This is a genomic window from Streptomyces griseobrunneus, from assembly GCF_046713465.1.
GTDB classification, from domain to species: domain Bacteria; phylum Actinomycetota; class Actinomycetes; order Streptomycetales; family Streptomycetaceae; genus Streptomyces; species Streptomyces microflavus.
In genome coordinates, this window is sequence record NZ_CP177080.1 from 1,070,623 (window position 1) to 1,128,293 (window position 57,671).

The following is a 57,671-nucleotide window of genomic DNA, read 5'->3' on the forward strand; positions in this document are numbered from 1 at the left end:
CTGGACGACCCGGTGGCGTACGCGGAGCCGTCGGGGGCGTGAGGTGGTACGCCCGGGGCCTTTCGAGGGCCCCGGGCGCCCCCGTACCGTCAGCGCACCGCGAGCAGGTGGTCCATGGCCAGCTGGTCCAGGGCCTCGAAGGCCATCCCGCGTTCCGCGGCGGCGTCGACGTCGAACTCCTCGTACGCCGTGCGGTCGGCGAGCAGGCCCGTGAGGCCGTCCCCAGCGGTGGGGCGTGCCAGTTCGTCCAGGCGGGAGGCGCGCAGCGCGGCCCGTACCTCGGGGTCGGCGCGGAAGGCCGCCGCGCGCTCCTTGAGGATGAGGTAGTTGCGCATGCAGCCGGCCGCCGAGGCCCAGACGCCGTCGTAGTCCTCGGTGCGCGGGGGCTTGAAGTCGAAGTGGCGCGGGCCCTCGTAGCCGCTCTCCAGCAGGTCGACGAGCCAGAACGCCTGGCGCAGGTCGCCCGCGCCGAAGCGGAGGTCTTGGTCGTACTTGATGCCGGACTGGCCGTTGAGGTCGATGTGGAAGAGCTTGTCCGCCCACATCGCCTGGGCGATGCCGTGGGGGAAGTTGAGCCCGGCCATCTGCTCGTGCCCGGTCTCCGGGTTGACGCCGACCAGTTCGGGGCGCTCCAGCCGCTCGATGAAGGCGAGGGCGTGGCCGATCGTGGGCAGCAGGATGTCGCCGCGCGGCTCGTTCGGCTTGGGCTCGATGGCGAAGCGGAGATCGTAACCCTGCTCGGTGACGTACTCCCCCAGCAGGTCGAAGGCCTCCTTCATCCGGTGCAGGGCGAGGCGGACGTCCTTGGCCCCGCCGGACTCCGCCCCCTCACGGCCGCCCCAGGCGACGAAGGTGGTGGCGCCGAGCTCGACGGCGAGGTCGATGTTGCGCAGGGTCTTGCGGAGCGCGTAACGGCGTACGTCCCGGTCGTTGGCGGTGAACCCGCCGTCCTTGAAGACCGGGTGGGTGAAGAGGTTCGTCGTCACCATGGGCACGACGAGACCGCCGGCGTCGACCGCCTGCCGGAACCGCTTGACGACCGCCTCGCGCTCGGTGTCGGTCGAGCCGAAGGGGATCAGGTCGTCGTCGTGGAAGGTCACGCCCCAGGCGCCCAGCTCGGCGAGCCGTTGTACGGACTCGACGGGGTCGATGGCCGCGCGCGTGGCGTCGCCGAAGGGGTCCCGGCCCTGCCAGCCCACGGTCCACAGGCCGAAGCTGAACTTGTCCTCGGGGGTGGGGGTGAAGCGTTCCGTCATCGTCGTCCGACCGCCTTCGCCTGCCGTCGGGGGCGGGGCCGGAAGCCCCGAACCCCTATTTGTTCAGTGTCATGACTAATCATGCACACGGTCCCCGTCCGGCGTAACCCCCTGGCCGGTGGCGAGTGGGCCGGAGGCCTGTTCCCCGGGCCGCGGATCACGTAATTTGTTCGCGGTACAGCCGAATGAGCCCCACCCGCCACCCGAAAGAGGCCGCCCATGTCGTCACGTACCGTCGTCATCGGCGTGGACAGCTCCACCCAGTCCACCAAGGCCGCCGTGATCGACGCCGTGACCGGCGAACAGCTCGCCGTGGGGCGCGCCCCGCACGTGGTCACCGGGGAGGGCGGCGCCCGGGAGAGCGACCCGGAGGTCTGGTGGCGGGCGCTGGGCGACGCGGTGGCGGCCGGACTGAAGGAGTCGGGGCTGCCCGCGCGCTCGGTCACCGGGATCGCGGTGGCCGGACAGCAGCACGGGCTCGTCGTGCTGGACCGTTCGGGCCGTCCGCTGCGGCCCGCCCTGCTGTGGAACGACACCCGCTCGGCCCCGCAGGCCGCCGCCCTCACCGCCGGGCTCGGCGGGCCCGGCGCCTGGACCGCGCGGACCGGTTCCGTGCCGGTCGCCTCGATCACCGCCTCCAAGTGGCAGTGGCTGCGCGAGAACGACCCGGACGCGGCGAAGGCCGCCGTGGGCGTGCGGCTGCCGCACGACTTCCTCACCGAACGCCTCGCGGGCGTCGCCGCCACCGACCCCGGGGACGCCTCCGGCACCGGCTGGTACGCCACCGCCACCGGCGCCTACGACCCCGTGCTGCTGGACCTGCTCGGCCTGGACCCGGCCCTCCTCCCCGAGGTCGCGCCCACCGGGGCGGCCAGGATCGGCTCGCTCACCGACGCGGCGGCCGAGGCACTGGGGCTGCCCCCGGGCATCGCGGTCGCGGCGGGGACCGGCGACAACATGAGCGCGGCCGTGGGCCTCGGTCTCGGCGGCGCCGGGCTGCTGGACCACCCGGTCCTCTCCCTCGGCACCTCGGGCGTCGTCTTCGCCGCCTCCCGCACCCGCTCCACCGCCCCCGCCCTCTCGGGGTTCGCCGCCGCCGACGGTACGTACCTCCCGCTGGCCTGCACCCTCAACTGCACGCTCGCCGTGGACAAGGTCGCCTCCCTGCTCGGCCTGCACCGCGAGGACACGGCACCCGGCGGAGAAGCCGTACTGCTCCCGTACCTCGACGGCGAACGCACCCCCGACCTGCCCACCGCCTCGGGGCTCCTCACCGGTCTGCGCCACGACACCACCCCGCAGCAACTCCTCGGCGCCGCCTACGAGGGCGCGGCCGTCACCGTCCTGCGGGCGCTGGACACCCTGCTGCGGGCCTGCGGCCTCGACCCCGACGCCCCCGAGGTCGCCTCCCGCCCGCTGCGGCTGATCGGCGGCGGGGCGCAGGGGCGGAGCTGGGTGGAGACGGTCCGCCGGCTCTCCGGCCGCCCGCTCGTCATCCCGGCGGGCGGCGAACTGGTCGCCCTCGGTGCGGCCGCGCTCGCCGCGTCCGCTGCGGGCGGCGGGGACCCGGTGGCCCTGGCGACCTCCTGGGGCGCGGGCGCAACGGGCAGTCAACTCGACGCCCAGGAGCGGGACATGGAGACCTGGCAGCGGGTCACCTCGGTGCTGGACCGCGCCTCGGAACCGTTGCTCGGCGGCTGACGGGTGAGTAAGGGCCGGACGTCGGCGACCCCGGTTGGGAATACGAACTGATTTTCCATAAGATCCGGCGATGATCACAAGAAATCGGCTGACGACCGGGGTGTGCATAGCGCTGGCCACCCTGGCCGCCGGGCTCGGCTCCGTGCTCCCCGCAGCCGCCGACGAACCACCGGCCACCCCCGCCCCCAAGGTCGAGCTGGTCCTCGATGTCAGCGGCTCCATGCGCACCCGCGACATCGACGGCCAGTCCCGGATGAACGCCGCCAAGCAGGCGTTCAACGACGTCCTGGACGCGGTGCCCGAAGAGGTCCACCTCGGCATCCGCACGCTCGGCGCCGACTACCCGGGCGACGACCGCAAGGTCGGCTGCAAGGACACCAAGCAGCTCTACCCGGTCGGCCCCCTGGACCGCACCGAGGCCAAGACCGCCGTCGCCACCCTCGCCCCCACCGGCTGGACCCCGATCGGACCCGCGCTGCTCGGCGCGGCCGACGACCTCGAAGGCGGCGAGGCCACCCGCCGGATCGTCCTCATCACGGACGGCGAGGACACCTGCGGTCCGCTCGACCCGTGCGAGGTGGCCCGCGAGATCGCCGCGCGTGGCACCCATCTGGTCATCGACACCCTCGGCCTGGTGCCCAACGCCAAGATCCGCCAGCAGCTCACCTGCATCGCCGAAGCCACCGGCGGCACGTACACGGCCGTCCAGCACAAGGACGAACTCTCCCGCCGCGTAACGCAGTTGGTGGACCGGGCGGCCGAGCCGGTCATCACCCCGGTGGCGACCGAGGGAGCGGGCAGCTGCTCCGCCGCGCCCAAGCTGGAGCCGGGCCTCTACACCGACCGCGAGGAGATCGGCGAACACCGCTGGTACCGGGTCGATGTGCTGCCCGGTCAGGAGCTGCGCGCCTCGGTGAGCGTCGCGGCCGACCGTGCCGTCGACAACGACTACGGCGTACTGCTGCGCGCGGTGACGGTCCACGGGCGCGAGATCGTCCGGGGCTCGGAGTCCGGCACCGGACGTACGGATGTGATCTCCTCCGGCCTGCGCTACCCGAGCCCCGAGATCGAGGACGGCGACGACGGCAGCGGCAAGCCCGCAGCCGAGACCGTCTGCCTCCAGCTCTCCAACGCCTTCTCCGCGCCCGCCTCGGTGAAGCGGACGCCCGGTCTGCCGGTGGAGCTGACCGTGGACCTGGTGGACGGACCGGACCGGGCCGCCGACGTGGCGGCCTTCGGCCTGGGCCGCGGCTGGTGGCTGCTCGGCGTCCTCGTCCTCACCGGACTGGTCGCGGGCCTGCTGACCGGCTGGATCACGCGCTGGCGCATCGCCGTATGGAGGACCAACTGATGGTGACGACGACATCCCGCCGCTCCCGCACCCGCGGCGCGCGGCCGGCGTTCGCCGGGGCGCTGCTCGCCGGGCTGACCCTGCTGACCCCGGCGGGCGCGGCCGTGGCCGACGGCCCGTCGGCGAGCGCGAGCCCCGGTGACGAGGGCTCAGGCCCCACCGAGGCCGGCACCACCTTCCGCACGGCGACCGCGCTCCAGCAGGGGCAGAGCGGCACCGCGCAGGCGTCGGCGGGCGACTACCTGTACTGGGTGTTCCCGGCCGACACCGGTCAGCGCGCCACCGTCAAGGCGACGGTGAAGCTGCCGGAGGGCGAGGCGAAGCGTTCGGCCTCCACATGGCAGATCGACGTGTACGACGGGCTGCGCCGCCGCCAGGCGTGCCAGTACGGGCACCAGACCAGGAAGGCGGCGGCCGACGCCTCGGCGGTCGAGCTCTCCTGTGTGCTGCGCACCGTACGGTCCTGGTCCGAGCCGTGGGCCAACGACCCGCTGCCCGGCAGCTACTACGTACGGCTGACCGTGGTGAAGGTCCCGGCCGACGACCTCGGGCTGCCGTTCGAGGCCGAGGTGCGGGCCGACTCCGTGGACCAGGGCGGCGCCCACCACGTGGACGGCGCGCTCGCCGAGCCGCTGGTGCCGGGCATCTCGGTGACCGGCGCTTCGGGAGCCCCCCAGGCGCGGGCCGCCGGTGAGCCGGAGGACGGCTGGGCCTCGGGCTGGTGGACCGGCCGGTGGCTGTGGACGGTCGGCGGCGGAGTGCTCGGCGCGCTCGCGGCCGTGTTCGGCTACTCGCTGACGCGGGGCCGGGGCCGCCCGGCGCACGTGTCGCACGGGGTCTGAGACGCCCCTGCCGGCCGGTCCACGGACGGCACGGAGCCGGTCCGCCCCACCCGCCGGTCCCCGACTGGCCGCCTCCCCGCCTCTCGAAGATCCTGAACGGGATCGCTTCGAGACGGGGAGGCAGCGCCGGTGTGGCAGTTCTTCGCGGACAACCCGTGGGTGACCGTGTTCGCGGTGATCGCGCTCGGCTCGCTGCTCGGGCTGGTGCGCTTCGCCCCGGTACGGCTGGGGGCGGCCGGTGTCCTGTTCGTCGGCCTCTTCGTGGGGGCGCTGGACGAGGACATCGCCGCCGCCGTGCCCGCCGGGGTCTCGGCGCTGGGCCTGGCCCTCTACGTGTACACGGTCGGCCTGGAGTCGGGCCCCTCGTTCTTCCGTGAACTGCGCGGTCAGCTCGCGGTTATGGCGGGGGCGGTGGTGGCCCTGGTCGTCACCGCCGCGGTGGTCGGCCTGGTCGGACATTACGGGTTCGGCATCAGCGGCCCGTTCCTCGCGGGCGGGTACGCGGGCATCGGGACGACCACCCCGGGGCTCGCCGCCGCCCAGGACGCCTCGGCCGACCCGACGCAGCCCGCTGTCGGGTACGCCATCGGCTACCCGCTCGCCGTCGTCATCACGATCATGTTCGTCTCGGCCGTCGCGGCCCGCCGCACCTGGGCCGCCCGCCGCGATCCCGGCTCGGGCCTCCCGTCCACCCTCGTCACCCGTACGGTCGAGGTGGCCCGGGAAACCCGCTGGGCCGACGTCCCCGGAGTGACCGCGCACCGGGTACTGGCCAGCGAGTACCGCCCCGCTGACGGCGTCACCCGGGTCGCCCGGGAGCTGGACCGCCTCTCCCCCGGCGACCAGGTCGTCCTGGTCGGCGGCGAGGACGACGTACGGGCGGCGACGGACGCGCTCGGGTCCCTCGCACCGCGCCACCTGCTGGACGACCGCAGCGCCGTGGACTACCGGCGGGTCCTGCTCACCAACCCCGACCTGGCCGGGCACACGGTCGCCGAACTGGGTCTCGGCGAGAAGTACGGGGCCGCGGTCAGCCGGGTGCGGCGCGGTGACTTCGACATGCTCGCCCACGACGGCCTGCTGCTCCAGCTCGACGACCGGGTACGGGTGGTGATGCCGCGCGAGCGGACGAGCGAGGTCACGACGTACCTGGGCGACACGGAGGCGAAGGTCAGCGAGGTGAGCGCGGTCAGCCTGGGCGTCGGCCTCGCCCTGGGCTTTCTGATCGGCATCCCCTCCCTCACCCTCGGCTCCACCACGCTGGCGCTGGGCATGGGCGCCGGCCCGCTGGTGATGGGCATGATCCTGGGCCGGCGCCGCCGCACAGGACCGCTGGTGTGGACCCTGCCGACCCGGGCCAACCTGACCCTGCGCCAGATCGGCCTGCTGCTCTTCCTCGCCGTGGTCGGGCTCACCTCCGGCTACTCGTTCCGCGAGAACGCCTTCTCCCTCTTCGGGCTGAAGCTGGTGGCCGTGCTGGCGATCGGCGCGGTGGTCAGCTACTCCCTGATGGTGCTGGTCGCCAAGGGGCTCGGCCAGAGCCGGGAGCGGACGACGGGGCTGCTGTCGGGCTATGTCGGCAACCCGGCGATCGTGGCGTACGCCAACAGCCGGGCGAGCGACAGCCGGATCAACAACGGGTACTCGACGCTGTTCGCCCTGGCCATCCTGGTCAAGATCGTCTGCATCCAGCTGATCGTGGGGCTGTGAGCCCGTGCCGGTCCGGACCGGTCGGGCGTGCTCTGTCGGACCGCGTTCAGACCAGCCGTACGCTCAGCTGAGCGCCCAGCTCCCGGTAGCCCAGCGCCGCCGCGACCCGGCGGGAGGCGGCCGGGCGGGCCCGCCGCTGCGGGAGCGTACCCCGCGGCGGAGAGGACTCCCGCGCCTCCGTCCCGTACGACGAACACCGGTGAGGTGATCTCCTCCAGCCCGCTCTCGCCCGCGTCCTCCTCGCCCGCCTCCTCCGACAGCGCCCGCAGCGCCGCGTGACCGGGGGTCAGGCGTCCGGTCGGGGCGCCGGTGGGCCCGGGTGGGCGCAGCGCGTTCGGAGCCAGGTAGGCCAGGGCCGCCGGGCCGAGGGTGTCGGCCACCGGGAGCAGTCCGGTGACCGTCGAAGGGTCGGTGGGCCGGTCGGTGGGGAGGCCGGTCAGGGCGTTCCGTACGGAGTCGGCGGCCCGGGTGGTGGGGGCGGTGATCAGGGCCGGATCCCCGATGGTCACCACGCCCACCCAGGACGGCGGCGCCAGGGCCGAGGCCGGGGAGACGAGGACCGCCGGGCGGCCGGGGGTTCCGAAGACGGCGTCCGGTGCGGCTGCCTGTTCCTGCCACAGCGCGCGGGCGCGGCCCGACGGCGAGTCGATCGACATGGCGGGATTGTCACATGCGGCGGAAATTCTGCCGCCGCACCCTGTTCGAATCCGAAGGCCGATACGGCTACGCTCGACAACTCGCCTACTCCGCACGGCTGATGACGGATTCCGGCCACGCCGGTCCGACGCCCTGGCGGAGTGCCGCCCTCATCACATTCGATGAGGTTCGAACGATTGCGCGCCACCCAGTGGCGCATCCCAGGGAGCGGAGTCCTTTCGATGTCCACGCAGACCGGCCCGGCGCTCGACACTCCGTCTCGCGACCATGCGTTCGTACCGGGTCCCAGAGGGCTGCCGCTGCTGGGGAACCTGCCGCAGTTCGGGAAGAACCCCCTCGCCTTCTTCGAACTCCTGCGGGGACACGGGGACATGGTGCGCTGGCGGTTCGGGCGCAACCGGTGCGTGTTCATCTCCGACCCGGAGTGCATAGGCGAGCTGCTCACCGAGACGGAGCGCACCTTCGACCAGCCCCAGCTCGGCGTCGCGTTCCGGGCGGTCATGGGCAACGGGATCATCGTGGCGCGGGGCCGGGACTGGCGGCGCAAACGTTCGCTGGTGCAGCCCTCGGTGCGGCCCAAGCAGGTCAAGTCGTACGCGGCCACCATGGCGAGCTCCGCGGTGGAGCTGGCCGACACCTGGTCGGACGGTGAACGTGTCGACGTCAAGAAGGAGATGGCCGCGCTGACGCAGAAGATCGCGGTGCGCACCATCTTCGGCGTGGACACCCCCGCCGACTCGGAGGCGATGGGCCGGGCGATGGATGTGGCCCAGCTGGAGATCGGCAAGGAGTTCGCGGGGATCGGGGCGCTGCTGCCCGACTGGGTGCCGACTCCGGGCCGGGCTCGGATCAGGAAGGCTGCCGCCGTGATCGACTCCGAGGTGGGGCGGGTGGTGGCCCGGCATCGCGACGGCGAGACCGAACGCCCCGATCTGCTCAGCCGGTTGCTCACCGCGGTCGACGAGAGCGGTGAGCGGCTCAGCGACGAGGAGATCCGCGACGAGACGGTCACCCTGTACATCGGCGGCCATGAGACGACGAGTTCGACCCTGGTGTGGGCCTGGTATCTGCTCGCGCGGAACCCCCGGGTGCGGGCCGCGCTCGCCGAGGAGCTGGACCGGGTGCTCGGCGACCGGGAGCCCGGTTTCGAGGACTACGCCCAACTCACCTACACCCAGGCGGTGGTGAAGGAGACCCTGCGCCTGTACCCGACGATCTGGCTGATCACGGGGGTGGCGAAGGAGGGGGCCCGGCTCGGCGGTCTGCCGATCCCGGAGGGGACCCGGGTGTGGAGCAGCCAGTGGTCCACGCATCGCGACGCGCGGTGGTTCCCCGAGCCGGAGGAGTTCCGGCCGGAGCGCTGGGACGCTACGAGCGGGGACGAGATCGCCGAGTACGCGTGGTTCCCGTTCGGCGGCGGGCCCCGGGTCTGCCTGGGGACCCGGTTCGCGATGGTCGAGTCCGTGCTGATCCTCGCCGTGCTGGCCCGGCGCTTCGAGCTGGACGTCGAGCCGGGCGTCGTCGAGCCCGTACCGAGCCTGACTCTTCAGCCGGACCGGGATGTGCTGGCGACCGTCCGGGCACGGTAGCCAGGAAACGGACGCCGCCCTTCGCGCAGGGCGGCGTCCGGTTCTTCAGCCCTAGTCCAGCCACTTCTTCCAGACGTCCGGGTGGCGGTCGATCCACCGCTTGGCCGCCTCCTCCGGGGTGAGCCGCTGCTGGGCGATCATCTCGGAGACCTCGTTCTGGTCCTTCTCCGACCACTGGAACTTCTTCAGGAACGAGGCCGCGTCCCCGCCGCGCTCGACGAAGTCGGCGTTGAGGAACTTCTGCAACGGCGTCGTCGGGTAGGCGCAGTCGATGTCCGCAGGGTCCTTGGCCGCGCACTCGTCGGTGTACTCCGGGAGCTTCACCTCGACCATCGGCACCTCGTTGAACAGCCACTGCGGCTGGTACCAGTAGCTCAGGAAGGGCTTCTTCTCCTTGGCGAACTGCTGGATCTGGGTGATCTGGGCCGCCTCGGAGCCGGCGAAGACCACCTTGTAGTCCAGGTCCAGGTTCTTCACCAGGGCCACGTCGTTGGTGACGTAGGAGGGCGAGCCGTCCATGAGCTGGCCCTTGCCGCCGCTCTCGGCGGTCTTCAGCTCGTCCGCGTACTTGTCGAGGTTCTTCCAGTCGGTGACGTCGGGGTGCTTGTCGGCCCAGTACTTCGGAACGTACCAGCCGATGTGGCCGGTGACCCCGAGGTCGCCGCCGCGGACGATGGTCTTCTTCTCGTCGACGTACAGCTTCTCCTGGTCGGGGTGGCCCCAGTCCTCCAGGATCGCGTCGACGCGGCCCTGGCTGAGGGCGTCCCAGGCGGGGACCTCGTCGGTCTGCACGAGATCGACGCGGTATCCCAGCTTGTCCTTGAGGAGCTGCTCGGCCACGGCGACGTTCGCCTGGGCGCCGACCCAGGACTGGACGGAGAGGGTGACCGTCTTGACCCCGGCGGGGGCGGCGAACGGGGAGGACTGCTTGGTCATGTCGGCGGCGCCGCAGCCTGCCGTGGTGAGCAGGGCGGTGGCCGAGGCGAGCGCCACGAGCAGGCGGGTTCGGGAGCGGTTCATCTCAGCTCTCCTGTCGCTGGCGGCGGGTGGTGGGCTGGGTGACCCGGTCGAGCATCAGGCCGAGGCAGACGATCGCGGCTCCGGCGACGAGCCCGGTGGCCAGGTCGCCCTGGGCGAGGCCGAGGACGACCTCGTAACCGAGTGCACCGGATCCGACGAGTCCGCCGATGATGACGACGGCGAGGACCAGCACGACCGCCTGGTTGACGGCGAGCAGCAAGGAGGGCCTGGCCAGGGGCAGTTGGACCTGGCGCAGCTGCTGGCCGGTGGTGGCGCCGAGCGAGCGGGCGCACTCCATCGCGGCCGGGTCGACGCCCCGCAGGCCCTGGGTGGTGATGCGGACGACGGCGGGCAGCGCGTAGACGACGGCGGCTGCTGCGGCGGGTGCGCGGCCGACGCCGAAGAGGGCGACGACGGGGATCAGGTAGACGAACTGCGGCATGGTCTGGAAGACGTCCAGGACCGGGCGCAGCAGCCGTTCCAGGCGCTCACTGCGGGCGGCGCCGATGGCGATGCCGAAGCCGAGGACCAGGGTGACCGCCACTGCGGCGAGCACCTGGCTGAGGGTGTCCATCGACGGCTCCCACACGCCGAGGACGCCGATCGCGGCCATGGCGAGGACGGCGGTGGCGGCGGTGCGCCAGGTGCCGATGGTCCAGGCGAGGGCGGCGACGATCAGCAGCACCGACCACCAGGGCAGTCCGGTGAGTCCGCTGCGCAGCGGGTTGAGGACGCCGCTGGTGAAGTGGGAGGCGAGGTCGGCGGTGCCGCCGACGACGGGCACGCCGGTGTAGAGGTGGTCGACCATCCAGTCCTTGGCGGTGTTCACCGGTCCGGCGATCGCCACCGTGACGTCCTCGGGCCAGACCCGGCCGTCGGTGGCCCGTCCCACGAGGGCGACGACGGCGGTGGCCACGGCGGCCAGGGTCCAGCCGCGCCATCCCCGGAGGAGGGCCGGGCCGGTGGGCTCGGCGCCGATGCGGCGGCCCGCCGCCTCCGTCGTACGGTCCAGGACGACGGCCAGCAGCACGATCGGGATGCCCGCGGCGAGGGCGGCGCCCACGTCGACGGAGGACAGCGCCTGGTAGACGCGGTCGCCCAGGCCACCGGCGCCGATCACCGAGGCGATGACAGCCATGGAGAGCGCCATCATGATGGTCTGGTTGAGGCCGAGGAGGAGCTCCTTGCGGGCCAGCGGCAGCCGGGCCGTGATCAGCCGCTGCTTCCCGGTCGCGCCGAGCGAGACGACGGCCTCCATGACGCCCGCGTCCGCGCCGCGCAGGCCGAGTGCGGTGAGCCGGGCCATCGGCGGAGCCGCGTACACGACGGTGGCGAGGACCGCTCCGGGCACGCCGATGCCGAAGATCAGCACCACGGGGAGCAGATACGCGAAGGCGGGCAGCACCTGCATGGTGTCCAGGACCGGGCGCAGCACGCGGAACGTGCGGTCGGAGAGCCCGGCGGCCAGGCCGAGGAGCAGTCCGAGTACGACGGAGGCGAGGACGGCCACGGCCATCAGGGCGAGCGTCTGCATGGTCGGCACCCACATGCCGAGCAGCCCGCAGACCAGGAACGAGACGGCCGCGGTGAGGGCGAGCCTGATGCCCGCGACCCGCCAGGCGACGGCGGCGGCGAGCACGGTGACACCGGCCCAGCCGAGGGCCAGGAGCACCAGGTAGACCCCGCGTACGGAGAGCACGACGGCGTTGCTGATGTGGCCGAAGAAGTAGAGGAAGAGCGGGTGGTTGTCCCGGTTGGAGACGATCCAGTCGGTCACCTCGCCGAGCGGCGCCGAGAGGTCGGCGGTGAGCGCGTCCGGCCAGATGCCGCCGCCCCACCGGCTGTGCACGAGGGGGACGAGGACCACGGCGGCGAGCGCGAGCAGCAGGAGCTTTCCGGCTGCCGGGCGGTCACGGAGGGCGGCCAGCGGTCCCCGGCGCGCGCCCGCCTGCGCGGGGCGGACCGGGGTGGCCTGGGCGGTGGCCATCAGACGGTCACCTCGCGGGAGCCGTCCGGAGCCTCGGGGGTTCCGGCTGTTCCGGTCGCGCCGGTGGATCCGGTCGCGCCGGTCGTTCCGCTCGTACCGGCAACGACGTCGAGGAGGCACGCGTGGTCGACGACGCCGACGAGGCGGCCGGCGTCCATAACCCGGGCGGCGGGGTCGCCGGAGCGGGAGACCGCCTCGATGGCCTCGTACACCGTGGCGTCGGGGCGCACGGCCGGGCCGCGTTCGCTCTCCCCGGCGAGCGCGGGGCGCATCGCGGTGGCGACGGTGAGGACCTGCTCGCGCGGCACGTCCCGGACGAACTCGGCCACGTAGTCGTCGGCGGGCGAGCCCACGATCTCCTCGGGGGTGCCGAGCTGGACGATGCCGCCGTCGCGCATCAGCGCGATCCGGGTGCCCAGGCGCAGCGCCTCGCTGAGGTCGTGGGTGATGAAGACCATGGTGCGGCCCTCCTCACGGTGCAGCCGGACCACCTCGTCCTGCATCTCCCGGCGGATCAGCGGGTCCAGCGCGCTGAACGGCTCGTCGAAGAGGAGGACGGAGGGGTCGACGGCGAGCGCGCGGGCCAGGCCGACACGCTGCTGCTGGCCACCGGAGAGCTGGGAGGGGCGGCGGTCCTCCAGACCCGCGAGGCCCACCTTCTCCACCAACTCGGCGGCCTTGGCCCGGCGTTCGGCCTTGGAGAGGCCCTGGATCTCCAAGCCGTAGGCGACGTTGTCCAACACCGTTCGGTGCGGCAGCAGTCCGAAGTGCTGGAAGACCATCGCGGCGCGGTGGCGGCGCAGTTCGCGCAGCCGGGAGCGGTCCATCGCGAGGACGTCCTCGCCGTCGATGGCGAGGGTGCCGCTGGTGGGCTCGATCAGCCGGGTCAGACAGCGTACGAGGGTCGACTTGCCGGAACCCGACAGGCCCATGACGACGAAGACCTCACCCTTGCGGACGTCGAAGGAGACATCGCGTACGGCGGCGGTGCAGCCGGTGGCCTCGCGCAGTTCGGCGGGCGGGAGGGAGGCGTGTTCGCTGCCGGGGATGCGGTCGGCCTTGGGGCCGAAGACCTTCCAGAGGTTGCGTACGGAGAACACGGCGTTCTCGTCGGCAGCCTCAACTGCGGCCTCGGTGACCTTGGTTGCGGTCATCGGACATCACCTCCGGTGCTGGTACCGGTGACCGGGACGGCGTCACGCGCCTGGTCCGCGAGGAGTTCGGCGCACTTCTCGCCGACCATGAGGACTCCGATCATCGGGTTGACGGCGGGCATGGTCGGGAAGACGGACGCGTCGGCGATCCGGATGGACTGAAGGCCACGGATGCGCAACTGCGGGTCCACGACGGCCTCCTGGTCGTCGGGGGCGCCCATCCTGCAGGTGCCCGCCGGGTGGTAGACGGTGTGGGCGACCTTGCGGGCGTACTCGCTGATCTCCTCGTCCGAGGTGATATCAGGACCGGGGCAGACCTCGCGCTTCAGCCAGTGGGCGAGCGGTTCGGTGGCCGCGATCTCACGGGCGAGCTTGATGCCGTCGACCAGGGTCCGGCCGTCGTGGTCGTCCTCGTCGGTGAAGTAGCGGAAGTCCAGGGCAGGCTTGGCCTCGGGGTCGGCGCTCGTGAGGTAGAGGCGGCCCCGGCTGCGCGGCTTGGGGATGTTCGGCGTCATCGACACCCCGTGCTCGGGCTTCTCGTAGCCGAGCCGCTCCGGGTTGTCGGTGAACGGGATCTGGTAGAAGTGGAACATCAGGTCCGGGCCCCGGGATCCGGGGTCGCGGCGGACGAAGAGTCCCGCGTCGGAGTCCATCGCGGAGTTCTCCGGGATGGGCCCGTCGGTCTCCCAGACGATGACGGACTCGGGGTGGTCGAGCAGGTTCTCACCGACGCCCGGAAGGTCGTGACGGACGTCGATGCCCAGCGCCTCCAGGTCTTCGCGCGGGCCGATCCCGGAGTGCAGCAGCAGCCGGGGCGTGTCCACCGCGCCCGCGCAGACGATTACCTCACGGGCCGCTCGCAGCAGGATCTCCTCGCCGTCCTTCGTACGGACGTGTACGCCGGTGGCGCGGGTGCCGTCGAACTCCAGCCGGTACGCCCAGGTCTCCAGCAGGATCCGGAGGCCCGGGCGGTCGCCGGCCTCGATGTGCGGGTGGAGGTAGGCCACCGAGGCGGAGGAGCGCTTGTTGTTCTCGGGGTGGTAGGCGAGGTCGAAGAAGCCGACGCCCTCGTGGAACGGCTTGCTGTTGAAGCTGTCCACGCGCGGGACCCCGGCCGCCGCCTGGGCGGCGTCGACGAAGTCGCGGGCGATGGCGTTGCGGTCCTTCTCGTCGACCGGGACGATGTTGTTGCGCAGCTTGGCGAAGTACGGGTCCATCGCGGCCGCGCCCCAGCCCTCGGCGCCCGCCTCGGCCCACTCGTCCCAGTCGCCGGGCAGCGGCTTGAAGCTGATGAGCGTGTTGTGCGAGGAGCAGCCGCCGAGGACCCGGGCCCGGCTGTGCCGGATGTGGGAGTTGCCGCGCGGCTGCTCGGTGGTGGGGTAGTCGTAGTCGAGGTCGCCGCCGAGGAGGCCGAGCCAGCGGCGCAGGGTCAGCACGTCGTCGCGGTCGATGTCGGTGGGGCCGCCCTCGATGACGGTGACGGTGACGTCGGGGTCCTCGGTGAGCCGGGAGGCGATGACCGATCCGGCGGTGCCGCCGCCGACGATCACGTAGTCGGCCACGGGGCCGTCGGGGTCGGGGACTGCGGTGCTGCGGGGGGTGGGAGGCATCGGTCACTGCTCCTTCTGCAAGGTTCGTGCGTGTGCGTGCTGCTGCGAACAGCCGGGCGGGACCGGGCGGTTCCGCAAAGAGGGCGCCCGGTCCCCGCAGGTGTCAGCCGGCGAACCAGCGCTGGGGGCGCGGGTTGAGGTTCTGGTAGATGTGCTTGGACTCGCGGTACTCGGCGAGCCCCGTCGGGCCGAGCTCGCGTCCCGTACCGGACTTCCCGAAGCCGCCCCACTCGGCCTGCGGGAGGTAGGGGTGGTAGTCGTTGATCCAGACGGTGCCGTGGCGCAGCCGTCCGGCGACCCGGCGGGCCCGGCCGGAGTCCGTCGTCCAGACGGCGCCCGCGAGGCCGTAGTCGGTGTCGTTGGCCAGGGTGATGGCCTCTTCCTCGGTACGGAAGGTCTCGACGGTGAGAATCGGGCCGAAGGTCTCCTCGCGGACCACCTTCATCTCCCGGTGGCAGCCGTCGAGGACGGTCGGCCGGTAGAAGTAGCCGCCTTCGGGGCGTACGTCGCTGGGCTCGGGGCGCGCGCCGCCGGCCCGGACGATCGCGCCCTCCTCGCGGGCGGAGGCGACGTACGCCTCGACCTTGGCGAGCTGCTGGGCGGAGACGAGCGGGCCGCACTCGACGCCGTCGAAGGTGCCACGGCCGAGGCGGATGGCGTCGGCGCGGCGGGCCAGCTCGGTGACGAACCGCTCGCTGACGGAGTCCTGGATGATCAGGCGGGCGCCGGCGGAACAGACCTGGCCGCTGTGGAAGAACGCGGCGTTCAGGGCCTGGTCGACGGCGGTGTCGAAGCCCTCGTCGGTGGCGCAGGCGTCGGCGAAGACCACGTTGGGGTTCTTGCCGCCGAGCTCCAGGGCGACCTTCTTCACGGTGGGGGCGGCGGCCTGGGCCACCTTCGTACCGCTGGCGAGGCCGCCGGTGAAGGAGACCAGGTCGACGTCCGGGTGCTCGGAGAGCCGGGCGCCGACGGGGTCGCCCGCGCCCGTGACGAGGTTGGCCGCACCGTCGGGGAGGCCGGCCTCGGCAAGCAGCCTGATCAGTTGGACGGTGGAGAGCGGGGTGACCTCGCTGGGCTTGAGCACGAAGGTGTTGCCGGCGGCGAGGGCCGGGGCGATCTTCCAGCTGGCCTGGAGGAGGGGGTAGTTCCAGGGGGCGATGAGGGCGCAGACGCCGACGGGCTCGTGCACGACGATGCTGTGGACGTCGGGGTCGCCCGCGTCGACGACCCGGCCGCCGCTCTCGTTCATCACGAGGTCGGCGAAGTAGCGGAAGGCGTTGGTCACGTCGTCGACGTCGACCCGGCCCTCTTCGAGGGTCTTGCCGGTGTCACGGCTCTCGGTGATCGCGATCTCCTCGCGGTCCCGCTGGAGCAGCTCGGCGACCCGGCGCAGCAGCCCGGCCCGCTCGGCGACGGGCTTGTGCGGCCAGGGGCCGTCGTCGAAGGCACGCCGCGCCGCCGCGATCGCCGCATCGGTGTCCTCGACGCCGCCCTCGGCGACGACGGCCAGGACGGTGGCGTCGGCGGGGTCGAGGATCTCGCGCGTGGCGCCTGATCCGGCGGCCCGCCAGGTGCCGTCGATGTGGATGGTGCTGAGCGCCGACATGTCGATTTTCGCCTTCCGTACCCGAAATGCCCCCGTTCGGTTCGGCCGGGGGCGTCCTGCGCGGTGGAGCCGGGGTACGGCCGCACCAGCGGTCCGAGCCCCTCCCCGGTTCGGCGGAATGTATGCCAAGAATTTCACTCTGCGTGACGCAGCTCACTCGGGAGGCGGGCCGGCCCGGGAGGTGTGCCGGGTCACTTTCCGGTGGAAGGGGCGGGCCCGGTTCGCCAAAAAGCCCGGCCCCGGCCGACCGGGCGGGCGGGCGGGCTGATCCGGCCGACGTCGACGACGACGGCGCCCGGCAGGGTGGCCCCGCACGACGCGGTGAGCCGCCGGGCGAAGGCGCGTACGGCGGACTCCTGCGGGTGTCCTGCCAGCGGGGCCGCGTCGAGCAGCCCGTGGACGGCGTACCGCGATCCCGTGCGGATCTCCCCGTCGAGCAGGAAGAGCCGGAACTCCTCGGCCCATGTCACCACCGAGCCGACCTGGACCAGGGGGTCTCCCGCAGCGGGCGGCAGCTCGGCCCCGCTCCCGAACACGGCGGCCGGGAAACTCTTGTCGGTCGGTGGCTTCGCGAACAGCGGGCCGGGGAGGCGCCGGGCCTCGGAGAGCGGTAAGCGGCGGATGCGCCGCCCGGTGAACGCGTACGGCAGCGCGTCCAGCCACCCGTCGTCCGGCTCCAGCAGCGCCACCCCGAGCGGCCGCGCGACGCGGGCGGCGAAGCGCGGGCCGCCGTAGTAGTGCCCGTCGCACCGCTCCCGGTACCGGTCCGGCACCGTGCCCACGGGCAGGACGGTCACCTCCATGGAGCGCCTGCGTGCGGCGTCGGCCGGGAGCGCGGCCGTGGTGGAGCGGTGCGGGGCGAGGGCGAGGAAACCCGCTCGGGACGGCATACGCGTGTGCGGCTGCCGGGCCTCAGCCCAGCAGCACCGGGAAGGCGGCCATGTCGTTCTGCGTCATCACGGGCAGCTTGCTGATCTCCGCGTCCGGGATGGCGAGCCGGAGTCCGGGGAAGCGGGTGAACAGGGCGGGCAGGGCGACGGCCGCCTCGACCCGGGAGAGCGCGGCGCCGGGGCAGATGTGCGGGCCGTGACCGAAGGTCATGTGGCGGTTGCGGCTGGCGCGGGTGATGTCGAAGGCGTCGGCGTCGTCACCGTGCTGCTCGATGTCACGGCCGATGGCGCGGTAGGAGATGACGACTCCCTCCCCCTCCTTGATCACGGTGTCGCCCACGGTGATGTCCTCGGTGGCGAACCGCATGAGGAGGTGCGTGGTGGGAGTGTCCCAGCGCAGCGTCTCCTCGATCACCGCGTCCCAGCCGATCTCGCCGGCCAGCACCTTCTCCAGCTGGTCCGGGTGGGAGAGCAGCGCGCGCACAGCGTTGAGGATGAGCCCGATCGTCGTCTCGTGTCCGGCGGCGACCATCGCCTTCAGGTTGCCCACCACCTCCTCCTCGGTGAGCGGCTCGCCGCCCTCCTCGGCCAGGATCAGCGCACTGGTGAGGTCGTCCGTCGGGCGGGCGGTCTTCTCCCGTACGAGGCCGGTGTAGAAGACGTCCAACTCGGCGAGGAGCGCTAGGCGTTCGTCCTGCGGGGTCAGCATGGAGAAGAACGCCTTGTACTGCCGGGTCAGCATCGCGTGCTGGGACTCGTCGACGCCCATCAGCATGCCGACCACCTTCATCGGCAGCGGCTGGGCGAAGACCGCCTTCAGGTCGACGGTCCCGTCCTCGGCCCGCGCCGCGTCGAGGTTGTCCAGCAGCTCATCGGTGAACTTCTCGATGGCCGGGCGGATCGCTTCGAGCCGCCGGGGGGTGAGCGCCTGCGAGGTCTTGGTGCGCAGCCGCCGGTGCTCGGCCCCGTCCACGGTGAACATGGAGCGCCCGGCGTCGATCATGCCGATCAGCGGCCAGGCACGTGTCACCACTCCGCTCCGCCACAGGCCCCAGGCGTCGATGTCCTTCACCAGCCGTGGTTCGACGAGGAGTTGACGGGCCTCGGCGTGCCGGGTGACCGTCCAGGCGGGGACCCCGAGCAGCTCGACCCGGGCCAGCACTCCGGCGTCGCGCAGCCGCGTGGTCTCCCCGTCCAGGTCCTGGACCATGGGGTCGATGGTGATGGTCCCGGCGCCTCGGTCGGTCTGCGCGGCTCCGGTGTGCGGGCAGTTCACAAGGCGTCTCCTGTCGTGCGTACGGGGGTGAAGCGGACGGGCAGCGCGGTCATCCCGCGCAGGAAGGCGGAGGGCCGGCGCACCAGTTCCGTTGAGGGGACGGCCAGTTCGAGGTCGGGGAGCCGGTCCAGCAGCACTTCGATGCCGGTACGGGCGATGATCTCGGCGATCTCCTGGGCGGGGAAGGGGCAGCGGTACTCGCCGTGGCTGAACGCCATGTGGGCGCTGTTGCCGCCCTGCCCGGAGCGGACCACCTGGTCCGTGACCTGCTGCCGGATGTGCGGGTCGGCGTTGGCGGCGCCGAGCCCGAGGAGCAGCATGTCGCCGCGGGCGATGTTCTGCCCGCCGAGCCGGGCGTCCCTCGACGCCCACCGGCCGGCCAGGATCTGGGTCGGGCCGTCCTCCCAGAGCACCTCGTTCATGGCCTCGGCGACGCTGTGCCGGCCGCCGGAGAGGGCGTCGGCGAACTGGTCCTCGGTGAGCATCAGCCGGGTGGAGTTGCTGATCCAGTCGGCGGTGGTGAGGTGCCCGGCGGCCGTGATGGCCATGAGGTCGAGCGCGTACTCCTCGTCGGTGAACGGCTCGGGGTGGGCGATCATCCGCGAGGTCACGTCGTCCCCGGGGTGCGCCCGCTTGGCCGCGACGAGCCGGTGCATGTGTTCGCCGAAGCGCAGGTGGGCCTTCTGGGCGCCGGGACCGCCGTCGGCCAGGTCCTTGAGCACCTGGGCGATGTCGGCGCCCTCGTCGTCGGGGAAGCCGACGAGCCGGGCGAGGACCAGGACGGGGAGTGGCACGGCGAACTCGGCGACGAGGTCGGCGGTGCCCCGGCTGCACATGGCGTCGATGAGCCGGTCCGCCAACTGCTCGCAGTGCTGGCGGATCTCGAACGGGTCGGCCGCTTCGAGCGCCGGGACGACCATCTCCACATGACGCCGGTGCTCGGCCCCGGCGGTGAAGTAGATGGACGGCATGGGGGTCCCCACCATGGGCAGCAGCGGCCAGTCGGCGGGGATGTTCTCCCACTGGTTCCACAGGGAGACGTCCCGGGGGAACAACTCGCCGTCGCTGGTGACCTGGTGGAGTTCCCGGTAGCCGATCACCAGCCAGGCGGGGAAGCCGCCGGGCAGCTCGACCGGGACGACGGGGCCGTGGTCGCGCCGCATGGAGCGGTAGAGCGCCTGGGGTTCGGTGTGGAAGCCGGGGCCGCTGAGCGGAACGGCTCCCCTGCCGGAGCCCATGGGGCAACCACCGCCTCCACCGGCCGGGGGCGCGGGCGTGGCGGGCGAGGGGTTCGTCATCGTACGGACTCCAGTGGCGACGGCTTCGCGCGTTGCGACCATACGATCAACGCGGCACCACTATAAGGAGGTTCGGTGAACCGACGGGGCCGAATCGCGCCCTTTTCTGCCCGCTCCCGGTTACCTCTGCCCGCTTCGCCGATCACTCTCGTATGACATGTGCGCAGGTTTGATCACAAGATCGACACCGGACTCACTGCCTCCGGTTCAGGGCCGGCCGCCGGACCAACTGCCCCCGGTTCAGGGCCGGCCGCCGGACCAACTGCCTCCGGTTCAGGATCAGCCGCAGAGGCCGCCCGACGGCTCGGTGAACGCCACCTGGACCTGCCACTGGCCCGTGCGCAGCGTCAGGCCGTCCGTGAGGTCCTTCGCCCGTTCCGCGTCGGTCATCCAGAGGTTGACGGCCGACCCCAGCAGGACCGGGTCGAGCGGGGGCCGCCGCGCGCCCCAGGAACGTTCCGCACGGGCCTCCAGCTGCCGCCCGCCCCGCAGCCGGACCAGGCAGCGGCTCTCGTCCAGCCGCGCCACGAGGACGTTGAGGTTCTCGTGGCGCACCGCCGCCTCGGCCACCCAGTCCAGGGCGGCCACCTCGGCGTCCGTGACCGTACGGGCCAGCACCTCTGCGGCGTGCGGCCAGTAGGGATGGTTCTCCTCGGTCGTGACGGCGTAGAAGCCGAGGGCCTCGGTGTGGTGCCCTGCCACCAACGGCCGGCGCTGGAGGTCGACGGCTCCCCCGGCGTCATGGGCGCCGGTCACGTCGTACGCCGTCGCGGCCGTACGGCGTACGGGCTCGGGGTCCGGTACGGGCATCGGCTGCGGGGCCGCTTCCGGCACTCCGACCCCGCGCCCGGCGAGGAACGCGTACATCCGGGCGCGGGTCACCTCGCCGGAGGTGTCGACCGAGGCGAGCTGACGGTCCACGACGGGCCGCAGCTCCGCCGGGTCGTACCCGCGGGCCGCCGCCAGCAACTGCGCGTACAGATCACCGTCGGGATCCAGCCGCGGCGCGCCTCGCCCGAACGCGGCGGCGGGCGACGCCGGATCCAGCTCGTCCAGGCCGGTCGCGGCGAGCAGGGTGACGCGGTCGGCGGCGGCCGAGTAGAAGGTCGTACTGCCGTGGTCGCCGACCACCCAGTCGCCGGCCACCACGGCGGCACGCCACCCCTCCTGCGGCGGGATGATCATGAGCCCCGCGTCCATCGCGGCGCCGAGCCGCTCCAGCACGCCCGAACGGGTGTGCCGGGCCCACACGTTGGGGTGGAAGACGGCCGCGACGGCGAACTCGTCCGCCGGGAGCGAGGTGACCAGGCGCAGCGGCAGCTCCGGATGGCGGCCGAGCAGCGAGTGACGGCTCCAGGTGGAGTGGACGACCACCAGACGCCGCCCGTCGACCGCGCCGAGCCGCGAGCGGTAGCGGTCCCGGTGCGGCATGCTCGCGGCGATGCGCTGGAAGCACCAGTCGCCGACGGTCAGGGCGTACGGCGCGGCCTCGGGGCAGGTCTCGGCGAGCCGGTCGATCTGGGCCCGGTGCGAGACGCCGATCGCCTCCGGGACGACCTTCCCCCGCCACATCAGCTCCCGCCGGGACAGCCCTGCGGGGGCGAGCGTGTCGCCCGTCGACTCGGTGACGAGGCGGTTGTACCCCGCGCCGTGCGGCAGCACCATCAGCGGGGCGTCGAGCCGGCGCATCGTCGGGTGCACCGAGCAGCTGACCGCCAGGTCGAAGGAGCGCCGGGTGGCCTCCTTCCAGCTCAGCACCTGGACGCCGAGCCCGGCGAGATAGGAGTCGAGCCCGTCCGCGAACGCCGAGCCGGGGTTGACCGTGAAGTACTTCCCGATCCCGTCCTCGGTGCGCAGCAGGTGCATGACGTCCACCAGCCGGGTGGCGGAGGTGAGGGTCCGCGCCACCCCGAGCACCTCCGCCTTCGGCGGGTCCCAGGTGTTCCACCGGTCGTGGCCGGGCCGGGCGGCGCGGCGGAACCGGGCGTACGGACGGCTGAGCAGCGACGGCACCGAGGACAACGCGTGGCTCCGGGGAGAGGAGGGGTGGAGGACTGAGGGCGGAGGGTCAGGCCGGGGGTGCGGCCGGTGGCTCCAGTCCCATGTTCCGCCGGAGCTCGCGGAGCTTCTCCTCGCAGGCGGCCCTCAGGGGCCGGTCCTCGGCCCGGTCGGCGAGCGCGGCCAGCAGCTCGAGCGCCTGGTCCAGCTTGGCGAACTGCTTGAGACCGGCCGCGCGGTCGGCCGCCGCCACGGTCGCGGCGACCGCGCGGTCCAGCGAGCCGAGGCCGACGAAGGCCTGGGCCCGTACGAGGTCGATCCGGGGCAGCATCGGCTCGTCGCCGGTGGTGCGGGCCACCTCGGCCGCCTCGTCCAGCACGCCGAGCGCGTCGGTCCACCGCTCGCCCACCACCAGCGCCTGGGCGACGTTGTAGCTCTGCACGACGACACCGTGCGGGTCGGGGACGGCACGGTTGGCCGCCAGCGCGCGTTCGAACAACTGCCGTGCCTCCTCGGCCCGTTCGCCCACCGCGCGGGGCGTTCCCTCCGACCGGCCGCGCGCCAGCGCGATCAGCCCTCGGCTCTCCCAGACCACACCGCTCAGCCGCGGGTCGCCCGCCGGCTCCAGAAGGTCTGTCGCGGCGTCGAGCTGGGACTCCGCGCGGTCCAGGTCGCCGAGCTCGTAGGCAGCGCGGGCCACCTGGTTCCGCATCCGGATCTCGACGTCGGGGCGCGCCTCGTGCTGGGCAGCCTCGATGCCCAGGAGGCCCGACTCGACGCAGTCGGCCAGGTGTTTGCGGCTGTGGTAGAGCGCCCACAGCGACTCGCAGAGCCGCCACACCTCCTGGTGCCATCCCTCGTCGGCGGCGACCCGGATGACGGCCTGGAGATTGTCGCGCTCCGCGTCCAGCCACTCCAGCGCGTCGGCGCCGCCCGTGAACAGCGCTTCCTTCGAGCCGAGTTCGGCGAGCGGGCGGACCGGCGGCGGCTGGATCCTGAAGCGCGCGCCGAGCACCAGCGCGTCTCCGTGGGCCGCCGCGTCGGCGTAGAAGTCCACGACGAGCCGCAGGAGGGACCGCCGCCGGTCCTCGGGCAACGCCCTGGCGCACTGCCGGGCATGGGCCCGCACCACATCGTGCAGCCGGTAGCGCCGGGGCCGGTCGGCGGACTCCACCAGGACCGCGAGCCGGGAGGAGAGGAGCTCACCGAGACCCGCGTCGACCCGGGTGGCGCCGACGGCCCCGAGCAGGTCGGCCGTCGCCGTCGTGCCGGGCAGGACCCCGAAGAGGTCGTAGAGGTGCCGGGTGTCGTCGGAAACCTCGGCCACCACCGCGTCCAGCACCGCGTCGACCGCCTCGCCCACGCCGTCCTGTGCGGGTCCCCCGCTCACGCCCATGGCCACGCCCATCGCCTCCCGAGCTCCGTCGTCGCCCGTTCCGTACCTCCCGGCCGTCAGATCACGCACCACGTCGTCCAGGGTCAGCTGCGGCCGCGCCGCCAGCCACTCCACCGCGGCCCGCAGCGCCAAGGGGTGTCCCGCGCAGAGCCGTACGACATCGGCGGCCGTCCCCTCGTCCGCGTCGGCGTACCAGCGGCGTACGAGCTCGGTCCCGGCCCGGTCGTCGAGCGGGGCGACGTCGATCAGCACCGCCCCGTCCATCAGCAGCGACGGCAGGGCCCGGCGGCCGGTCACCACGAGCAGCCCCTGCGGCGGCACCAGTGCCCGCGCCTCCGGGGCGTGCTGGACGTTGTCCACCTTCACGAGCAGGCGGAGCGGGGCGGCGACGCTGCGGAAGAGGGCCGTGCGTTCGGCGAGTCTTCCCGGCACGTAGTCCTTGTGGACCCCGAGGGCGCGCAGGAACCCGCCGAGCACAGCGGCGAGGTCGACCGCCCCGTCCCGGCGGTGATCCTCCAGGTCGACGTAGAGCTGGCCGTCCGGGAAGAGCTGCGCCAGTTCACGGTGGACGGCCTGGGCGACGAGCTGGGTCTTGCCGACCCCTCCGACCCCGACCACCATCACCACACCCGGCTCCGGATCGGCGGCCAGGGCCAGGGCGGCATCCCGCAGACCGGCGAGCTCCTGGGTCCGGTTGACGAACACCCGGGTGGGCGGGGGCCCCTGACACGGCGGGGCGGCGGGCGCGGCGGGCGGCAGCTGGATGCCCTCGATGTGCCGCGCCATCAACAAGGGCCCGACGACGACGGCATCACCCGACACCGAGTTGTACGTCGCTCCGCCGCCGTCCGTACCGACGCTGCTCAACCCGTCTCCTTCCGCCGGTGCGGCCACCTCACCGAGGTGAACGCGCCGGTTCCCTTCCCGGCTTCCGCGTTCCGGAACCCGCCCCGGCCTCGCACTGTAGCCGCGCTCTACGATCGGGGGCGTGTGCGCAGACGTCATAGTTGCCGAGGACGACGAGAAGCAGGCCGAACTCGTACGCCGCTATCTGGAACGGGAAGGACACGCCGTACGGATCGTGGGCGACGGGCTCGCCGCGCTCGACGCCGTACGGCACAAGGAACCCGACCTCCTCGTCCTCGATGTGATGATGCCTCGGGCGGACGGCCTGGACGTGGTGCGGGTGCTGCGGGCCGAGGCCCGGGAGCTGCCCGTGCTGATGCTGACCGCCCGCACCACCGAGGACGATCTGCTGCTCGGGCTGGACCTCGGCGCGGACGACTACATGACCAAGCCGTACAGCCCGCGTGAGCTGATGGCCCGCGTCCGTACGCTGCTGCGCCGCACCCGGCGGCCGGCCGGGGTGGTGCAGGACCACGTTCTGCGGGTGGGCGGCCTCGTGGTCGATCCGGAGCGGCACGAGGTGACGGTGGACGGCGAGCCGGTGGAGTGCACCCGCGGCGAGTTCCGGATCCTGGCCGCGCTGGCGGCCGGTCCCGACCGGGTGTTCAGCCGTCAGCGGCTGCTGGAGGAGCTGCACGGCTTCGACCGCTACATCAGCGACCGGACGGTCGACGTGCACGTCATGAACCTGCGCAAGAAGATCGAACCGGCGCCCCGGCGGCCGGTGCGCCTGCTCACCGTATTCGGGGTCGGCTACAAACTGACCGACCCGGCGAAGGCCGCACGGCGTGGGTAGGGGCCGGTCCTCCCGGGTGCCGTTGCGGCGGAGTCTGCTGGGGCGGCTGCTGGGTGTGTCGGCGCTGGTCGCCGCGTGTTCGGTGGCGGCCACCGCCTGGCTCGCCGTTCAGACCACCTCGGGGGCGATCAAACAGGAGCAGGGCCAGAACCTGACCGCCGACGCCCGGATCTACGACACCCTGCTCGGCTACGCCGCCCGCCATCCGACCTGGGACGGGGTGGACGCGACCGTACGGGAGCTGGCCGAGCAGTCGGGCCGCCGGGTCGCGCTGACCACGCAGAGCAGGCAGCCGCTCGCCGACTCCGCCACCGCGACGGCCCCGCCCGCGCTGCCGCCGGAAGCCTCCGCGGTGGTCGACCCGTTGTCCGTGGACACCGTCCTGGCCGCCCGGAGCACCGAGGGGCAGGGCACGGCGGCGGACCGGATCGACCCGCGGGCGGTGGGCCCGTTCCTGCTCCCGGCGGCCGAACGCGTGACGCTGCGGCTGACCGCCGACCGGAACGCGGTGTGCCTGAACCGGGCGGGGATCGCCTCCGACGTGGTCGTCGGGCCGAGCGGACGGCCCCGGGTGCAGATGGTGGGCAACGACCCCGAACGGGCGCTGGGCACCCGCTGCGACCCCTCGGACCTGGACGCGCCCACGGCTACGGAGAAGAAGGCGCTCGGCGCGCTCGACGCGCTGGCCGACGCCTGTCTGAAGCGCCAGGGACGCGACGGTGTGCGGCTGAACCAGGACCTCTCGTGGGGCGAGGCGGTCGCCGTACCCCGCCCCGTTTCGGTGCCGAGGGACGCCCGCGAGGCGGCCCCCGTCCCGGCCCCCGTCCCGGCCGTCGAGCCGCCCCGGGAACTCACCGGGGAGGACGACCGGGCCATCGCCTCCTGCGTGGGGACCGCGCGCAGCGAACAACTCAGCTCGTACGTGGCCTCCCCCGCGCTCCTGTTCATCGGCGACGAGGGTGGGGCGACCGTGCCCGGCTTCGACCTCTCCCCCGCCAACACCGCGAAGATCGCCGGTGCGGCGGCGCTGGTCCTGGCGCTGACCGTGGGCGCCTCGGTGCTCGCAGGCGCCAGGCTGGTCCGCCCCCTGCACGCCCTCACCGGGGCCGCGCAGCGGATGCGGGACGGTGAGGAGCACGCCTCCGTCCCGGTCAGGGGGGACGACGAGATCGGCCGGCTGGCCGCCGCGTTCAACGACATGTCCGCGCACCGGGCGCGCCTGGAGGAGCAGCGCAAGGCCATGGTCAGCGATGTGGCGCACGAGCTGCGGACCCCGCTGAGCAACATCCGCGGCTGGCTGGAGGCGGCCCAGGACGGTCTGGCCGACCCCGATCCGGCGTTCGTGGACTCGCTGCTGGAGGAGGCGGTGCAGCTCCAGCACATCATCGACGACCTCCAGGATCTGGCCGCCGCCGACGCCGGGGTGCTGCGGCTGCACCCCGAACCGGTCCGTATCGAGGAGCTCCTGGGCCAGGTCGCGGCCGCACACCAGGCCCGTGCGGAGACGGCGGGCGTCACGCTGACGGTGGCGGCGGGGGCGGCCCCGGTTCTGCACGCGGACCCGGTCAGGCTGCGGCAGGCGGTGGGCAATCTGGTCTCCAACGCGGTACGGCACACCCCGGCGGACGGGACGGTGACGCTGCGCGCGTACGGGGAGGGGACCGGTTCCGCATCCGGGTCCGGACCCGGGATGGTGGTGATCGAGGTGGCGGACACCGGGACCGGCATTCCGGCCGCGGATCTCCCGTACGTCTTCGACCGCTTCTGGCGTGCGGAGAAGTCCCGCAGCCGCCGCACGGGCGGAAGCGGCCTCGGACTCGCCATCGTCCGCAAACTGGCCGAGGCCCACGGCGGGACGGCGAGCGCGACCAGTACGGAGGGGAAGGGCTCGGCGTTCACGCTCCGGCTCCCCCGCCACCGCGCCGTCGCCCTGATGGGATGACCACAGCGTCCTGACAGCTTCCTCATAACTCCCGGACAGCCTGGCTCCCTGCCCCGTACCCGGTGCACAACGGCACCCGGGCCCCCACGGGGCGACGTATGGAATGGAGCCATCCGTATGACCGCTTTGACCGCTCGCCTCACCCTGCGCACCGCCGTGCTCGCCGCCGTCGCGGCCGGCGCGGTGCTGGTCCCGTCCACCGCTGCCTTCGCCGACGCGACCCCGAAGCCCGCGGTGCCCTCCGACAGCGCCCCCTCGGTTTCGCCGGAGCGGGCGAAGGCCGCCGAGGCCGCGCCCAAGGAGGCCCGCCCCTCCGTCGCACCCCGTGGTGGCGTCGCGGCGGGCGACCGCCCGGCACCCGCGGCACCCCGTGAGGCCACACCCGCCCCGGCGGTCGCGCCGCGCGGTGGCGTGGCCGCCGGTGAGCGCACGGCCGGCGCCGGCGACAACAGCACCACGGCCCTCGCCGGCTCGGTGGCAGGGTTCGCGCTGCTCGCGGGCGCGGGCACCTTCGTGCTGCGCCGCCGCAACGGCTGACCTGTAGTCACCCCTCACCACTCACACCGACCGTGGCGCCGTCCCGTACCCGGGGCGGCGCCACGCCCGGTGATCGCCCCTGGAGCCCTCATGCACGTCCGCAACCTCTCCCGTCGGTCCCGAACGGCCGCCCTGCTGACCGCGCTGGTGACCTGCGCGGCCCTGACGGCCTGCGCGGGACCGGCGCCCTCATCCGCCGCGCCCCCAGCGGCAGCGTCCGCTCCGGCGCCCTCGGCAACGGCCCCCAGCGCAACGCAGCAACCGGCCGCCACGGACGCATCGGCGCCCACCCAGGTCACCATCCCCTCCCTCAAGATCCGCAGCTCCCTCATGCGCCTGGGGCTCAACGCGGACGGCACGGTCGAGGTCCCGCCCGCCGAGCAGGGAATGAGGGCGGGCTGGTACACCGGTGGAGCGGCTCCCGGCAGGCCGGGAGCGGCCGTACTGATCGGCCACAACGACACCCGCTTCGGCCGGGCCGTGTTCCACGACCTCAAGGACATCCGCAAGGGCGCCGAGGTGCTGGTCCGCGACGGCGAAGGCAAGTCCCTGCGCTTCACCGTCACGGGCATGGAGACGGTCAGCAAGAAGGCGTTCCCCACCGAGCGGGTCTACGGCGCGACCAAGGGCAGCACGCTGCGGTTGGTCACCTGCGACGGCGCGTTCGACGCGGAGGGGCACCCCGTGGACAACCTCATCGTCTACGCCGAGCTGAGTTGAGCTGACCTGAACCGGGCCGAGCCGAGCCAATCCGAGCCGAGTTGATCTTTGGCTGAATCCTGATGGCATTCGGCCGGACAGACTCAGGGCATCCGATGTCTACCCGTGGGTAACTGCCGCTGCTTTGATGGGTGCAACCGGTACGCCCCCACTCATTCAGCAGGAGCCCTCGTGCCGCACTCCGCTTTCCGCCGTCTTTCCGGCGTAGCGCTCTCCGCCGCCCTCGCCGCCGTCCCCCTGGCCGTGAACACACCCCAGGCAGCGGCGGCCGGCACCGCCGACACCCCGTCGCTGCGGGTGCTCTCGTACAACACGTTCATCTTCAGCAAGACCCTGTACCCCAACTGGGGCCAGGACCACCGGGCGGCGGAGATCCCGAAGACGTCGTTCTTCCGGGGCAACGACGTGGTCGTGATCCAGGAGGCCTTCGACAACGGCGCCTCCGACGCACTGCTGCGGAACTCCGCCGCCCAGTACCCGTACCAGACCCCGGTGGTCGGCCGGAGCAAGAGCGGCTGGGACGCCACCGGCGGCTCGTACTCGGCGACGACCCCGGAGGACGGCGGCGTCACGATCCTGAGCAAGTGGCCGATCGTGCGCAAGGAGCAGTACGTCTACAAGGACGCCTGCGGCGGCGACTGGTGGTCCAACAAGGGCTTCGCCTACACCGTGCTGAACGTCAACGGCACCCGGGTCCATGTCGTCGGCACCCACGCCCAGTCGACCGACCCCGGCTGTTCGGCGGGCGAGGCCGCCCAGATGCGCAGCCGCCAGTTCAAGGCGATGGACGCCTTCCTGGACGCCAAGAAGATCCCGGCCTCCGAACAGGTCATCGTGGCGGGCGACTTCAACGTGGACGGACACTCCGCCGAGTACGCCTCCTTCCTGAACGACGCGGGCCTGACCTCGGCCGACACCAAGACCGGCCACACGTACTCCTTCGACACCCGCGACAACTCGATCGCCTCCGAGCGCTACCCGAACGACCCCCGCGAGGACTTGGACCACGTCCTGCACCGCACCGGTCATGTGAAGCCGTCGGGCTGGAAGAACGACGTCGTCAAGGAGCAGAGCGCCCCCTGGACGGTCTCCAGCTTGGGCAAGAACTACACGTACACGAACCTCTCCGACCACTACCCGGTGATCGGCTCCGCCAACTGACGCGCCGGGTGGGACAATCGAGACCTCGATCGTCCCACCCGTGCCTGCCCAACCTGTGGCTGCCCCGCCCGTGAAGGACCTGCTCCATGAGCACTGCCCCCCAGCCGTCGTTCCGCCTCCTCCCCGGAGACGCCGACTCCCCGGTACTGCTGCACGTACCGCACGGGTCCCGGACGATTCCCGCAGAGGTACGCGGCGGAATCCTGCTGGGCGACAGCGCTCTGGAGCGGGAGCTCGACCACATCACCGACTCCCACACGGCCGAACTGGCCGCCCGGGCGGCCGCCGCCTCGCCCGTCCGCCCCTGGAGCTACGTCAACGCCCTCTCGCGCCTGGTCGTCGACCCCGAACGCTTCCCGGACGACCGCGAGGAGATGCGTACCGTGGGCATGGGCGCGGTCTACACCCACACCACCCACCGCGAACGGCTGCGCGGGCCGGACGTCGACCAACGCCCCTTGCTCGACCGCTACTTCCACCCGTACGCGCGGGCCATGACGGAGGCGGTCGACGCCCGGATCGCCGCCACGGGCCGCGCGGTGATCGTCGACGTCCACTCGTACCCGAGCGCGCCCCTCCCGTACGAACTCCACGGCACGGGCCCCCGTCCGCCCGTCTGCCTGGGCACCGACCCGTTCCACACCCCGCCGGAGCTGCGCGCCCTGGCGGAGGCGGCGTTCGCCGGATTCGGCGGGACGGGCATCGACAGCCCCTTCGCCGGTACGTACGTCCCGCTGAAACACCACGGCACGGACCGCCGGGTCACGGCCCTGATGGTCGAGATCCGCCGCGACACGTACATGAGCGAGCCGGGAGGCCCGGCGGGGGCGGGGCTCGACGCACTGGCGGGGGCGCTGGCGGAGCTGGTGGGCAGCCTCTGATTCGCAGCGCGGGCAGGCACGCAGACCGGTAGTGTGCGCTTCCCCGCGCCGGGGCACCGCACACCACCGGTGGTGCCCGCTACCCGATCTCCACCACCCGGGCCCACGCCGGCGGCCCGGATGGGACGTAGTCGGGGTCGTCCTCGTCCCAGGAGCCGGGCGTGTGCTGCCTGGGGAACAGGCCGATGACCGTCCGGCAGGCCGGTTGCGTGGCGGGCCAGGGTGTCTGCCCGTCGGTCAGGACCACGATGGCGTCGGGACGCGGGTGTGCCCCGAGCGCCTTGGCGAAGCCCGTACGCAGATCCGTGCCGCCACCGCCCAGCAGCGGGATGCCCTCAGCCCGGCACAGGGGGTGCACGACCCTGGTCGCCGCGTCGCAGGCCAGGACAGTGACCAGGTCCCGGCGGCCGCCCACGGCACGGGCGATGGCGGCACTTCCAGGAGTGCGCTGCCCAGTTCGGCGTCGCTCACCGAACCTGAGGTGTCGATGACCACGGACACCCGGGGCGGTCTGCGGCGGAGGCTCGGCAGGACGACACCGGGGAGTCCGGTGGAGCGCCGCGACGGGCGGCCGTAGGTGTAGTCCTCCCCCGCGCCCGGCCCGGAGGCGGCCGAGCGGACCGCCGCTCCCAGCAACTCCCGCCAGGGCTGAGGAGGATGGAACGCCTCCTCCGCCCACCGCTGCCACCCTTTCGAGGCGCTTCCCGGGCGGCCGGTGATGCCCTGCGCCACCCGGAAGCGGACCGCGTCCCGTTCCTGCCCACTGAGCCCGTGGGCGCCGTCGGGCCCCAACTCCCATTCCCTGTCCAGTCCGTCGGCGCCGCTGCCGCAGTCCAGCCAGGCGAGGTTCTGGGTGCGCGGGCCGAGCCGGAACTGGCGCAGGTAGTCCTCCATGAGTTCGCCGGACGGCAGGTGCAGAGTCGACGGATACACGGCCCCATTCGGACGGGCCAGGCCGTCGCCGTACACATCGTCGTTGATCTCGCAGTCGGCGGCGATGTTCATGCGCAGCCGCTCCCCCGGGCCGGTCAGCCCGCGTTGCCGGGCGACCCGGTCGCTGCGGCCGTGGTGGTCGCGCAGCAGGTGTGACACCTCGTGGACCCAGACCCCGGCCAGCTCCTCCACCGGGGTGCGCGCCACGAAGGACGGCGAGACGTAGCACCGCCAGTACCGGTCGACGGCCATGGTCGGTACCCGCCGTGACTCCACGGTGTGCAGGGCGAACAGGGCCGTCGCCAGGTAGGGACGGGCGCGGGCGGCCTGCAGCCGGGCGGCGAACAGCTTGTCCAGGTCGAGCGCGCCCGGCGCCTCCGTCGTCGTCATCGTCCCGCCTTCGCCGCGACCCGGCCCGCCGCCCGGTCCGCCCGCCGGGACAGCGACACCACCCCGGCGAGGTGTTCGATGGCCGCCGGGACGTCCCAGTCCTCCTGCCGCAGCGTGGCGAGGGAGGTGGCGGGGACGACCACCAGGTCAGGGGCTCCGGTCTCCAGCGCCCGGACGAGCAGCACCCACGCGGCGTCCCAACGGCCCTTGTCCGGGCGGGTACGGACCGCCGCCACCACACCGTCCAGCGCGGCCTGCCGGAGATCACCGCGCTCGGGCAGGTCGGCGGCCGCCGGGTCGGCGAGCAGGTCCTCGGGGTCCGGAAGGTCCATCCGGTCCAGGCTCGCCAGCAGCTCCAGCCCCGGGCCGTCCCCCACCGTGCCCCTGACCAGCAGGGACAGGACGTCCCTCGATGATCCGGCGGCGGTCGCGAACGCGATCAGGTTCAGCGTCATGTCCCAGCTGCGCGGCGAGGGCCAGGGGCCGCCGCGGCGCGTCTCCGTGGTGGGCAGCCGGTGCACGAGCGTGGGGCGGGCGGAGAGCAGCCCGCATACGGCGCGCCTGGCGAAGTCGACGGCCTCGGGCAGCTTCCCGGGGTTGAGCTCCGGCAGCGTCGCACGCGGCCAGGTCCCGGCGAGGCCGCGTACGACGACCTCGTGGTCGTGGGCCCACTGGAGGTGGACGAAGCGGTTGGCGAGCGGCGGGCTGAGTTCCCAGCCGTCGGCCGCGGAGGAGCGCGGGTTGGCGGCAGCCACGATCCTTACGCCGGGCGGGAGTTGCAGGGCCCCGATCCGCCGTTCGAGTACGAGGCGGAGCAGCGCGGCCTGCACGGCCGGGGGCGCGGTGGACAGCTCGTCCAGGAACAGCAGCCCGCGCCCTGCCCGTACCAGACGAACGGCCCAGTCCGGCGGGGCCATCGGGACCCCCTGCTCGGCGGGATCGTCCCCGACGATGGGCAGCCCGGAGAAGTCGGACGGCTCGTGCACGCTGGCGATCACTGTGGTCAGCGGCAGGTCCAGGGAGGCGGCGAGCTGGGTGAGGGCCGCCGTCTTGCCGATCCCCGGCTCACCCCACAGGAGTACGGGCAGATCGGCGGCGACCGCCAGTGTCAGCGCCTCCAGTTGGGGGTCGGGGCGCGGTTCGGTGGTGGTGTCGCGCAGGAGGGCCATCAGGGCTTCGGCGACGGCGAGTTGGGGTGTCGTGGTGGCAGCGGGCGGAGTGCTCGTGGGCATGGGTGATCACCTGAGGGTGTGAGAAGGGGCAGATTAAGTACGAGGACGGGGCCGGGGCCGGGCCCCTGGGGCAGCAGGCGGCTGTGCGGGGCAGGGCCGAGCCCCGGGTCAGCGGAGGGCAGTACGTGACGAGGCCGGGCCCCGGGTCAGTGGACGGCCTTGCGGTGCGGGCGCGGGCGGCGGTCACCGGGACGCCGGAGGTCCGGGCGGTAGCTGCCCGGCCCGGGACCGATCAGGTCCGCCCGGAACAGCCCGTAGGCGATGCGCCGTTGAGCGGCCGCCTCCAGTTCGTCGCGCAGCGGGCCGCTGCGCAGCACAGCGCCGGGCCCCAACAGACCTTCGACGACGGCCAGCGCACCGGCGGTGTCTCCGTGGTCGAGCCGTTCGCGGACGCCGGGCAGGCAGTCCGGACGCCGGTGCGCCGCGTCGATGGCCTGAAGGCAGGGAAGGGGCACACCGGCCAGGGCGACCAGCAGTTCTTCCCGGCGGATCTCGGCCGGGTCGTGGTCCAGAGGGGACAGGACCCCCTCGACCAGCCCGATCCGGTGCTGAGCCCCACGGCATTCCACCAGCCGTGGCTGTCCCGCCCGGTCCACGGTCCGTGACCGAGGAGGTTCCGGATCGGCCGACGGACCGCCCTGGACGAGGGCCTGCGCGACCAGCGGGTGGAGTCGACCGACGTCGATCGCACCCGTGCGGATCAGATCCAGGTCGGGCAGCACCCAGGTCGCCACGTCCGGCAGCACCGGGGGCGCGGACCGACCGGGGTCGGTGGCCGCTGATGCGAGCCTTACGGCGGGGGTGCGTGTGCCAACCTTCGCAGGGGTCCCTGGATCCCCGGTGAGGTCCGGCCCACCCCCTCCGACATCGAGGAGCAGCCGACGCCGGCCCCCAAGCCGTACGCTCACCAGCCCACCCGCCCCCGCCCCCTGCACCTCGGCACGGAGCAGGATCGCCGCCTCCGCCGCCCACCGATCGACGGCGTACAGGGGGCCTGGTGGCAACGCCCTCAGCGCCTCCGGGCAGATCGCCGGAGGGTCGTCGGGAACCGGCAGGTCGGCACCCGAGCGACTTCTCAGCTCATCGGTCCTGCGGGCATCCCACAGGTGGCGGTGCAGGTCCAGGCGGAAGCGCCGGTTCGGGTGGGGGTGGGGGTGGCGGCGGGCCCCGGGCTCGGCGTGCGACCCGTCCCACAGCGCGAGGCTCATCCGCTGCCCGGCATCCGCCCAGCCGGGCGGGGTCCGGACGACCAGATGCAGCGGGCCCGGCCCAGCGTGCCCCAGGGTTTCGTAGCGCGCCAGCGCGATGGTCAGCCCCGGGCGCAGCAGCCCGTGCGGGGCGGTCCTCGGCATATGCCAGCGCAACAGGTCAGGGGCCAGATGACGAAGGTCGGTCCGGATGCGGGCTGCGAGTTCCTGGCCGTGAGTACGCGCGACGGAGCGCAGTTGGAGATCGACGTCGACGCCTGCTGCGGCGCACGCTCCTGCCCAGTCCCCGGCCTGGCGGCGGGCGGTCGCAGTCTCGATCATCGAGGCCGGCACGGCGAACTCGCGTACGCGCGGCCAGAAGGAAGTACGGGAATCCCGGTACGCGGTTCGAGTGAGCATCAGCACTCACCTTGCGCGGACGGGTCCCCCAATCTGTTCATGGAGTGAGTCATCGTGGGAAGCGTAGCGTCGGTCTCCACGATCTGCCAGGGCTTTTTCCGCGGCCGGAATCCGCCCTCCCGTCCACACCGCCGCCGGTCAGCCGCTCAGAAGAACACCCCGCACCGCAGCAGCACGTTCGCGTACGGCCGGGCCTCCCCCGTCCGTACGACCAGGCGTGCCGTCGCCGTGCGCGCCTTCAGGTCGTCGTGCGGGACCAGGTCCAGGTTCGGGAAGTTGGCCTCCAGGAGGCGCGCGGTGTCCGGGTTGGCGTCGCGTACCTCCAGGGCCGCCGTCGCGCCCTCCACCACCAGCTCGTCGAGCAGGCCGTCCAGGACCTCGGCGAACGACGGGGTTCCGGCGCGGAAGGCCAGGTCGACCACGCGGGGGCCGGGCGGGATCGGCATGCCCACGTCGCAGATCAACACCCCGTCCCCGTGGCCGAGTTCGGCGATGGCTCCGGCCAGGTGGCGGTTGAGGATGCCCGACTTCTTCACAGCGCGTCGACCTCCTCCAGCGTCGGGAAGGACGCCTGGGCGCCCCTCGACGTGACGGCCGCCGCCCCCACCCGCACCGCGAAGGCCGCCGCCTCCCGCAGGTCGTCGCCCCGGCCCAGGCGCCAGGCCAGGGCGGCGGTGAACGCGTCCCCGGCCCCCGTGGTGTCGACGGCCTCGACCTTCGGGCTGACGAGGTGGTCCAGGGAGCCCGTGCGGCTGTCGGCCACCAGCGCGCCGGCGGGGCCGAGCGTGATCACGACCGAGCGCGGGCCCAGTGCGAGCAGCGCCGGGGCCCAGTCGTGCGGGGCCTCGCCGGCGGCCTCGCCGAGGATGTATCGCGCCTCGTGCTCGTTGACCACCAGTGGGTCGCAGGCGGCCAGCACCTCGTCGGGCAGCGGGGCGGGCGGGGACGGGTTGAGGACGAGTCGGGCCCCGGGAGCCAGGCGGCGGGCCGTCTCCGCGACCGTTTCCAGGGGGATTTCCAGCTGTATGGAGACGACCCGGGCGGCTGCCAGCAGCGGGGCCGCCGCCCGTACGTCGTCGGGGGTGAGGCGCCCGTTGGCGCCCGGGGACACCACGATGCTGTTGTCGCCCGAAGGGTCCACGGTGATCAGCGCGACGCCGGTCGGGGCCCCGCCGACCAGGACGCCGCCGGTGTCCACGCCCGCCGCGCGCTGGCTCTCCAGCAGCAGCCGTCCGTGGTCGTCGTCGCCGACCCGGGCGAGCAGTGCCGTACGGGCTCCCAGCCTGGCTGCCGCCACTGCCTGGTTGGCGCCCTTGCCGCCCGGGTGGACGGCCAGGTCGGAGCCGAGCACCGTCTCGCCGGGGGCGGGGCGGCGTTCGACGCCGATCACCAGGTCGGCGTTGGCCGAGCCGACGACCAGGAGGTCGTAACGGTCGCCGCCGGTGGCGTTGTCGTGCATCTTTTCGCTTCCTGCTTTCTTCGGTCGGAGCCGGGGGGCGGAGGTCAGGAGAAGTCGGCGACGTTCTCGCGGGTGACCACCTTGACCGGCACCTTCACCGTCTTCTCGACCGTGTCGCCCTTCGCCGCCTTGACGGCGTTCTGCACCGCGATCCTGCCCAGCTCGCCGGGCTGCTGGGCCACCGACGCGTACAGCGTCCCGGCCCCGACCGCCTTCAGGCCGTCCGGGGTGCCGTCGAAGCCGACGACCGAGACGGACCTGCCCGCCTTGCTGCCGAGCGCCTTGACCGCGCCGAGCGCCATCTCGTCGTTCTCGGCGAAGACACCGGTGATGCCCGGGTGGGACTGGACCAGGTTGGTCATGACGTCCAGGCCCTTGGTGCGGTCGAAGTCCGCGGGCTGCTCGGCGACCACCTTGATGTCCGGGTACGCCTTGAGCCCTTCGGCGAAGCCCGCTCCACGTTCGCGGCTGGCGGAGGTGCCCGCCGTGCCCTGGAGGATGACGATGCTGCCCTTGCCGCCGAGCTTGTCGGCCAGTGCGTCGGCGGCGAGCTTGCCGCCCGCAACGTTGTCGGAGGCGACGAGGGTGGCGGTGTCGGCCTTGTTCACACCGCGGTCGGCGGCGATCACCGGGATGTCGGCCTTGTTGGCGCTGCGCACACCCGGTCCGACGGCGTCCGAGTCCACCGGGTTGACGATGATGGAGGACACGCCCGAGCTGGTGAAGTTCTGGAGCTGGTTGGCCTGCTGCGAGGCGTCGTTCTGGGCGTCGGTGACCGTGAGATCGATGCCCGCCTTCTTGGCCTCCGCCTGTGCGCCGTCCTTCATCTGCACGAAGAAGGGGTTGTTGAGCGTCGAGAGGGACATGCCGACCTTCGTCGTGCCCCCGGAGGAACCGGAGTTGAAGTAGGACACCCCCCCGACGACGACCGCCACGGCGAGCGCCGCTCCGGCGAACTTGAACGCTCCCCTGCGCCCGGAACCCGGTGCGCCGGGGGCCGCTCCGGCCGAGGAGGCCGTGCCCGAACCGGCCTTGCGGCGCAGCGTGTCGAGCAGGACGGCGAGCGCGATGACGACGCCGATGACGACCTGCTGCCAGAACGCCGAAACCGAGAGGAGGTTGAGGCCGTTGCGGAGCACCGCGAGGATGAGCGCGCCGATCAGGGTGCCGGACGCCTTGCCGACGCCGCCGGCCAGGCTGGCCCCGCCGATGACGACCGCGGCGATGGCGTCGAGTTCGTACCCCTGGGCGGCCTGCGGCTGCGCGGAGACGAGGCGCGAAGCCAGGACGATGCCCGCGACGGCGGCGAAGAGGCCGGAGAGCGCGTAGATGACGATCTTCTGGCGCTTGACGCGGAGACCGGAGAGCCGGGCCGCTTCCTCGTTACCGCCGATCGCGTACATCGAGCGGCCGATGAAGGTGCGGCCCAGGATGAGTGCGGTGATCAGGCCCATCGCGATCATCACGAGGACCGGTACCGGGAGCCAGCCGCCGAGCGTGTCGCCGAGCCGGGATACGGAGTCGGGGAACGCGATCGGGCTGCCCTGCGAGATGACCAGCGACAGACCGCGGGCGATCGAGAGCATGGCCAACGTTGCGATGAACGGCGGGAGTTTGCCGTACGAGATCAGGGCGCCGTTCACGAAGCCGCAGGCGATGCCGGTGACGATCGCGAGCACGACCGCGAGGACGACCGGGACCCCGGCGGACGTCGCCGACCAGGCCAGGACCGTCGCGGACAGGGCCGCCACCGAACCGACGGAGAGGTCGATGCCCGCCGAGACGATGACGAAGGTGACACCGAACGCGAGGATCGCGGTGACGGCCGCCTGGACGCCGACGTTCAGCAGGTTCTGGGTGGTCAGGAAGTCGCCGGAGAGCAGCGACATCGCCACCACCAGGACGACCAGGGCGCTGAGGGCGCCGTTGTCGAGCAGGACGCGGCGTATCACGGAAGTGCCGCCTGCGCCCGTGTCACTCTTGAGTGTCTCAGTGGCCACGGGGGCCCTCCTCTTCGTCCTTCTTCGGTGCGGGGTGTTCGTGCGTCGCCGTGGTGCCGACCGCGAGAGCCATGACGGTGTCCTGGGTGGCCTCGCCGGCGGGGAGTTCGCCGGCGATCCGACCCTGGGCCATGACCAGTACCCGGTCGCTCATGCCGAGGACTTCGGGCAGGTCGCTGGAGATCATCAGGACGGCGTGGCCGGAGGCGGTGAGCTCGTTGATGAGCTGGTAGATCTCGACCTTGGCGCCGACGTCGATGCCCCGGGTCGGCTCGTCCAGGATCAGCACCCGGGTGTCGGCCAGCAGCCACTTGCCGATGACGACCTTCTGCTGGTTGCCGCCGGAGAGGGTGCGCACATGCTGGCCGAGGCCGGACATGCGGACGCCGAGCTGCTTCGCGATGCGGGCGGCCGCCGTACGCTGCCCCTTGAGGTCCACCAGCCCGGAGCGGGTGGCGGAACGCAGGGTGACCAGGCCGAGGTTCTCCTGCACGGAGGCGTCGAGGACCAGTCCCTGGCCCTTGCGGTCCTCCGGTACGAGGCCTATCCCGGCGCCCATCGCGGCGGGCACGTCGTGCCGGGCGAGGCGTTCGCCGCGTACGTCGACGGTGCCCGCGTCGTACGGGTCCGCGCCGAACACCGCGCGCGCCACCTCCGTACGCCCGGCGCCGACCAGTCCGGCGAGGCCCACGACCTCGCCGGCGTGCACGTCGAAGCTGATGTCGTGGAAGACGCCGTCCCGGGTCAGGCCGCGCACGGACAGCAACGCCTCGCCCGTGTAAGGGCGTTCGCGCGGGTACTGCTGCTCGATGCTGCGGCCGACCATGAGCTGGACGAGTCCGTCCTCGGGTGTGGAGGCGGGCACCTGGTCGATGCTGCGGCCGTCGCGCAGAACGGTTACACGGTCACCGAGCGCGGCGATCTCCTCCAAGTGGTGGGTGATGAAGACGATCCCGACGCCGTCCGTACGCAACTGGCGGACGATCGCGAAGAGTTTGTCGACCTCCTCCGAGGTGAGCACGGCGGTCGGCTCGTCCATGATCAGGACGCGTGCGTCCAGGCTGAGCGCCTTGGCGATCTCGACCATCTGCAGCCGGGCGATGCCCAGTTCACGGACCTTGGCATCGGGACGCACATCCACCCCGACGCGGCGCAGCAGCTTCTCCGCGTCCGCCCGCATGCGCCGGTGGTCGATGAGCCCGAAGCGGCGCGGCTGGCGGCCGAGGAAGATGTTCTCGGCCACCGTCAGATCGGGTACCAGGTTGAACTCCTGGTAGATGGTGGCGATGCCGAGCCGTTCGGCGTCCTGCGCGTTGTTGATGCGCACCTCGCGTCCCTCTGCGAGGATCCGGCCGCTGTCGGGACGGTAGGCACCGGAGAGCATCTTGATGAGGGTGCTCTTGCCGGCGCCGTTCTCGCCGAGGAGGACATGGACCTCGCCTCTGCGCAGGTCGAAGTCGACGTTGTCGAGCGCCACCACGCCGGGGAAGGTCTTGCGCAGACCCTCGATGCGCAGCAACTCCTCAGGGGTGGACACCAGTTGCTTCTCCGGTGCGGTCACCGGTCGCTCCTCTGGTCGGTCGCGTCCCGGCCGCACGAGCGGCGTACGACGAGACGGGCGGGCAGGGTGACGGACTGCGGGGTCCGTCCTTCGATCAGGTCGGCCAGCGCGCGTACGGCGGCGCGGGCCAGGTCCGCGGTCGGCTGGGCGATGGCGGTGATCGGCGGGTCCGTGTGGACGAACCACGGGATGTCGTCGAAGGCGGCCAGCGCGATGTCGCCGGGGACCCGCAACCCCCGGGCCCGGATCGCGTCGAGCGCGCCGAGCGCCATGAGGTTGTCGGCGGCGAACACGACCTCGGGCGGCTCGGCCAGGGCGAGGAACCCCTCGGTGGCGCGGCGTCCGCTGGCTGCCTGGAAGTCTCCCTGCCCGATGTAGGCGTCGGGCAGCGCGAGGCCGAGTTCACACATCGCGTCCCGGAAGGCCTCGACGCGCTCGTTGCCGGTGGTGGTGGCCGCGGGCCCGGCGATGATCGCGAGCCTGCGGTGGCCGAGGCCGTGCAGGTGCGCCACCAGGTCCCTGACCGCCCCCGTACCGTCGGCCCGGACGACGGGAACGTCGATGCCGGGGATCCAGCGGTCCACGAAGACCATCGGCGTACCGCTCAGGGCGACCTCCCGCATCAGCGGGGAGCCGCCGTCGGCGGGCGAGACGAGCAGCCCGTCGATCCTGCGGTCGATGAGCGTGCGGATGTGGTGGTCCTGGAGCTCGGGCCGCTCGTCGGCGTTGCCGATGATGACGCTGTAGCCGAGCGCGCGGGCCTCCTCCTCGACGAAGCGGGCCAGCTCGGTGAAGTACGGATTGAGTACGTCACTGATGACCAGGCCGAGGGTGCGGGTCTGCGCGGTGCGCAGCGAGCGGGCCACGGCGTTGGGCCGGTAGCCGAGGGCGTCTACGGCGGCGATGACACGGCTCTTCGCGTCCTCGCTGACGGACGGATGGCTGTTCAGCACACGGGAGACCGTCGCGACGGAAACGCCCGCCGCGGCCGCGACATCCTTGATGCTCGCCATGTCCGGACCACCTCCTTGTGGATTCCGTACACCTCGAAACCAGGGGGCGGCCCGATCGCGCGACGCCATGGAATCGATTACAGAGATGATTGGAATCGATTACATGGCTGAAAACAAGACCCCGTCCGGTGTCCGAGACCGGATCGTGACAGGAGGGGGGTGGAGGGTGCGGCTGCGAGGGAGCGGTGAGGCGGACCCGGAAAACGCAGAAGACCCCAGATCAACTGGGGTCTTCGCCGGTGTCCGAGGGGGGACTTGAACCCCCACGCCCGATAAAGGGCACTAGCACCTCAAGCTAGCGCGTCTGCCATTCCGCCACCCGGACAAGGTGTCTGTCGTTCGCGGTGTGTTCCCCGCGGCGACATGGAAAACAATACCAGGGGTTCGACGCGCCTTTCACCTGCATATCCGGTGGTCAGTGGGGTGCGGCGTGCCGGTGCGACCTCGGCCTCCACGGTCCGCGGAGGTCGCGGGGCTACCTTCGCGTCCATGACTGATCGCGGCTACCGCCGGCCCCGTCCGCTGTCTCCCCTGCGCGAGCATCTGCGCGACACGTTCTGGTTCGCCCCGACCCTGGGGTTCGTCTGTGTGTTCGCGCTCTGGCTGGCCGCTTCCGCGGTCGACGAGGAGATCGTCGCGCTCCTCCAGCGGGAGGAGGCCTACGACGAGCTCGGCAGCCTGGTGTCGTTCGTCCAGGACGCGAAGACGATCGTCACCACGATCAGCTCGGCGATGATGACCTTCATCGGTGTGGTGTTCAGCATCTCGCTGGTCGCCGTGCAGATGGCCAGCGGGCAGCTCACGCCCCGGGTCGTGCGGATCTTCGTCCGCAGCCGGATCAGCAAGCTCACGCTGACGGTGTTCCTAGCGACGTTCCTGTTCTCGCTGCTGGTGCTGACCTCGTACGAGAGCGAGGCGGACCCGCGCCTGGTGGTCTCGGTCCCGCTGCTGCAGAGCATGCTCACGCTGGTGCTCGTCGGGCTGAGTCTGCTGCTGTTCATCGTCTACGTCAGCGCCACGCTGCGGCTCATGCAGGTCGGGCCGGTCGTGGACAAGATCGCGCGGGACTCGTTCCGGGTGCTCGGCCGGATGCCCCGGGGGCCGGGCGGGCCCGAGGGGCTGGGGCCGGAGACCGGGCGGGTGGTGCACGAGGGGCGGGCCGGGGTGCTGCGGGATGTGAACACGGCGCGGCTGGTCCGGGCCGCGCGGCGGCAGGACGTGGTGTTGCGGCTGATCCCCCGGATCGGGGACTTCGTGGTGCCGGGGACCCCGGTGGTCGCCGTCCACGGCGGGGCCGTGCCACCACGGAGCCGGTTGCGGTACACCGTTTCCGTCGGGGTGGAGCGCACCCTGCACCAGGACCTGGCCTTCGGGTTGCGCCAGCTTTCGGACATCGCGCTGCGGGCCCTGTCGACGTCCGTGAACGATCCGACCACCGCCGTCCAGTGCCTGGACCGGAGCATCCAGTTCCTCGCGGCCGTGGTGCGCCTGCCGCTCGGGACCGTCCACCACCGGGACCGGTCCGGCCGGGTGCGGCTGGTGCAGGAGGGACCTGGGTGGGAGGGCCTGGTGGATCTCGCGTTCGAGGAGATCCGGTGGTGCGTGGCCGGAAGCCCTCAGGTTTCGCGCCGGCTGCTGGCGGGGCTGGACGATCTGTTGCTGCTCGCTCCGGAGGAACGGAAGCAGCCCCTGGTACGGCACCGGGCGCTGCTGGTCCAGGCCGTGGAACGGACCGTACCGGTGGCCGCCGACCGGGAGTTCGCCCTGCTTCCGGACCGGCAGGGCATCGGGTAGGGGCACCGCGGACCTGCGCCCGGCCCGCCGGAGAGGATCCGGCGGGCCGGGCTTCGCGTGTCAGTCGCCGCAGCGGCCCTCGCGCAGGGAGTGCAGGTGCTCGCTCGACTTCCGGGCGAAGGCGAGCGACTCCACCGGGTTGTCGTGCTCGGCCTGCCAGTGGTGGTAGGTCCGGCCGTGGTGGGTCCGGTTGGTCACCTCGGACAGGAACGTCTTGTAGTCGATGTCCCCGTCGCCGACGTCCGACATGCGGTAGCCGTCGCGCGTCGTGTCGTCGCGGACGCCGTCCTTGACGTGGAACAAGGGGTAGCGGTCGGGGTGCTTGAGGACGTACTTCAGCGGGTCGAGGGGGGCCTTGGTGCCGTCGGCGCGCTTGCTGAAGCGGAACTGGGCGCAGTACGCCCAGTAGATGTCCAGCTCCAGGTAGACGAGGTCCGGGTCGGTCTCGGCGAGCAGGACGTCGTAGAGGCGGACCTTCGGCTTGTCGGTCGCGAAGGAGAACTCCTCGGCGTGGTTGTGCTGGTAGAACTTCATCCCGCGCTTGCGGGCGGCGGCCCCGTACTTGTTGAAGTCGTCGGCGGCACGCTTCCAGCCGTCCACGGTGGAGCCGTAGCGGAAGGGGCCCGAGGCCGTGCCGATGTGCTTGAGACCGAGGGCCTGGGCGTCGTCCAGGACCTTCTCCAGGTTCTGGGCGAAGGTGTAGGCGCCGGGGTTGTTGTCGTCGTAGTAGCCGACGTGGCTGCCGATCGGGTTCAGTCCGTGGTCCCGGGCCAGCCGCTTGAGCTGGGGCAGGGTGATGGGGCCGGCCGAGCCCTGGGTGTAGCCCGCGAGCTCGATCTCGTCGTAGCCGTACTTCTCCAGTTCGGCGAAGACGGGGGCGAAGCCGAGCGTGGAGATCTTGTCACGGAGGCTGTAGAGCTGGATGCCGAGGCGGCCGGGGGGCAGGACGGGCTTGCCCTTGCCGTGCCCGTGGTCATGACCGTGGCCGTGGCCCTTGCCGGGTCCCTGGGCGTGGTCCCGGCCGACGGCCTGGGCGCTCGCCGTGCCGATGATCGTGGCGGCGGTGGCTCCGGCGGCGACGCCGAGGATGTTGCGGCGGCTCAGTCTGCGGGCGAGTTCGGTGTCCTTGGAGGTGCGGCTCATGTTCGCGTGACTCCCTTGGGTGACGTGGGGTGAGCAGTGCGGTGCCGGGGCGTTGTCAGTGCAGTCCGGCAAGCTGGAGGAGCAGGGACTTCACCTCGGTGGCCCTGACCCGGTCGGTGAACGCATGGGGGGTGGAGCAGAGGATGAGCGGACCTTCGTCGTCGCTCTCGGGGAGGCGGCCGTGGCTGCCGCGAATAGGTGAGGGGTCCAGGGGGACGACCGCCATGCGGTAGCGCAGGCCGAGCTTCTTGCGGGCCACCGCCGACACGGCCTTGAGCCGTACGTAGGGGTCCTCGGGGTCCATGAACAGCTCGACGGGGTCGTAGCCGGGCTTGCGGTGGATCTCGACGAGCTGGGCGAAGTCGGGGGCGCGGGCGTCGTCGAGCCAGTAGTAGTACGTGAACCAGGCGTCCTTCTCCGCCACGGCGACCAGCTCGCCGGAGCGGGGGTGGTCCAGGTGGTGCGCCTTCTTGCCCTCGTCGTCCAGGAGCTGATCGATGCCGGGCAGGTCCGCCAGTGCCGCCCGCGTCGCTTCCAGGTCCTCGGGACGGCGTACGTAGATGTGGGCGAGCTGGTGGTCCGCGACGGCGAAGGCGCGTGAGGCCATCGGGTCGAGGTACTCCATGCCGTCCTGGGTGTGCACCTCCAGCAGGCCCGCCCGGCGCAGCGCCCGGTTGATGTCGACGGGGCGGCTCACGCGGGTGATGCCGTACTCGGAGAGCGCGACGACGGTGCGCCCCTCGGCGCGGGCGTCGGCCAGCAGCGGGGCGATGGCCCGGTCCAGGTCGGCGGCGGCCCGGTGGGACCGGGGGTCGTCGGGGCCGTAGCGCTGGAGGTCGTAGTCGAGGTGGGGCAGGTAGCAGAGCGCCAGGTCGGGGGTGCGGGTGGCGATGATGTGCCGGGTCGCGTCGATGATCCACTGGGAGGAGACCAGGTCGGCGCCCGGCCCCCAGAAGTGGAAGAGGGGGAACGTGCCGAGTTCGTCGGTCAGTTCGTCGTGCAGGGCGGGGGGCCGCGTGTAGCAGTCGGGTTCCTTGCGGCCGTCGGCGTAGTAGACGGGGCGCGGGGTGACGGTCCAGTCGGTGTCGGCGCCCATCGCGTACCACCAGCAGATGTTGGCGACGGTGTAGCCGGGGTGGGCGCGGCGGGCCGCGTCCCAGAGTTTGTCGCCCTCGACGAGCCCGTTGTGCTGACGCCAGAGCAGGACGTCTCCGAGCTCGCGGAAGTACCAGCCGTTGGCGACGATGCCGTGCTCGGCGGGCATCGTGCCGGTGAGGAAGGTGGACTGGGCGGCGCAGGTGACGGCGGGCAGCACGGTGGAGAGGGGGGCCAGCGCGCCCTGTTTCCCGAGGGCCGTGAGATTCGGCATGTGGGCGAGGAGCTGCGGGGTGAGGCCGACGACGTCGAGGACGAGGAGGGGGGTGGGGCCCTCGCGGTCTGCCGTGCCCGTGGTCGTTCCGGGGGCGTCGTTGCTCATGGCAGCTCCTTGAGGCCGAGGTCGACCAGGAGGTCGCGGGCGAGGGTGAGTTCGGCGGCGATGCCGTCGGCGAGCTGGGTGCGGGTGCGGGGACGCAGTTCGGCGGGCAGCGCCTGCCAGGTGTACGTCTCCACCTCCAGGTGCCGGGTCAGCGGCACCGGTCCCCCGACGAGCCGGGCGAGTGTGGTGCGGAGCACGGGCAGCGTGGAGGTGAGCGGGGGCGCGGGCGGTGCGTGCAGGGGGACGTGGAAGTGGGCGCGCCACGGGGTGGAGTCGGGGAGCGCCCGGCCGGCGACGGCCTCGTCCAGGTCGTCGGTGCCGCGCAGCCCGGCGGCCGTGCGCGTGCGGGTCTGGTGCAGGAAGCGCGGTTCGGCGAAGGCTGCCAGCGCGGTGCGGACCTCGGGCAGGTGGGGGTGTTCGGCGTGCAGGGCGGCGGAGAGCTGGGACTTGACCACCGGGATGCCTGCTGCGGCCAGGGCGTCGAGAGCGGTCTCCGGCTCCTCGAAGGAGGTCGCCAGGTGGCAGGTGTCGACGCAGATGCCGATGCGTTCGTGGCCGACTTCGGCGAGCGGGGCGATGGCGTCGGTGGTGGTCTCCACGGTGCAGCCCGGTTCCGGTTCGAGGCCGATCCGGATCGACTTGCCGGTTAGTTCGGCCAGCGCGTCCAGGCGCTGGGCGAGCGTGGTGAGGGCGGTGCGCGCGGTGCGGGCCGCCCCGGGATCGGTGTCGTAGGGGGTGCGCCAGGCCAGCGGGAGGGTGGAGATGGTGCCTTCGGTGACGTCGTCGGGCAGCAGGGCGGCCAGCAGCCGGGCGAGGTCGGCGGTGTGGGCGAGGCGGTCGGGTTCGGTCCAGTCCGGCCGGTACACCCGGTACTTGACCTCGGCGGCGCCGAAGCCCTCGTACGGGAAGCCGTTGAGCGTGACCACTTCGAGGCCCCGGCCGTCGAGTTCGGCGCGGAGCGCGCGGAGTTCGGCGGGGTCGTTGATCAGGGCCCGGGCGGCGTCCCTGGCGAGCCAGAGGCCGATGCCGAGCCGGTCCCGGCCGAGGCGGCGGCGTACGGGTTCGCAGTGGTCGCGGAGCTGGGCGCGGACGCCGTCCAGGGTTTCGGCGGGGTGGACGTTGGTGCAGTACGAGAGGTGGACCGTCGAGCCGTCCGGGTGGCGGAAGCGCATCGCTTCACTCCCCGCCGCGCAGGATGGAGTTGCCCTCGTGGAGCGGGTCGGGGGCCAGGACGTCCAGCTGGAGCCGGCCGCTCTGGCCGTAGAAGGCGACGGGGTTGCGCCACAGGACCTTGTCGACGTCGTCCTCGGTGAACCCGGCCTTGAGCATCGCGTCGGCGACCTTGCGGGTCTTGAGCGGGTCGCTCTTTCCCCAGTCGGCGGCGGAGTTGACGAGGATCCTCTCGGTGCCGTGGTTCCGCAGGATGGTGACCATGCGGTCCTCGTCCATCTTGGTGTCCGGGTAGATGGAGAACCCGGCCCAGCAGCCGCTGTCGGAGGCGGCCTTTACGGTTGTCTCGTTGAGGTGGTCGAGCAGGACGTGCTCCGGGGGGAGGTGCGATTCGCGGATGACGTCGATGGTGCGGTGCAGACCGGCGAGCTTGTCGCGGTGCGGGGTGTGGACGAGGGCGGGGAGCCCGTGGTCGGCGGCGAGCTGGAGCTGGGCGGCGAGGGCGTGGTCCTCGGCCGGGGTCATGGAGTCGTAGCCGATCTCACCGACGGCGACGACGGAGTCCTTGACGAGGTAGCGGGGCAGGGCGTCCAGGACGGGGGTGCAGCGGGGGTCGTTCGCCTCCTTGGGGTTGAGGGCGAGCGTGCAGTGGTGCGCGATGCCGTACTGGGAGGCGCGGAAGGGTTCCCAGCCGAGGAGCGCGTCGAAGTAGTCGAAGAAGCTGGCGGGCGAGGTGCGGGGCTGGCCGAGCCAGAAGGAGGGTTCGACGAGGGCGCGGACGCCCGCGTCGTACATCGCCTGATAGTCGTCCGTGGTACGGGACGTCATGTGGATGTGGGGGTCGAAGATGCGCATCAGGACTCCTCCGTGGGGGCGGCAGGGGTGGTGAGGGCCAGAGCGAGGGCGGTGCGCAGGTCGGCCGGGACGTCACGGCCGGCGGCGGTCCGCTCGGCGGCGAAGTCGCGGAGCATCCGGGCGAGTTCGGCGTCTCCGCGGGCTCTCTCGCCGAGCCGGGCGACGGCGTCCACCGGCACCCCGGTGAACAGGCACTTCAGCACGGCGTGGCGCCAGGCGTGCGGGTCGAGGCGGGCCGCGGCGTACGGGCCGACGGCGGCGGCCACCAGCCGGGTGTCGTTGGTGCGCAGGGCGTCCTCGACGAGCGGGAGGGCACTGTCGCCGAGGCCGAGGCGGTCCAGGGTGAGCAGGACGGCGCGGCGTTCGGCGGCGGTGCCCTGTTCGTAGAGCCGGGTGACGGAGGGCAGCGGGGCGCGGGCCTCGGTGAGCAGGAGGGAGCGTACGGAGTCGGCGTGGGCCTGTCCGCAGTGCCGGCCGGCGGCGGCGTAGCGGAGTTCCCAGGGCGGGGAGGCGTACGGCGAGTCGGGCGGGGGGGTACCGGCGTCGCCGCCGGCCTGGGCGCGGGCGGCCGCGTCGTGGGCGGCCTCGGCCAGGGCCCCGTCGAGCCAGGCGCGGGCGGCGCCGTCGAGTTCGGCGTCGAGCTCCTTGCGGGACTTCAGCACGGGACTCCCCCCTTGGTCATGGCGTCGCGCAGGAAGCCGATGGAGGTGCGGGCGAGTTCGGGGCCCGCGTGCGAGTGGCGGGGCAGTTCGACGACGGTGAGGCCCCGGTAGTCGCAGGCGGCGAGGGCGGCGAGCACGGGTGGGAAGTCGATCTCGCCCTCCCCGAACGGGAGGTGCTCGTGGACTCCGCGCCGCATGTCCTCGATCTGGACGTGCCGGAGCCAGGGGGCGGAGTCCTGGACGCAGCTCACGGGGGACGCATCCTCCAGGCACTGGCAGTGGCCGATGTCGAGCGTGAGGCCGAGGGGGCCGGGGTCGCCGAGGAGACCGCGCAGGTGGTGGAAGTCGGCGAGGGTGGCGAGGAGGTGACCGGGTTCGGGCTCGATGGCGAGGGGGATGCCCGACCGGTCGGCGGCTTCGAGTACGGGGGTGATCGCTTCGGTCAGGCGCTTCCAGGCGGTCTCCGTCGAGGTGTCCGGCGGGGTGATGCCGCTGAAGCAGTGGACGGCGTGCGCGCCGAGTTCGGCGGCCACGTGCACGGCGCGCACGAGCAGCGCGGTGCGCGCGGCCCGGGCGTCGGGGTCCGGGTCGAGAAGGGAGGGGCCGTGCTTGCGGCGCGGGTCCAGGACATAGCGGGCGCCGGTCTCGACGGTGACCCGGAGCCCGAGGGAGGTGAGCCGGCGCCGGACCTGGCGGGTGCGCTCGGCGAGGTCCGGGGCCAGGGGGTCCAGGTGCATGTGGTCGAGCGTCAGGCCGACGCCCTCGTAGCCGAGGTCGGCGAGGAGCCCGAGGGCGTCGTCGAGGCGGAGGTCGGTGAGCCCGTTGGTGCCGTAACCGAGGTGGAGGGTCATGTGGGGCTCACCTTCCGGGCGAGGGAGCGGGCAAGGGGGACGAGCGCCATGAGGGCGAGGCCGGAGCCGGGTGCGCCGGCCCGGGCGGCGAGCGCTGCCTGGAGCGGGATCATGGCCCGGATCCCGCCGCCCACCGCCCGCTGGGTCAGGGGTGGGGACGGGTTGAGGGCGGCGTGCAGGAGGGGCGGCCCTGCGGTGCGGAGGTAGGCGGCGGTGAACGCGGTGAGCAGGAGGGGGGTGAGCGCGGGGGCGGTGGGGTGGTGCGGGTGGTCCGGTCGGTGGCTGCTGCCCGGCGCCGTCGCAGCGAGCCCTGGCGTGGCGGGCTCCCCCGGTCGCTGCCGCTGGTGCGTCGCGACCACGGCCGCGGCCAGCGCCGCCGTCGTGGCGAGGACCGCGAGCGGTACGGCGGTGGACCCGCCCTGCGCCTCGTGGCGGGACACGGCGGTGACGCCGTAGGTGTGCGCCCCGAGCACCAGGGCGGCGGAGAGCGCGGCCAGCGGGGAGCGCGCGGAGCCGGCGGCTCGGGCAACGTTGTCGGGGCCGGTGGGCGGTACGGCCCCGAGCCGCGCCGGACGCGTGGCGCGGGGGCCCGGCCCCGTACCGGCGTACGCCGTCGCCGTCGCTCCGAGCAGCAGGTCCAGGGAGCGGGCGGCGGCCATCGCCGCCGGGCCCGCCTTCGTGTGCTTCAGGTGGAGGTCGTAGGCCCAGACCGTGGCGGCCAGGCCCGTGGCGACGGCCAGGGCCGGGCGGCCCGCCCGCGCCGCGAGGGCGAGGCCCGCCGCTGTCAGCACCCCGGCCGCGCCCAGGGCGGCGGACGGGCTGATGCGGCCCGACGGGATCGGCCGGTGCGGGCGGTCCACGGCGTCCTCCTCGCGGTCCGCCCAGTCGTTGAGGGCCATCCCCGCCTCGTACAGGCAGAGCGAGGCGCCGATCGCGAGCGCGGTGCCCCGGCCGGGGCTGCGGCCCACCGCCGCGGCCCCGGCCAGCGCGTCACCCGGCACGGAGAACAGTGCGGAGACCCGGAAGAGCTCGGTCCAGGCCCGCACCGTGTCCCCTCTCCCGCGTCCGGAGGACGGTCGGTGCCTGTCCGGTGCGGGCGCAGTCCCACCCGTACCGGACAGGCCGTCATCGGGGGCGGCGGCCGGCCTGCCGCCCCGTACGGCGCGGCCGTTCAGCCCCGCCGGAGCCGCCCGCAGGCCGGGCGGAAGCGCCCCGAGCGCCGAGCGCAGCAGCCGCCTCACGCCTGGCCCCGCAGCCGCTCGGCGAAGGCCAGCAGGGTGGCGTACTGCTCGGCGAGCGCGGCCGAGGTGCCGCCGTCGGGGTCCTTGAAGTAGAAGCCCAGCTCGGGCCGGGGGCCGCTGAGTCCCGCCTCGTGGGAGCGGGCGAGCAGCCGGGCCAGGTCCAGGACCAGGGGGGCGGCGAGGGCCGAGTCGCAGCCCTGCCAGATGGTCTGGAGGACCATCCGGGAGCCGAGGAAGCCGTCGAAGGCGATGTGGTCCCAGGCCGTCTTCCAGTCCCCCATCGCGGGTACGTCGTCGATGTGGACCTCGCCCTCGGGGGCGGTGCCGAAGGTGTCGGTGAGGACGCGTTCCTTGCCAGCGTTCTTGGCGGCGGCCGCGGCCGGGTCGGCGAGCGCCGCCCCGTCCCCGCCGCCCAGCAGGTTCGACCCGGACCAGGCCCGTACGGGCAGGGCTCGCTGGAGGAACATCGGGGCGAGCACGGAGCGGAGCAGCGTCTGGCCGGTCTTGCCGTCGCGTCCCGCGTGGGGAAGTCCGCAGTCGGCGACGGTGTCGGTGAGCGCGGGGGCGCGCAGGCCGGTGGAGGGGGTGAAGTTGGCGTAGGAGCAGCCGGCCCGGAGGGCCGCCGCGGCGTAGAGCGAGCTGGCGGGGAGGCGGTGGTCGTCGGGGCCGGGGGCCGGCTCGGTGGAGGAGACGTTGATGACGACGGTGCGGGCCAGCTCGTGGCGGTGGGCGAAGTCGGTGAGGTCGGCCGCGAAGGCGGCGATGAGTTCCTCGTCGGTGCGGGTCTCGCCGGGAAGCGGGCCGCCGGGGCGTATCTCGGCGTCGGCCGCGTCGAGTTCGGCGCGGACGGCGCTGGGGAGGCGGTGGGGCAGCACGCCGCCCTCGGCCAGTGCCTCGGCCCGTTTGGCGAGCGGGCAGTCCAGGGTGTCGTGTCCGCCGAAGACCAGCGTGGTCAGGGGCGGCAGGCCGCTGTCGGCGAAGGGGGGTGTCTCGGTGACCATGCCGGTCGGCGGGTGGAGGCCGGCCGCGATGGCGGCGCATCCCGCGGTGGCGGTGGTGGCGACGGAGCCGCGCGCTCCGATGAACCAGACGCCTGTGCGACCTGAAACGTCGGCACGGCCTGGAACGTCGGTACGGACTGGAGCGTCGGTACGGCCTTCACGATCGGCATGTGCGGTCACGGGCTGCCTCCCTGGGGGATGTCGGGGGTGGAGGACGGCGGGCGGGGGAAGGTGTGAGTGCTTCCCCCGCCCGTCGTCGGCAGAGGTGGCCGCCCTACGTCGAGGGCAGCTCCTTCAGTTGGATGTTGCGGAAGGACACCTGGTCGTCGGCTCCGTGGTTCTGGAGGCCGATGTAGCCGTCCTTCAGGCTGCGGGCCGGGTCGGTGTTGGTGAAGTCGTTGATCTTCGCTCCGTTGAGGAAGACCTGCAGACGTTCGCCCTGGACCTTGATCTCGTAGCTGTTCCACTGGCCCGGCGGCCGCAGGACGCGGTCACGGGCCTTGATGTTCGCGGACTTGAAGGTGTAGACGGCGCCCGTGGTGCGGTCGGCGGCATCGGTGGCGTCGATCTGGATCTCGTAGCCGTTGTTCACCGCCGACCAGGGGTCGTCCGACTCCGGGAAGCCCACGAAGATACCGGAGTTGTCGTCACCGGCCATCTTCCAGTCGAGCTTGAGCGAGTACGCCTTCAGCTCCTTGGCCTGGTAGGTGAGCAGGCCCATGCCGCCTTCGGAGTGCAGGGCGCCGTCACTGACGGAGAACTTTCCGGGGCCGGCCTGCTTCCAGCCTTCCAGCGTCTTGCCGTTGAAGATGGGCCGGTAGTCCTTGTCCGGCTTGCAGTCGGCCTTGACCTGTCCGGTGGCGTAGCGCAGTCCGCCCGACACGTGCTGGCGGAAGGCCGGTTCGGCGTAGGACTCCTTGGTGTGGCCGAGGCCGGTGTAGAAGGAGCGGCCGCCCTGGTAGGTCTGGCACCAGGAGATCGGGTGGTCGCCCTTCATGTTGCCGCCGGTGTAGGTGGTCTCGTCCAGGGTGGCCAGCACCTTCGCCTTGTCCCGGGGGTTGGTGCGGTAGTTGTACCACTCGTCGGTGCGCTCCCACTCCTCGTCCAGGTGCGCGGTGGCCGGATGGTCGTGGTCCTCGACGCGGACGGTGGCGGGCTGGATCTGCGGGTGCGAGTCGAAGTAGGCGCCGACGAGGCCGCCGTAGAACTCCCACTCGTACTCGGTGTCGGCGGCCGCGTGGATGCCGACGTAACCGCCGCCGGTGGCGACGTAGTTCTCGAACGCCTTCTGCTGTTCGGCGTCGAGGACGTCACCGGTGGTGGAGAGGAAGGCGACGGCGTCGTAGCGGGCGAGGTTGCTGGTGGTGAACTGGGCGGCGGACTCGGTGGAGTCGACCGTGATGTTGGTGTCCTTGCCGATCTCCTTCAGCGCGGCGATGCCGGCCGGGATCGAGTCGTGGCGGAATCCGGCGGTCTTGGAGAAGACCAGGACGCGCTTGGCGGTCTTGTCGACCGGGCTGTTGGAGAGTTCGAAGTCGTCGATGTCGTAGAGCGCGCCGTCGCCGCCCTTGAAGACGAGGAAGAGTTCGGTCTGCTTCTTGGGCGCTCCGCGCAGCGGGATGTCGATGTCCTGGAAGGTGTCCCAGCTGCCGGTCACCGGGACCGGGCCCGAGCCGAGGATCTTGCCGGTGGGCGATCCGCTGCGCACTTCGAGGAAGCCGCCCGAACCGGCCGACGAGATACGGGCGGTGAGCTTGGTGGTGCCGCCCAGGACGTAGGTGTCGAAGGAGATCCAGTCGTCGTTGTGGATGTCACCGACGGTCTTTCCGCCGTGTGCGCTCGACTTGCTCGGCGTGGTGACGCCGGAGGAGTCGTCGTAGTGCTCGGCCTGCCGGTGCCGGGGCTGGAGCCGCGAGGTGTCCTTGCCGGTCAGCTTGGCCTGGCCGCCACCGCCGTTGTCGGTGTAGGAGGCCGAGATGCCGCCGTAGATGTTGGCGTTGGGGTCATGGCCGCCTTCCATGGCGGTCTTGATGGTGCCTTCGCAGCCGTGCTCGGTGGTGATGTCGTGGCCGTGGCTGTCGTGGCCCAGGGTGAACTTGACCTCGACCTTGGTGCAGTCGATGGTCCCGTCCTCCGGGTCGCTGACGTTGACCTTGAACGGCACGGAGTCACCGAAGGCGAAGAGCTGGCCGTCCTCGGGGAGCACCAGCTCCACGGTGGGGGCGGTGTTGCCGACGGTCACATGGACGCTGGCCGATCCGGTGCGGCCGGTCGGGTCCTCGGCGGTGAGGGTGGCGGTGTAGGTGCCGTTCTTCTTGTACGTGTAGGTGGGGTTGGCAGCGGTGGAGGTGCCGCCGTCACCGAAGTCCCAGGCGTACGTGAGGGGGTCGCCGTCGCCGTCCGCGGTGCCGGCCGAGGAGAACTTCACCTTCAGGGGCGCGGTGCCGGAGGTCTTGTTGGCCGAGGCCTCCGCGATGGGTGAGCGGCCTCCGGTGGCGTTCTCGATGCGGTAGAGCGCGGAGTTCTCGTCGCCGCCGAACCAGGCGAGGCCGTAGTCCAGGACGTAGAGCGCCCCGTCCGGGCCGAAGGCCATGTCCATGATCTGCGTACCGGACCACGGCACGTCGTTGATGGACTGGACGGCACCGTCGGCGTCCTGCTCGATGCGCTTGATCCACTTGCGGCCGAACTCACCGGCGAAGAAGTCGCCGTCGTAGGCCTCGGGGAACTTGACCGGGGAGTCGAGGTCCGCGTCGTAGCGGTAGACCGGTCCGCCCATCGGGGACTCGGAGCCGGTGCCGAACTCGGGCAGCGAGCCGCCGTCGTACGGGATCCAGGCGGCCTCGGCGGGCGGCAGGTCGACGAGGCCGGTGTTGTGCGGCGACTCGTTCTTCAGGTTGGCGCAGTCGAAGGCGGCGCCGGAGGTCTTGGTGGCGAAGTCGTAGTCGACGTACGGCTCGTTCTCACCGACGCAGTAGGGCCAGCCGAAGTTGCCGGCCTTCGTCACCCGGGCGAACTCCACCTTCCCGGACGGCCCGCGCTTCGGGTCGGCCGAGCCGGCGTCGGGGCCGTAGTCACCGACGTACACGATGCCGGTGGCCTGGTCGACGGAGAAGCGGAACGGGTTGCGGAAGCCCATCGCGTAGATCTCGGGGCGCGTCTTGTCCGTCCCGGGCTCGAAGAGGTTCCCCTCGGGGACGGTGTACGAGCCGTCCTCGGCGACCTTGATGCGCAGGATCTTGCCGCGCAGGTCGTTGGTGCTGCCGGAGGTGCGACGGGCATCGAACGCCGGGTTGCGGTCCGGGCGTTCGTCGATCGGGGTGAAGCCGTCGGAGGCGAAGGGGTTGGTGTCGTCGCCGGTGGAGAGGTAGAGGTTCCCGTCCTTGTCGAAGTCGATGTCACCGCCGACGTGGCAGCAGATGCCGCGCGAGGTGGGGACGTCCAGGACCTTCTTCTCGCTGGCGGTGTCGAGGGTGCCGTCCTCGTGGAGGACGAAGCGGGAGAGCCGGTTGACCCCGTCGAACTTCGCGAAGTCGGCGGCGGTGCCCGTCTCCGGGGCGTCGCCCGCAGGTGTGTCCAACGGAGGTGCGTAGAAGAGGTAGATGGCCCGGTTCTCGGCGAAGTCGGGGTCGACACCAACGCCTTGGAGGCCTTCCTCGTCGTGCGTGTACACGGGGAGCGTGCCGGAGACCTTGGTGTTGCCGGCGCTGTCGGTGATCCGCAGCTCGCCGTTGCGTGAGGTGTGCAGCACGCTGCGGTCGGGGAGGACGGCGAGCGACATGGGCTCGCCGGTCTCCTCCGCGCCCTTGGCGAGGGTGACCTGCTGGAAGTCCTCCGCCACGGGCTCCTCGTGGCCCGGGTGACCGGGGTGGGCGGAGGCGCCGGGGGCGGAGCCGAGGGTCAGGGTCGCGGCGGCGAGGAGTCCGCCGGTGAACAGCGCGAGCGATTTACGGACGCGGGTCCGGGCCAGGAGCCGCTTTCTGGTTCTGTGCACGTGGTCCTCCGGGGAGTGCCGGTTGTACGGGCGGGTGGAGCTGCCGTGCCGCGCGGGGACTGCCGCGCGTGCGTCACCGGAGACGGGAGCGACCCCGGTGACGCGAGTCATGTCGTGTACACGTGGTGGACGGTAGACCTGTTCGTCCGGGACGGAAAGCCCTTGTGCAACGGTGAAGTCGAACTTCTGCTTCCGCCAGGACAAAGGAGATTCCGGGCAGCGCGAGGCAGCCCCGGGGGCACTTCACGAAGACCTTGCCCCGGGGCTTTCCCTTCCCGGTGGTGCTACTCGCCGCCGCCGAAGGCCGCGTCGAAGGAGGCCGACGGCGGGTCGAAGTCGAACCGCTTGAGGCTGGCAAGCGCTTCCGGAGCGCCGGTCAGCCGGTCCATGCCCGCGTCCTCCCACTCGACGGAGACCGGGCCCTCGTAGCCGATGGAACGGAGCATCCGGAAGACGTCCTCCCAGGGCACGTCACCGTGGCCGGCGGAGACGAAGTCCCAGCCGCGCCGGGGGTCGCCCCACGGCAGGTGCGAGCCGAGGCGGCCGTTGCGGCCGTCGAGGCGCTTGCGGGCCTCCTTGCAGTCCACGTGGTAGATCCGGTCCCGGAAGTCGTAGAGGAAGTTGACCGGGTCGAGGTCCTGCCAGACGAAGTGGCTCGGGTCGAAGTTCAGCCCGAACGCGGGCCGGTTGCCGACCGCTTCGAGGGCGCGCTTGGTGGTCCAGTAGTCGTACGCGATCTCGCTCGGGTGCACCTCGTGGGCGAAGCGCACCCCCTCGGCGTCGAAGACGTCCAGGATCGGGTTCCAGCGCTCCGCGAAGTCCTCGTAACCCCGCTCGATCATGTGCGGCGGGACCGGCGGGAACATGGCGACCAGGTGCCAGATCGAGGAGCCGGTGAACCCGATGACCGTGTCCACGCCGAATGCGGCGGCGGCACGGGCGGTGTCCGCGATCTCGGCCGCCGCCCGCTGCCGTACACCTTCGGCCTCGCCGTCGCCCCAGATGCGGGCGGGCAGGATGCCCTGGTGGCGTTCGTCGATCGGGTTGTCGCAGACGGCCTGTCCGACGAGGTGGTTGGAGATCGCGAAGCACTTCAGCCCGTACTTGTCGAGCAGTTGGTGCCTGCTGTCCAGGTAGCCGGGGTCGGCGAGGGCCTTGTCGACCTCGAAGTGGTCTCCCCAGCAGGCGAGTTCGAGACCGTCGTAGCCGAAGTCCCGGGCGTGGCGGCAGACCTCCTCCAGCGGGAGGTCGGCCCACTGGCCGGTGAAGAGGGTGAAGGGGCGGGGCATGGGCGACTGCCTCCTAGGACGACGGGACAGGGGTGTGTACGGAGTTCTTCGCGGCGCTCTCCTCGACGGCGGCCAGCACCCGCTGGACCTGGAGGCCGTCCGCGAACGAGGGCCGGGCCGGGGTGCCCTCGGTGATCGTGCGGACCACGTCACGGGCCTGGTGGACGAAGGTGTGCTCGTACCCGAGGGCGTGGCCCGGCGGCCACCAGGCCTCCAGGTAGGGGTGTTCGGGTTCGGTGACCAGGATGCGCCGGAAGCCGGCGGTGGCGGCGGGTTCGGTGTGGTCGTGGAAGGACAGCTCGTTGAGCCGCTCCAGGTCGAAGGCGAGCGAGCCGAGCTCCCCGTTGATCTCCAGCCGCAGCGCGTTCTTGCGTCCGGCCGCCATCCGGGTCGCCTCGAAGGAGGCCAGTGCTCCGGAGGCGAGGCGGCCTGTGAAGATCGCCGCGTCGTCCACGGTCACTTCGCCCCGCTCCACCGCGTCCGCCGCACCGGAGAGCGCGGCGGACGTACCGGCCGGCGTACGGGAGAGCAGGGGCCGCTCCCGTACGAAGGTCTCGCTGACCGCCGACACACCGGTCAGCAGCTCCCCCGCCAGGTACTGGGCGAGGTCCACGATGTGCGCTCCCAGGTCGCCCAGCGCGCCCGACCCGGCGTGTTCGCGCTTGAGCCGCCAGGTGAGCGGCGAGGCCGGGTCGACCAGCCAGTCCTGGAGGTAGCTGGCGCGTACGTGGCGCAGGGTGCCGAGGCGGCCGTCCGCGATGAGCTGCCGGGCGAAGGTGATGGCGGGCACCTTGCGGTAGTTGAAGCCCACCATCGCCACCTGGCCCCGGGCCTCGGCCGCTTCGGCGGCCCGGACCATGGCCTCGGCCTCGGCGACCGTGTTGGCGAGCGGCTTCTCGCACAGCACGTGTTTGCCCGCCTCCAGGGCGGCGATGGCGATCTCCGCATGGCTGTCGCCGGGGGTGCAGATGTCGATCAGCTGCACATCGTCCCGGGCGATCAGCGCCCGCCAGTCGGTCTCCGCGGCCGCCCAGCCGTGCCGGGCGGCGGCGGCGTCGACGGCCGCCCGGTCGCGTCCGCAGATCGCGGCGAGAGAGGGACGCACCGGCAGGTCGAAGACGTGGCCCGCGGTGCGCCACCCCTGCGAGTGGGCGGCACCCATGAACGCGTATCCGACCATGCCGACCCCGAGCGTTCCTCGCGCCTGCTGCGGCGGCGGTGCTGCGGTCTGCGTTTCCGTCTCTTGACTACGGGCCATGCGGACTTCCTCCTCATCGGTGTGCGGTAACGGGCCGGGGGATGCGCTCGCCGCATCCCCCGGAGTCCCGGTCAGTTGAAGCCCGTCGGCAGGTACTGATCGATGTTGTCCTTGGTCACGACCGCGGAGTACAGGGTCAGGGAGGTCGGGATCTCCATCTCGGAGAGGCCGCTGACGCCCTTGCTCTGGCCGAGTGCCCGTGCCAGGTCGATTGCGGAGGCGGCCATCGTCGGCGGGTAGAGGACGGTCGCCTTGATGACCGAGTTGTCGGCCTTGATGGCGTCCATCGCGGACTTCGCGCCGGCGCCGCCGACCATGATGAACTCGTCGCGGCCCGCCTGCTGGATGGCCCGGAGCGCGCCGACACCCTGGTCGTCGTCGTGGTTCCACAGGGCGTCGATCTGCTTCTGCGCCTGGAGGAGCTGGGCCATCTTCGCCTGGCCCGACTCGACGGTGA

43 protein-coding genes, 1 tRNA gene and 1 pseudogene (2 of these 45 only partly in view) are annotated in these 57,671 nt (G+C 72.3%); 13 read left to right on the forward strand and 32 right to left on the reverse strand.

Features of this window, described 5'->3' with window-relative positions:
* A protein-coding gene (locus ACK8N7_RS05010; RefSeq protein WP_500441132.1) for an ROK family protein crosses the window boundary here: on the forward strand, positions 1–42 show its 3' portion. It extends 1,206 nt beyond the left edge of the window; the window shows 42 of its 1,248 coding nt (coding positions 1,207–1,248); the start codon falls outside the window, past its left edge; it ends in the stop codon at positions 40–42.
* Positions 43–89: 47 nt separating this feature from the next.
* Here the strand turns inward: ACK8N7_RS05010 and xylA are convergent, their stop codons facing one another.
* Positions 90–1,256, reverse strand: a complete 1,167-nt coding sequence (gene xylA, locus ACK8N7_RS05015; RefSeq protein ID WP_403210335.1) for a xylose isomerase — start codon at positions 1,254–1,256, stop codon at positions 90–92.
* A 219-nt stretch (positions 1,257–1,475) separates the two neighbouring features.
* Here xylA and xylB point away from each other — a divergent pair, with 219 nt between their 5' ends.
* From xylB to ACK8N7_RS05040, 5 genes are all read left to right on the forward strand, one after another.
* Positions 1,476–2,957, forward strand: a complete 1,482-nt coding sequence (gene xylB / locus ACK8N7_RS05020; protein WP_500441134.1) for a xylulokinase — start codon at positions 1,476–1,478, stop codon at positions 2,955–2,957.
* A 70-nt stretch (positions 2,958–3,027) separates the two neighbouring features.
* Positions 3,028–4,308, forward strand: a complete 1,281-nt coding sequence (locus ACK8N7_RS05025; protein ID WP_403210331.1) for a VWA domain-containing protein — start codon at positions 3,028–3,030, stop codon at positions 4,306–4,308.
* A complete protein-coding gene (locus tag ACK8N7_RS05030; RefSeq protein WP_500441136.1) occupies positions 4,308–5,150 on the forward strand; it encodes a hypothetical protein in 843 nt (280 codons plus the stop codon). Before ACK8N7_RS05025 ends, ACK8N7_RS05030 begins: the two co-directional genes overlap by 1 nt.
* A gap of 129 nt (positions 5,151–5,279) precedes the next feature.
* The gene (locus ACK8N7_RS05035; RefSeq protein WP_500441138.1) at positions 5,280–6,860 is read left to right on the forward strand and encodes an aspartate:alanine exchanger family transporter; all 1,581 of its coding nucleotides are present in this window, start codon (positions 5,280–5,282) and stop codon (positions 6,858–6,860) included.
* A gap of 878 nt (positions 6,861–7,738) precedes the next feature.
* A complete protein-coding gene (locus tag ACK8N7_RS05040; protein WP_403210325.1) occupies positions 7,739–9,106 on the forward strand; it encodes a cytochrome P450 in 1,368 nt (455 codons plus the stop codon).
* A 51-nt stretch (positions 9,107–9,157) separates the two neighbouring features.
* Here ACK8N7_RS05040 and ACK8N7_RS05045 read toward each other — a convergent pair whose 3' ends face one another.
* The 10 genes from ACK8N7_RS05045 to ACK8N7_RS05090 form a co-directional block, all read right to left on the reverse strand.
* Positions 9,158–10,126, reverse strand: a complete 969-nt coding sequence (locus tag ACK8N7_RS05045; RefSeq protein ID WP_500441139.1) for an ABC transporter substrate-binding protein — start codon at positions 10,124–10,126, stop codon at positions 9,158–9,160.
* 1 nt (position 10,127) lies between these two features.
* Positions 10,128–12,113: an ABC transporter permease gene (locus ACK8N7_RS05050; protein ID WP_500441140.1), complete on the reverse strand. Its 1,986-nt coding sequence runs from the start codon at positions 12,111–12,113 to the stop codon at positions 10,128–10,130.
* A complete protein-coding gene (locus ACK8N7_RS05055) occupies positions 12,113–13,267 on the reverse strand; it encodes a quaternary amine ABC transporter ATP-binding protein (RefSeq protein WP_500441141.1) in 1,155 nt (384 codons plus the stop codon). The genes ACK8N7_RS05050 and ACK8N7_RS05055 overlap by 1 nt, the downstream gene beginning before the upstream one ends.
* Entirely contained in the window at positions 13,264–14,877 is a 1,614-nt protein-coding gene (locus ACK8N7_RS05060; RefSeq protein ID WP_403210317.1) for a GMC family oxidoreductase, read from the reverse strand. The genes ACK8N7_RS05055 and ACK8N7_RS05060 overlap by 4 nt, the downstream gene beginning before the upstream one ends.
* Positions 14,878–14,980: 103 nt before the next feature.
* Positions 14,981–16,483, reverse strand: coding sequence for an aldehyde dehydrogenase family protein (locus tag ACK8N7_RS05065; RefSeq protein WP_403210315.1), 1,503 nt, complete (start codon positions 16,481–16,483; stop codon positions 14,981–14,983).
* Between the two features lie 191 nt (positions 16,484–16,674).
* Entirely contained in the window at positions 16,675–17,373 is a 699-nt protein-coding gene (locus tag ACK8N7_RS05070) for an ATP-grasp domain-containing protein (RefSeq protein ID WP_500441143.1), read from the reverse strand.
* A gap of 22 nt (positions 17,374–17,395) precedes the next feature.
* On the reverse strand, positions 17,396–18,649 hold the full coding sequence (locus ACK8N7_RS05075; RefSeq protein WP_403210311.1) for a cytochrome P450 family protein: 1,254 nt from the start codon (positions 18,647–18,649) through the stop codon (positions 17,396–17,398).
* Positions 18,646–19,947 carry a cytochrome P450 gene (locus ACK8N7_RS05080; RefSeq protein ID WP_403210309.1) on the reverse strand — a complete coding sequence of 434 codons (1,302 nt, stop codon included), beginning with the start codon at positions 19,945–19,947 and terminating at the stop codon, positions 18,646–18,648. The genes ACK8N7_RS05075 and ACK8N7_RS05080 overlap by 4 nt, the downstream gene beginning before the upstream one ends.
* A 279-nt stretch (positions 19,948–20,226) precedes the next feature.
* On the reverse strand, positions 20,227–21,969 hold the full coding sequence (locus tag ACK8N7_RS05085) for a hypothetical protein (RefSeq protein ID WP_403210307.1): 1,743 nt from the start codon (positions 21,967–21,969) through the stop codon (positions 20,227–20,229).
* A 46-nt stretch (positions 21,970–22,015) separates the two neighbouring features.
* Positions 22,016–24,208, reverse strand: a complete 2,193-nt coding sequence (locus tag ACK8N7_RS05090; protein WP_500441146.1) for a regulator — start codon at positions 24,206–24,208, stop codon at positions 22,016–22,018.
* Positions 24,209–24,329: 121 nt separating this feature from the next.
* Here ACK8N7_RS05090 and ACK8N7_RS05095 point away from each other — a divergent pair, with 121 nt between their 5' ends.
* The 6 genes from ACK8N7_RS05095 (at position 24,330) to ACK8N7_RS05120 (ending at position 30,284) form a co-directional block, all read left to right on the forward strand.
* Complete coding sequence (locus ACK8N7_RS05095; RefSeq protein ID WP_403210303.1) at positions 24,330–25,043, forward strand: response regulator transcription factor; 714 nt, start codon at positions 24,330–24,332, stop codon at positions 25,041–25,043.
* Positions 25,036–26,985: a sensor histidine kinase gene (locus ACK8N7_RS05100; protein ID WP_500441148.1), complete on the forward strand. Its 1,950-nt coding sequence runs from the start codon at positions 25,036–25,038 to the stop codon at positions 26,983–26,985. The genes ACK8N7_RS05095 and ACK8N7_RS05100 overlap by 8 nt, the downstream gene beginning before the upstream one ends.
* A gap of 117 nt (positions 26,986–27,102) precedes the next feature.
* Positions 27,103–27,522: a hypothetical protein gene (locus ACK8N7_RS05105; protein WP_500441149.1), complete on the forward strand. Its 420-nt coding sequence runs from the start codon at positions 27,103–27,105 to the stop codon at positions 27,520–27,522.
* A gap of 90 nt (positions 27,523–27,612) precedes the next feature.
* Entirely contained in the window at positions 27,613–28,242 is a 630-nt protein-coding gene (locus ACK8N7_RS05110; RefSeq protein ID WP_500441151.1) for a class F sortase, read from the forward strand.
* Between the two features lie 171 nt (positions 28,243–28,413).
* Positions 28,414–29,403, forward strand: coding sequence for a sphingomyelin phosphodiesterase (sph, locus tag ACK8N7_RS05115; protein ID WP_500441153.1), 990 nt, complete (start codon positions 28,414–28,416; stop codon positions 29,401–29,403).
* A gap of 86 nt (positions 29,404–29,489) precedes the next feature.
* Positions 29,490–30,284 carry an N-formylglutamate amidohydrolase gene (locus ACK8N7_RS05120; RefSeq protein WP_403210294.1) on the forward strand — a complete coding sequence of 265 codons (795 nt, stop codon included), beginning with the start codon at positions 29,490–29,492 and terminating at the stop codon, positions 30,282–30,284.
* Positions 30,285–30,363: 79 nt separating this feature from the next.
* Here the strand turns inward: ACK8N7_RS05120 and ACK8N7_RS05125 are convergent.
* From ACK8N7_RS05125 to ACK8N7_RS05165, 9 genes and pseudogenes are all read right to left on the reverse strand, one after another.
* A pseudogene (locus ACK8N7_RS05125) lies at positions 30,364–31,607 on the reverse strand (vWA domain-containing protein).
* Positions 31,604–32,839: an AAA family ATPase gene (locus tag ACK8N7_RS05130; RefSeq protein ID WP_500441155.1), complete on the reverse strand. Its 1,236-nt coding sequence runs from the start codon at positions 32,837–32,839 to the stop codon at positions 31,604–31,606. Before ACK8N7_RS05130 ends, ACK8N7_RS05125 begins: the two are co-directional and overlap by 4 nt.
* Before the next feature lie 146 nt (positions 32,840–32,985).
* Complete coding sequence (locus tag ACK8N7_RS05135) at positions 32,986–34,446, reverse strand: hypothetical protein (protein ID WP_403210288.1); 1,461 nt, start codon at positions 34,444–34,446, stop codon at positions 32,986–32,988.
* 146 nt (positions 34,447–34,592) lie between these two features.
* Entirely contained in the window at positions 34,593–34,982 is a 390-nt protein-coding gene (gene rbsD / locus ACK8N7_RS05140) for a D-ribose pyranase (RefSeq protein ID WP_500441157.1), read from the reverse strand.
* Positions 34,979–35,905, reverse strand: coding sequence for a ribokinase (locus ACK8N7_RS05145; RefSeq protein ID WP_403210284.1), 927 nt, complete (start codon positions 35,903–35,905; stop codon positions 34,979–34,981). Before ACK8N7_RS05145 ends, rbsD begins: the two co-directional genes overlap by 4 nt.
* 44 nt (positions 35,906–35,949) lie before the next feature.
* Entirely contained in the window at positions 35,950–37,905 is a 1,956-nt protein-coding gene (locus ACK8N7_RS05150) for an ABC transporter permease/substrate-binding protein (RefSeq protein WP_403210282.1), read from the reverse strand.
* Positions 37,895–39,466, reverse strand: coding sequence for a sugar ABC transporter ATP-binding protein (locus ACK8N7_RS05155; protein ID WP_500441159.1), 1,572 nt, complete (start codon positions 39,464–39,466; stop codon positions 37,895–37,897). The genes ACK8N7_RS05150 and ACK8N7_RS05155 overlap by 11 nt, the downstream gene beginning before the upstream one ends.
* A complete protein-coding gene (locus ACK8N7_RS05160; protein ID WP_403210278.1) occupies positions 39,463–40,479 on the reverse strand; it encodes a LacI family DNA-binding transcriptional regulator in 1,017 nt (338 codons plus the stop codon). Before ACK8N7_RS05160 ends, ACK8N7_RS05155 begins: the two co-directional genes overlap by 4 nt.
* A gap of 240 nt (positions 40,480–40,719) precedes the next feature.
* A tRNA-Leu gene (locus tag ACK8N7_RS05165) sits at positions 40,720–40,804 on the reverse strand.
* Between the two features lie 164 nt (positions 40,805–40,968).
* Here ACK8N7_RS05165 and ACK8N7_RS05170 point away from each other — a divergent pair.
* Positions 40,969–42,273: a DUF2254 domain-containing protein gene (locus ACK8N7_RS05170; RefSeq protein ID WP_403210276.1), complete on the forward strand. Its 1,305-nt coding sequence runs from the start codon at positions 40,969–40,971 to the stop codon at positions 42,271–42,273.
* Between the two features lie 60 nt (positions 42,274–42,333).
* Here ACK8N7_RS05170 and ACK8N7_RS05175 read toward each other — a convergent pair whose 3' ends face one another.
* From ACK8N7_RS05175 to ACK8N7_RS05230, 12 genes are all read right to left on the reverse strand, one after another.
* Positions 42,334–43,416, reverse strand: coding sequence for a sugar phosphate isomerase/epimerase family protein (locus tag ACK8N7_RS05175; RefSeq protein ID WP_500441161.1), 1,083 nt, complete (start codon positions 43,414–43,416; stop codon positions 42,334–42,336).
* A gap of 55 nt (positions 43,417–43,471) precedes the next feature.
* Positions 43,472–44,893: an alkaline phosphatase family protein gene (locus tag ACK8N7_RS05180; protein ID WP_403210272.1), complete on the reverse strand. Its 1,422-nt coding sequence runs from the start codon at positions 44,891–44,893 to the stop codon at positions 43,472–43,474.
* On the reverse strand, positions 44,890–46,065 hold the full coding sequence (eboE, locus tag ACK8N7_RS05185) for a metabolite traffic protein EboE (protein ID WP_500441163.1): 1,176 nt from the start codon (positions 46,063–46,065) through the stop codon (positions 44,890–44,892). The genes ACK8N7_RS05180 and eboE overlap by 4 nt, the downstream gene beginning before the upstream one ends.
* Before the next feature lie 4 nt (positions 46,066–46,069).
* Positions 46,070–46,918, reverse strand: a complete 849-nt coding sequence (locus ACK8N7_RS05190; protein WP_500441165.1) for a TatD family hydrolase — start codon at positions 46,916–46,918, stop codon at positions 46,070–46,072.
* Positions 46,918–47,580 carry an EboA domain-containing protein gene (locus tag ACK8N7_RS05195; RefSeq protein WP_500441167.1) on the reverse strand — a complete coding sequence of 221 codons (663 nt, stop codon included), beginning with the start codon at positions 47,578–47,580 and terminating at the stop codon, positions 46,918–46,920. The genes ACK8N7_RS05190 and ACK8N7_RS05195 overlap by 1 nt, the downstream gene beginning before the upstream one ends.
* Positions 47,574–48,431 carry a sugar phosphate isomerase/epimerase family protein gene (locus tag ACK8N7_RS05200; RefSeq protein ID WP_500441168.1) on the reverse strand — a complete coding sequence of 286 codons (858 nt, stop codon included), beginning with the start codon at positions 48,429–48,431 and terminating at the stop codon, positions 47,574–47,576. The genes ACK8N7_RS05195 and ACK8N7_RS05200 overlap by 7 nt, the downstream gene beginning before the upstream one ends.
* Positions 48,428–49,672: an SCO3242 family prenyltransferase gene (locus ACK8N7_RS05205; RefSeq protein ID WP_500441170.1), complete on the reverse strand. Its 1,245-nt coding sequence runs from the start codon at positions 49,670–49,672 to the stop codon at positions 48,428–48,430. Before ACK8N7_RS05205 ends, ACK8N7_RS05200 begins: the two co-directional genes overlap by 4 nt.
* Positions 49,669–50,853: an inositol-3-phosphate synthase gene (locus ACK8N7_RS05210; RefSeq protein ID WP_500441172.1), complete on the reverse strand. Its 1,185-nt coding sequence runs from the start codon at positions 50,851–50,853 to the stop codon at positions 49,669–49,671. Before ACK8N7_RS05210 ends, ACK8N7_RS05205 begins: the two co-directional genes overlap by 4 nt.
* Positions 50,854–50,947: 94 nt before the next feature.
* Positions 50,948–54,667: a ThuA domain-containing protein gene (locus tag ACK8N7_RS05215; protein WP_500441174.1), complete on the reverse strand. Its 3,720-nt coding sequence runs from the start codon at positions 54,665–54,667 to the stop codon at positions 50,948–50,950.
* A gap of 284 nt (positions 54,668–54,951) precedes the next feature.
* The gene (locus tag ACK8N7_RS05220; protein ID WP_403210256.1) at positions 54,952–55,956 is read right to left on the reverse strand and encodes a sugar phosphate isomerase/epimerase family protein; all 1,005 of its coding nucleotides are present in this window, start codon (positions 55,954–55,956) and stop codon (positions 54,952–54,954) included.
* A gap of 13 nt (positions 55,957–55,969) precedes the next feature.
* A complete protein-coding gene (locus ACK8N7_RS05225; RefSeq protein ID WP_403210254.1) occupies positions 55,970–57,214 on the reverse strand; it encodes a Gfo/Idh/MocA family protein in 1,245 nt (414 codons plus the stop codon).
* 71 nt (positions 57,215–57,285) lie between these two features.
* Positions 57,286–57,671 carry the final stretch of a substrate-binding domain-containing protein gene (locus ACK8N7_RS05230; protein ID WP_391457550.1) on the reverse strand. It continues 652 nt past the right edge of the window, so only the last 386 of its 1,038 coding nucleotides appear in the window; the start codon falls outside the window, past its right edge; it ends in the stop codon at positions 57,286–57,288.

Excerpts from the sequence above, each read along its gene's own strand:
- xylA (WP_403210335.1), bottom strand. The coding sequence starts at position 1,256 with ATGACGGAACGCTTCACCCCCACCCCCGAGGACAAGTTCAGCTTCGGC.
- xylB (WP_500441134.1), top strand. The coding sequence starts at position 1,476 with ATGTCGTCACGTACCGTCGTCATCGGCGTGGACAGCTCCACCCAGTCC.
- ACK8N7_RS05025 (WP_403210331.1), top strand. The coding sequence starts at position 3,028 with ATGATCACAAGAAATCGGCTGACGACCGGGGTGTGCATAGCGCTGGCC.
- ACK8N7_RS05030 (WP_500441136.1), top strand. The coding sequence starts at position 4,308 with ATGGTGACGACGACATCCCGCCGCTCCCGCACCCGCGGCGCGCGGCCG.
- ACK8N7_RS05040 (WP_403210325.1), top strand. The coding sequence starts at position 7,739 with ATGTCCACGCAGACCGGCCCGGCGCTCGACACTCCGTCTCGCGACCAT.
- ACK8N7_RS05045 (WP_500441139.1), bottom strand. The coding sequence starts at position 10,126 with ATGAACCGCTCCCGAACCCGCCTGCTCGTGGCGCTCGCCTCGGCCACC.
- ACK8N7_RS05050 (WP_500441140.1), bottom strand. The coding sequence starts at position 12,113 with ATGGCCACCGCCCAGGCCACCCCGGTCCGCCCCGCGCAGGCGGGCGCG.
- ACK8N7_RS05055 (WP_500441141.1), bottom strand. The coding sequence starts at position 13,267 with ATGACCGCAACCAAGGTCACCGAGGCCGCAGTTGAGGCTGCCGACGAG.
- ACK8N7_RS05060 (WP_403210317.1), bottom strand. The coding sequence starts at position 14,877 with ATGCCTCCCACCCCCCGCAGCACCGCAGTCCCCGACCCCGACGGCCCC.
- ACK8N7_RS05065 (WP_403210315.1), bottom strand. The coding sequence starts at position 16,483 with ATGTCGGCGCTCAGCACCATCCACATCGACGGCACCTGGCGGGCCGCC.
- ACK8N7_RS05070 (WP_500441143.1), bottom strand. The coding sequence starts at position 17,373 with ATGCCGTCCCGAGCGGGTTTCCTCGCCCTCGCCCCGCACCGCTCCACC.
- ACK8N7_RS05080 (WP_403210309.1), bottom strand. The coding sequence starts at position 19,947 with ATGACGAACCCCTCGCCCGCCACGCCCGCGCCCCCGGCCGGTGGAGGC.
- ACK8N7_RS05105 (WP_500441149.1), top strand. The coding sequence starts at position 27,103 with ATGACCGCTTTGACCGCTCGCCTCACCCTGCGCACCGCCGTGCTCGCC.
- ACK8N7_RS05110 (WP_500441151.1), top strand. The coding sequence starts at position 27,613 with ATGCACGTCCGCAACCTCTCCCGTCGGTCCCGAACGGCCGCCCTGCTG.
- ACK8N7_RS05120 (WP_403210294.1), top strand. The coding sequence starts at position 29,490 with ATGAGCACTGCCCCCCAGCCGTCGTTCCGCCTCCTCCCCGGAGACGCC.
- ACK8N7_RS05130 (WP_500441155.1), bottom strand. The coding sequence starts at position 32,839 with ATGCCCACGAGCACTCCGCCCGCTGCCACCACGACACCCCAACTCGCC.
- ACK8N7_RS05135 (WP_403210288.1), bottom strand. The coding sequence starts at position 34,446 with ATGCTCACTCGAACCGCGTACCGGGATTCCCGTACTTCCTTCTGGCCG.
- ACK8N7_RS05145 (WP_403210284.1), bottom strand. The coding sequence starts at position 35,905 with ATGCACGACAACGCCACCGGCGGCGACCGTTACGACCTCCTGGTCGTC.
- ACK8N7_RS05160 (WP_403210278.1), bottom strand. The coding sequence starts at position 40,479 with ATGGCGAGCATCAAGGATGTCGCGGCCGCGGCGGGCGTTTCCGTCGCG.
- ACK8N7_RS05170 (WP_403210276.1), top strand. The coding sequence starts at position 40,969 with ATGACTGATCGCGGCTACCGCCGGCCCCGTCCGCTGTCTCCCCTGCGC.
- ACK8N7_RS05175 (WP_500441161.1), bottom strand. The coding sequence starts at position 43,416 with ATGAGCCGCACCTCCAAGGACACCGAACTCGCCCGCAGACTGAGCCGC.
- ACK8N7_RS05180 (WP_403210272.1), bottom strand. The coding sequence starts at position 44,893 with ATGAGCAACGACGCCCCCGGAACGACCACGGGCACGGCAGACCGCGAG.
- eboE (WP_500441163.1), bottom strand. The coding sequence starts at position 46,065 with ATGCGCTTCCGCCACCCGGACGGCTCGACGGTCCACCTCTCGTACTGC.
- ACK8N7_RS05190 (WP_500441165.1), bottom strand. The coding sequence starts at position 46,918 with ATGCGCATCTTCGACCCCCACATCCACATGACGTCCCGTACCACGGAC.
- ACK8N7_RS05200 (WP_500441168.1), bottom strand. The coding sequence starts at position 48,431 with ATGACCCTCCACCTCGGTTACGGCACCAACGGGCTCACCGACCTCCGC.
- ACK8N7_RS05220 (WP_403210256.1), bottom strand. The coding sequence starts at position 55,956 with ATGCCCCGCCCCTTCACCCTCTTCACCGGCCAGTGGGCCGACCTCCCG.
- ACK8N7_RS05225 (WP_403210254.1), bottom strand. The coding sequence starts at position 57,214 with ATGGCCCGTAGTCAAGAGACGGAAACGCAGACCGCAGCACCGCCGCCG.